The following is a 57,671-nucleotide window of genomic DNA, read 5'->3' on the forward strand; positions in this document are numbered from 1 at the left end:
GCATTTACCTTCGCCGCACTTACCTTCTTTAGCTGCTTTTTTATCTGCGCCGCATTTACCTTCGCCGCACTTGCCTTCTTTAGCTGCTTTTTTGTCGCCGCCGCATTTACCTTCGCCGCACTTACCTTCTTTTTCAGCTTTTTTATCGCCACCACACTTACCTTCGCCACATTTACCTTCAGCGGCATCTAGCTGATAACCAGCTTGCATTTGCTGAAATTCAAATGGGTTAGCGTTAGCATCAGTGGCTGCAAAACTTGACGCACCAACTACAACCGCACCTAATGTTAATGCAATTGAATTTTTCTTAACTGTGTTCATTATCGACTCTCTTTTTTATAAAGGGTTATTAAACAAGACCTGCGAACTGAAAATTACTTTCAAAATTACTAAATTATTTTCTGAAACCGATGATAAAGCAAATTACGATTTATCAAATATAGAATAGCAGGTAGAATACGCGTCCAATTTTTATTAAGTATACAGGTATCATGCGACTAATTTTAGCACCAATGGAGGGAGTTGTCGATTTCAAAATGAGACAGCTACTCACTGATTTAGGTGGATTTGATTTATGCGTTACAGAGTTTGTTCGTGTCGTTGAAGACACACTACCCGAGCGTGTATTTCATCGTTATTGCCCTGAATTAAAAGCCGGTGGTTATACCCGTGCTGGAACACCAGTGCGGATTCAATTACTAGGCCAAGTTCCTAATGCATTGGCTGAAAATGCAGTCAAGGCAATACTCTTAGGATCTCATGGTATCGACTTAAATTTTGGCTGCCCAGCAAAAACTGTTAATAAAAGTAAAGGTGGTGCTGTACTTTTGAAAGATCCTGAGCACATGTACGAAATAATCAAAGCCGTACGTGATGCAGTTGATCCACGTCATGAGGTCAGTGCAAAAATCAGACTAGGGTTTGATGACGATAGCAACAGCCAAGAAATTGTTGATGCTGTTGTCAGTGCGGGTGCATCAAGTCTTGCTATTCATGCAAGAACGAAAAGAGATGGATATAATCCACCGGCATACTGGGAAAAGATCCCTCCGTTAATCAAAGATAAAAACATTGCTGTTGTTGCTAATGGTGAAATTTGGCAAGTTGAAGATGCATTGCTGTGTCAAAAACGCAGTCATTGCCAAGACTTAATGCTTGGTCGTGGTGCTCTAGCAATGCCTGATTTAGCTAAGCAAATAAAAGCACATGTCGAAAATGAGCAGTACACTCCGATGCTTTGGGAGCATGTGATTTACCATATTATTCACTCTTCTATGCATCAAGATGAAAGCAAGTGTGAGAAATATTTTGCTTCTCGAACCAAGCAGTGGCTTGGATACCTAAAACGCCAGTACCCACAGGCCAACGCAATTTTTGATGAGATTAGGCGTTTAAAAGCCAAAAATGAAGTTGCAGATGTACTTAGAAAGTATGCCAAAGCGCCGAGTATTGATGCAAATCATAACTAGCTAACTTGTTTTGTTTGATAATGTCAGTATTGCCCACTTGGAATAAACGCGATGAACAATACTGAAATTCAAACAAAGTTATCTGCAGAACTTGCGCAGGTTAGACAACGTTTACTCGATATGCTAACTAATTCTGATCAAGGCTATCATCAGCAACTGCTATCGCAACTCAAGGATAATCCCCCTTCAGAGTGGTTAGAGCTGACAGCGAATAATCTTGGCCCTGAGTATCAACTATTAATTTCTCGCATAGAAAAATTAGAAGCAGCTCTATGCCAGATTGATATTGGGCAATATGGTTATTGTTGTGATTGTGAAGAAAAAATTGATGATGAACGTTTACTTGCAGATCCAGCAAGTCAGCGCTGTCGGCGATGCGCTCCTTAGAGCGCAGCACATTAATTTACAAATATAAAACTCATCGCAGGATAAAGGACAATATCCTCAATTAACCAATCAGCTTGCAGCTGATCAACATTCAAACGCTTCATTAAGTTGACACGAGCTTGCTGTTCACTCCACGTGTGATAATGGATCCCCACATCAGTTTCCATCATTACTTGCCAAAAGTATTGCTCGCCTTCTGATAATTCACGTTTATTTTGTAGCGGATCAATAAATTCTAACTGCCAATCAAAACCATCGTGCTGATGTTCTTGGGTAAAATAGCTCATTACTAATGGTTTTGTATGTGAATCAGTTAAAGGTAGTAAAAAATCAGCACTGTGAGGCTGCTTTAAAGCCAGTTGTATCTCGCTAAGCCAATCTAACGGTGGTTTAGTCACACCACTAAAGTAATTCAATTTACTCTGATACCAATCTTTACCATTCGCCAAGCCAACCAAACCCAGTTTTGTGCGTGGCTTATATTGCGTTAAATATTGATTAAGTTTATTGAGCGCTGTTTGCACGTGGTTATCATTGTTATTTAAATGAGCTGTAACCATATTATGTAACAAGGTTAATTCGATTTTATTCAGTTTAAGATTACTCTGCTCAGCTGCAATTAAACGTGTTTCAACCAATTCTAACCAGGCTGCTAATCCCTGCTCACTGAAATCACCTTGTAGACGAGCGTTGCTAATAACATCACGTTGAATTGGCCATACAAAATAACGTTCAGGGTAACGCTCAGCAATGATCAGATAGTTCAATTGCGCTTGTTGAGAGTCAGTTAACTCTGTACCTTGTAGCCCTTTATAAGCGAGGTGTCGTGCCTGTAAATAGCTCTCAGAGAAAGGCCAACTTGTTACCTTGCTATGTTCATTTTGGTTAGATAATAAATTATTAATGTTTCGAAGTTCTTGCTGTCCTTCGTGAACCGTGTTGAATTTTGTAGTTTGTTCAGAACAAGCTATCAGCATCACACTGGCGACAAGTAAAAATACGATCTGTCTTAGCATTATAAAATTCCATAAAAAAAGCCCCAGAGGGGCTTTTTAATTTAAAACAACATCAATTAGATTTTCACGCCATTACGGTTCGCTTTATCTTTGATGAAGGTTGACCAGCTCTTCGCGAATTTACGCGTACGCGGATCGTCCATTGCTTTAGTGATAGCGTTATAAGCTTGCTTGTACTTCTCTTGGTAGTAATAAGCTTCAGCTAAGTCAGAGTAGATAGTTCCTTTTTTATCAGAACCTAACTCTAACGCCTTGTTCAAACGAACAACGGCTGCACTATAGTTTTGCGATTGTAAAAGTAATGAACCTGCTTTGCGGTAAAGCTCTGCATCGTCATCAAATTTAGCCGCTTCTTCATAGTATTTAGCTGCTTTCTCAATATCTTTTGAGCGGTGGTAGTTAGATGCCACTGCACTGATATTTTGCTTATTACGCTTAACTTTATTTTCGTTAATTGCCTTTTCAAGCACAACTGCTGCTTTGTAAGGAATATCGTTTAACGAATAGAAGTTAGAAAGTACTTTGTATTCAACTTCATTTTCAAAATAGCCATTTTTATAGGCAACTTCCATGGTCGCAAGACCTTTCTTGAAGTCTTCGGTTTGTAGGTAATATTTACCCAAACCAACCCAGGCTTTTTTGTCTTCAGGCCAAACACGAACAATCTCTTCAGCTACTTCTACCATGTTTTTGTACTGTTTAAGTTCAAAATAGGCAGCAAGCTTTAATTGGTAAGAGGCTTTAGCAGGCTCTTTTGCCAATTCGATTGCTTTGTTTGCAGCAGGAAGTACGTCTTTATAAAGTTTTAACTCGTAGTTTGCTTGTGCAATACGTGTATAAACTTTGTCGTCTTCCTCACCTGTGAAGTCCATCCAAGCTGCATAAGCTTCTTTTGCTTTTGCATATTGCTCTGTACCTGCGTACATGTCACCTAATAGTTTTAGGCCTTGCTCTTGGTCAGCAAAGTTTAAAACATCAGGTTTAACAGCTGCTTGAATGTGCTTGATAGCTAACTGGTACTGCTCTTTTTGAGCGTACATTTGACCTAAATAACGGTCAACAGTTGCTCTGTCGAAGTCATCCGATGCATCAATTTCTTTAAGCAATGCAATGGCTTCGTCAAGCTTTTCTTCATTGTACAAGTCAAACGCTTTAATTACTTTCTTACCAACGCGCTCACCCATAACTTTAGTTTTTGCTTTTTTACGCGCTTCAATTTTCGCGTAGTCTGGCGCCGCTAAAGCAGGTGCAGTAAATACCACACCCGAAAGTGACATAAGAAGCGCAAGAGCAGTTACTTTAGATAAATTTCTCATTACTCGCCTCCTTAGTTGCCTTGATTAAGTTTAAAGTCTAGTTGTACTTGAAGACCAAATTGCTTTTGTGGCTTACCATCAATAACTTTTGGACGGTATTTCCACTTAGATAACGCTCGCTTAGCTTCGCGGTCGAAGATACGTTTAGGATCTGCATCGATCACTTCGATATCTTCTACACCACCTACTTCGTTGATAGTGAATGAAAGTTGAACCCAACCTTCTTTACCATCACGCGCTGCTTGCGTTGGGTATTTTGGTTCAATACGAACGATAGGTGTAGCATCACCATCACGTCCAAATGCACCAGGACCACTTAGGCCACCAGCTGTGCTTCCCACATCGATGCTTGGCATATTAAATGACAAACCACCAGTATTTGGGTTGCTGTTTTCCGGCTGAGGCGGCTGCGGTTTAGGCGGCTGCTTTGGCGGTGGCGGAGGCGGAGGCGGAACACGCTTCCTCTCCTGCACCTTAGATTCAGGCGGATTCGTCATAATTTCGACTACAATCTGTTCTTTTTGTTCAGTCGCACGATCAGCTCCACCGGAGATGAGGTACGCCATGAAGTAGAACAAGCCGAAAGTAACTGCCCCACCTGCAATCAGTGAAAACAGAAAACGAATCATTACTGATCTCCAGCTATTGAAATTTTAAGGTTATCACCCGTCGCTTTGATCTGGTCCATAACTTTAACTACTACGCCGTGTTTTGCTTCTTTATCAGCTTGCAAAATTACAACTTCAGTAGGTTGTTCTGCTAATAAACTTTCAAGTTTAGCTGATACACGCTCAACGTCTACTTGTTGTTTATCAATCCAGATTGCACCGTCAGCACGGATAGCAACAAAAATGTTTGCATTTTTTTGCTTCGTAGCTGCAGCTGCTTTAGGTTTATTGACTTCGATACCAGCCTCTTTAACGAACGATGTAGTTACGATAAAGAAAATAAGCATGATAAATACGATGTCAAGCATTGGCGTCATGTCAACCGCTGCTTCTTCTTCTTCACGAAAACGTTGTTTACGTGCCATATTTAATTCTCTCTCTAGTGATGAGGCATGCTATCTACAAGTTTAGCTTTCGCCATTCTCGCTCTTGCCTCAAGGCGTGAGCTAAAGAATACTCCAGATAGTGCCGCAACCATTCCAGCCATTGTTGGGATTGTTGCCATTGAAATACCTGATGCCATTAAACGTGCGTTACCAGTACCTTGAGTAGCCATGGTTTCGAAAACCGCGATCATACCCGTTACTGTACCTAGTAAGCCGATTAAAGGACAAATAGCTACCAATGTCTTAATCAACAACATACGCTGATCTAATTTTTCAGACGCTTCAGAAATCCATGCTTCACGGATTCTGTGTGCGTACCAAGACGTAGTGTCTTGGCGGGCATCCCACTGAGCTACAATGTTCTTCGTCATACGAGGAAACTCAGCTAGTAGGAACCAATAGCGCTCAATCATTAAAACCCACATAAGAAAGAGTGCTATCGCGACCACGTATAAAACCTGGCCGCCTGTGCCAACAAAATCCCTGATAGATTCCCAGATCTCCATCAGGACTAGCATTAGGCTTTCTCCTTCTCCGCGTGAGCAGCGATAATACCAGCGCTTTGCTCATCAAGGACATGTAAAACCGACTTACTACGACTTGCAACGATTGAGTGAAGTAGAATAAGTGGTAGAGCTGCAATTAGACCTAGCGCAGTAGTAACAAGTGCTAGAGAGATGTTACCAGCCATGATCTTCGGATCACCTGTACCGAACAATGTGATTGTTTGGAACGTTAGGATCATACCGATAACCGTACCTAGTAGACCTAGTAATGGAGCGATTGCTGCCAAGATCTTGATGATGTTGATACCAGCTTCGATGCGAGGCGTTTCACGTAGAATTGCTTCGTCAAGTTTAAGCTCAAGGTTTTCAACGTCTTGATTCTTGTTGTCAGCGTAAACCTTAAGAATACGACCCAGTGGGTTGTTTGTATTCGGAGTAGAAAGGTTTTTAAGCTGGCTCTTAATCTTAGTGCTAGTAAGCGCAAGATCAAGGAAACGAACGATGAAGATAAGTAGACCAACAACAAGTAATACTGTGATGATGTAACCTACTGTATCACCTTGATGGTAGTATTCCATTAACGACTTCTTCTGCGTGTTGATACGTAAGATCGCGCCGCGAGTCGGGTCGATGTATACGCCAGCGTAGTTGTCTGCAGAAGTTTTTTCTAAATCGCTGATACCAGCTAGGATGTAGCTATCAGGTTGCTTACCTAGAGGTTGGATCGCTTTAGTTTCTGGAGAGTAGATTAAGTAACCGTTGTCAGTAACTAAGTTGAAGTTACCAATACGCGTTACTTTCTTCATTGAAGATGAACCGTCAAGACCTGCAACTTCAGTTTCGAAAGTTGAAACTTTAGCTGATTCAGTCATTTCAGTTTGAAGAGAAATCCAAAGTTCTTCAAGTTCACGTACAGTTGGAAGCTCTTTCGCAGCAGCTAGTGAGCGAAGTACTTCAGCACGTCCTGGTTTTTCAGCAGAAACAAGTGATGCTTCGATTGAACCGATTGCATCAGCAGCTGCACGACGTACAACACCGAACATCTCACCTAACGTACCTTGAGCATTTAAAAGAGCTTGCTCTTTCTCAGCTAAAGTATTTTCGTTTTGTGCGTATTCTTTAGATAAACGGTCACCACGTGCTTTTTCAGCAGCTAGGTCGCTTTTTGCTTTGTTAAGTAACGCTTGCTTGTCAGCGCGAGCTGAAAGGAACTCTTGTTCACGTTGCTTGTTTAATTTACCTTCAGAAATACGTTCTTGCTTAACTTGCTCAAGAATTTTGTCTAAAGCATCAGTGTTTGCGTGTGCATTAAGCGCGGTACCTGCAGAAACAGATAGTACTGCTGCAACAGCAAAACCTTTAAATAGTTTCTTCATTATTGATTACTCCGCGCCAAAGATTGGTAGTTTAACAAGTTCTAATGTCGCTTGTTTACGCGCCATACGGATAACTTCTTTAACAGGTTTTAGGTATTCTTCACCTAATTCTTTCCACTGTTTAGTGTTGTTATCCCACACCCACGCGTGCTTAAGGTCAAAAGACTGTGCTACGTAAGTGATACGACCTAAACGACCGAAGTCTACGTTGATATTTTTACCATCAACTTCAAGCGTACCTTGTGAAGCTGTTACAGCTGAGCTGTATGCAGTTTCAACAGTGTAAGCTTCTAGAACTTGGCGGAATTTTTCAGATGTAGTAACTGAAGCTGATGCCATGATGTCACGTAGTCTTTCAACACGTGCTAGGCGGTTTTCAAGATTGAACGGAACGTCCGCTTTGATGAATTGCTCAAGCGTATCGATCATGCGATACATCAAAGGCACAACGTTTTGTTTCGTGTTATCGATTGTTGCGATTTGACGGTCAAACGATTCGATAGACGCGTTTTGGTCAGCGACCAAACGTGCTACGTGATCATTATACACCTTCATTAGCTCAGTTTCGTCAACAACGCTACGGTACTCAGCGATTAGCTCCTGAGTTTGACCATATACATTGTCAATTTTAGTTTGAGACTTAACAGCAGCCTTTTGAATTTGTTGACCTGCATCTTGCACATCTTTCAAAGGATCTGCAATCACATTGCTGCTTGCAAATGCAAAAGCGCCAACCAACGCTGATGCTACAAGACTCTTTCTGATTTTAACAGACATAGTTCCCAACCAATTAAGTAATGTTACTTTTATAATTTAATTACCTTCCGAAGAAGACAACCCTGATATCTTTTAATAGATATCAACCCTCCAATAATGCTAAATGCATCAGAGTCTGTCAACTTGATGTTCGGCTTTCGTCCGAAAAATTTGGTAACTCGTCGTTGATAGGAAAATAGCCCGAACAATCAATTAACAAAAATATAACAGACCCACCAAAGGGAAGGTTCTAAAGCCCTTTACTAGCAAACACCACGTTCATGCTGGGTTCAACCTTAAACATAAATGTAACATTTAATAAAACCAGAAAAGGTATAAGAAAATTTAAAAAAAAATTCTATTTAGTGATCTAAAAAATCTAATTTGCAGAATTTTTATGCACTCATCAGTAGGTAATGTTTAGTAAATGCACAATTGCCTTACTAAACACAAGGATGAGCGAGAATTTATCTCTCACCGCTAAGGGTGAGAGTCTCAAAATATGGCGCGGTCTTTAACAAGCTTTGCTAAAGAGATAATTGAATCAACCTCAAGCTTTTCAAAGATTTTTGTCTTGTACGTACTTACTGTTTTGTTACTAATAAACAGCTTTTCACCGATATCTTTGTTTGAGAGGCCCTGTAGTAAGTAATTCATCACTGCAAGCTCTCGCTCAGTCAGTAATTCATCAATATCTTTTTCAGATGCTATTAAATGCTCTTGAGGAAAGAAGGTATAACCCCTTAAAATCATCTCTACTGCAGATGAAATATCCTCTAAGCTTTCAGCCTTGTTAACAAAACCTTGCGCGCCTAATTTAGCCGCTGTTCGAATAATGTGTTTATCTTGCTTTGCTGATAAAAATAGCACTTTACCAGAGAAGCCACTGCTAACTGCGCGTTTGTATAAACTAAAGCCATCTGAATCTTCTAATTCGATATCTAAAATAGCTAGCGCGACATTATTACTTTTTAAAAACTGTAATGCTTCCTTTTGACTCGCAACAGCTTTTACTTCATTAACCAGAGTTGACTTTGATAGTACCATCTTGATTGCTGTTGCAACCATTGGGTGGTCGTCTACCAAAAGTATATTGTTTCCTATGCTCATCGATTAGCGAACCTTCATTATATTTCATCAAACAAGTATAAGTTACTCAGAATTTATTCCACTTGTGAATACTTTAAGTTTAGCGGGTAATTTTGAGATTGTTGAAAATATCTCAAACATTATAAAAAAGAGGTAACTTAACCTGTTGATCAAAACTACTAGCCAATACAACAGTCAATGTTGCATTGAGTAAATCCCGTCTATGAAGCATATAATACTTTAGTTATGGAGAGTAGCTTTTAGAGGATTGTTATCGAACTTTTAGCTTAATGTCTGACTAAAAAAACCCGAGACAATGCCTTTGGGGGATTATTAATTCGGTACAGACTACCAAGTATGAGGTACAAAGGGATTATTTATATAAGAAGTAGAAAAAATGGTTTAGGAGAAAGCGTAGTATGAATGAGGTAGAGATAGTTGATAATAGGTAATAAATGAATTTTGGTGAAACAGAAACTGTTTCACCAAAATACTTAGTTTCGCATAACGAATTATGCTACTTCTACGTTCTCAGCTTCAGGGCCTTTTTGACCTTGTTTGATGCCGAAAGATACTTGTTGGCCTTCGCTTAAAGTGCGGAAGCCTGTACCTGTGATAGCACTGAAGTGTACAAATACGTCAGGACCATTTTCTTGTTCAATAAAACCGAAGCCTTTTGCTTCGTTGAAGAACTTAACTTTACCAGTAACCGTGTTTGACATACCAAATTTTCCTGTAAGTCAATTATTAAAATTCAGCCATAATGGCTCTATCCTCCCTGAGTGAATGCCCAAAAACTAGGGGGTAAAGTACAGGAAGAACCAATAACCAACCGGTAACCGAACAAGCCGCACATTATCCGTAAATTCTATACGCAAAAACTCAAAGCAATTTAAGACTAACACATTAAATAGCTTTTAGCTCTATTAATCGAAAATTATTTTGAGGTCAACGGCTAAACTTTTAAATATGACAGGCATATTTCTAAACAATTAAAAAATAATAAAAAAGCCCAACGTAATGTTGGGCTTCTGAATAATATTAGCTAACAGTAAGCTCGCTTACTTAACTTGCCAATCCATGTTAGCTTCAGCTTTGATCGGCACTACCTCAGAGTCTCCTAGTTTGTAACTTGCAGGAACAGTCCAGCTTTCTCTTACCAGTGTGATCGTGTCTTTATTACGCTCTAAACCGTAGAAGTCAGGGCCAAAATGGCTCGCAAAACCTTCCAGCTTATCTAATGCTCCCGCCTCTTCAAATGCTTCAGCATATAATTCAATCGCTGCATGTGCTGTGTAAGCACCTGCACAGCCACACGCAGCTTCTTTTTTATCTTTATAATGAGGAGCAGAATCAGTGCCTAAGAAAAACTTTTTGCTACCGCTTGTCGCTGCAGCAATCAATGCTTGCTGATGAATATTACGTTTTAAAATTGGTAAACAATAATAATGTGGACGAATACCGCCCGCTAGCATGTGGTTACGGTTATAAAGTAAGTGGTGAGCTGTGATTGTCGCCGCTACATTATCAGGTGCGTTATTAACAAACTCTACGGCATCTTTAGTCGTAATATGCTCAAGTACTATTTTAAGTTTAGGGAAGTCAGTTACTACATCGGCTAAAATTGTATCGAGGAAAACTTTTTCACGGTCAAAGATATCAATTGATGAATCTGTCACTTCACCATGCACTAGCAGCAACATCCCTACTTCTTGCATTGCCTCAAGTACTGGGTAAATATTTTTGATTGATGTTACACCCGAATCTGAGTTGGTCGTTGCACCGGCTGGGTATAATTTTGCCGCAACAATTTTACCCGTTGCTTTTGCTTTTTTGATTTCTTCTGGTGAGGTTTTGTCCGTTAAATAAAGCACCATCAAAGGCTCAAAATCACCCTGAGGGCCTGCGGCTTTAATTCGCTCATAATATGATAAAGCACTGTCAGTGCATGTGGCCGGTGGAACAAGGTTTGGCATAATAATCGCGCGCCCCATATAGCGGCTTGCATCACGTACAGTATCGGTTAGCTGATCACCGTCACGTAAATGAATATGCCAATCGTCTGGGCGGGTAATTGTTAGTGTTTCAATCTTATTTATATCTGACATTGCTGGTTTCCACGGCTAAAGTTAGAGGGGTAGCGCAAACTTTATACAAATAACGAAGTTATTTTTTGAAGTTTGTGTTCAGATGCCTAGTTTACACCAGTTGCTGTTTTTTTTGAAAATAACTTTGTAGATAGTTTGATAGTAGGTTAACGTAATAAGTTAATAAAACATTTGGGTTACTTTTCTTTCTATGTCTAAGAATTTAGATACAGCGTTTGCACTTGAGGTCAAAACTGACCAACTCCATATTATTAATCAATTCTCTTCATCGCTAATGCAATTAGATACTGTTGAAGAATTATTAGAGTATGTGACTTCGCAAGTAGTAAGCAGGCTTGGATTTATAGAATGTGTCATATTTTTAGTCGATGATGAGTCTCGTACATTAAGAGAAGTTGCGTCTATGGGAACCACTCTCGCAGACGATACATACCATATTGTGCGCACCGAAATTAGTTTTGAGCAAGGTATTACTGGGTATGTCGCTTCAACCGGTAAACCGTTAATGATTGGTGATGTAACAAAAGACGAACGCTATATTGCCGATGCCCGCCCTGCACTTTCTGAACTCTGTGTTCCTTTAGTATATAAAGAAAAGGTATTAGGTGTTATTGATTGCGAGCACCCGCAAAAAAACTATTTTAATGACGCCCATTTAGAAATTTTATCTACAGTCGCACATTTACTCAGTGCAAAGTTAAATCAAGTCAGAACTGTAGAAAACCTTCAGCAAACAGTAAAACAATTGAACGATGCTCAAAAGTTGGAAAATTGCATGTTGCAAATCGCCAACCTTACTTATCAGTCAAGTGAACTCGATAGCTTTTTTGAGTCTTTACATAGCATTATCACCTCGTTACTCAGAGCAGATAACTTTTTCATTGGGCTATATGATAAACAAAGTGATGTTTTAGATTTAGTTTATATTATCGAAGAAGGTGTCCGTTCTAATGCACATACTAAAATTTCTAAAGAACTCTTAAAAGATACGGCCTCTTACTACCTTTTAAAAATCGATAAATCACTGTTGTTTAATAAAGAGGCGTTTCAACAACATATTGATGCGGGTCATTTTAAAATGGTTGGTCGACAAGCAGAGTCTTGGCTTGGTGTGCCATTTAAAGTAAATGATCGAATAAGTGGAGTCATTGCAGTTCAAAGTTACAGTAAACACTACCACTATAATGAACATGACCGTGCTTTACTTACTTATGTCAGCCGCCAAATCAGTATGGCAATCGACAGGCAGTTATCACGTCAGGAGCTAGAACATCGTGCATTACATGACGAACTTACCGGACTGGCAAATAGATCGCTCCTCATCGAACGAATAAAACATGGTATTTTGCGCTTAGCACGCGCAAATAAAGGCACACACCATGCTCTACTCTATTTAGATTTTGATCGTTTTAAGAGCATCAATGACTCACTCGGCCATGAAGTGGGAGATCATTTTTTAGTAAAAATCTGCGAGCTCATACAAGGTACGATCCGAAATACAGATACATTTGCTAGATTAGGTGGAGATGAATTTGCCATTTTCATGGAAAACATAACAGATAAACAACAAGTTCAAGATGCTCTTGAGCGTATTAAGGCAGCTTTAGCAAAACCACTGAATATTGATGGCCATTTATTACAAGCATCAACCAGTATTGGCGTAGCATTCTGTGAAAGCACTAATGATAAGGCTTATAAACTTTTGCAACATGCCGATGCAGCTATGTATGAAGCCAAGTCGTCAGGCCGTGGGCAAGTTAAGTTATTTAACAATACCATGCGCAAAAAGTTAAAAAATCATGCCGACATTGAAAACGACTTACAACATGGCATTGAGCATAATGAGTTTGAGCTTTATTACCAGCCCATATTCACAATTCAAGATACACAGGTTGTTGGTTTTGAGGCACTTGTTCGCTGGCATCATCCAACCAAAGGTTTTGTCTCTCCTGCCGACTTTATTCCTGTTGCAGAAGATACTGGTCAAATAATCAATCTAGATTTACATCTTCTAGATTTAGCTGCGCAACAAATAGCCAATTGGACAAAACAAGGCCTATCATTTGGTAGAGTCACTGTTAATGTTTCCTCACGACACTTTGCAAGTTTAGACTTTGTTTCGCAAATACACGCATTATACGCAAAGCATCAATTACCTTTAGGCTCGCTTTGCATTGAGATCACAGAATCTGGCTTGATTGGAAATTTAGAGCTTGCGACTAAAATTATTGAGGGATTATCGCCACTAGAAGTTAAATTATGTCTAGATGACTTTGGCACTGGTTATTCTGCACTTGGGTATTTGCATCAACTACCAATCCACATTTTAAAAATAGATAAAAGCTTCATTGATCACTTAAGTAAAGGACAAAACCCATTAGTAGATGCGATTTTATCCTTAGCACAATCTCTACAATTAGATGTTGTAGCCGAGGGTATTGAAACGAATCAGCAACTTGCTATTTTAAAACAAACTCAGTGTAAGTTTGGCCAAGGTTTTCTCAAGGCCCGCCCTATGCCGATCAGTGAAGCAGAAAACATTATACGTAATGGTCTTCACTAAGAGTATGAAAATGAAAGCCTTACACTAGCAAGGCTTTCATTGATATCTACTATACTACAATTCCCCAGGCGCAAAGTTATCTACTGCTATTGCCTGCTTGCGGAGCGAGTTCGCCTCATTCATTCGTGTAGCTACGGTTTCGTTTATGAGGTTTTTATCTGCAGCAGCAGCTATCGCATCTTCCAATTCTAAGTGACGACCAATCGTGCCTTCTTTTTGCCATTTGCGTAATTGTTTAAAATCTTCATGGGTATCAATCATCGCGATAAAGGCATTTTCCATTACCCCGGTACCTGCATTTTCATCAACATAACAAAGGTGCGTGAGTCTGTCTCTGAAGACGCCTGGTTTACTCATATGCTCACAAATAGTCTGAGCAATGTCATCACTAGGACGGTGATAATGATTTCCCACAGGGAACACAATGCGTTTTAATAAAAAATTGACCACAGGGTTAGAGAAGTTCTTAAAGAAACCATCGAATGCTTGGCCAATACAAAATAGCGAATGCTCAACCGCGTATTTTACAAAAGGTAAATCTGCTTGTTGACGCCCTTCGTCTTCATAGCGCTTCAAAACACATGATGCAAGATACAAATGGCTAAGCACGTCGCCTAGACGCGCCGAGATCATCTCTTTACGTTTTAACTCGCCCCCTAACACTAGCATGGCGACATCTGTACAAAACGCTGAGCCACGACTCATACGGCTTAATTGTTTGTAATACACCGAGGTTGCCCCACACACCGGCGCTTTTGCAAAATAACTGCGAGTTAAAGCATGTACAAATGCCATGCCTGCATTGCTTGCAGCAAATAGAATGTGCTGAAGCAGTAACGAGTCAAATTCTTTCAATGCAACATCATGATCTTCCATTGCGGCTGCTTCCATTTCTTTTAAAACAAACGGATGACAACGAGTCGCACCTTGACCAAATATCATCAAGTTACGAGTTAAAATGTTTGCACCTTCAACGGTAATTGACACGGGGATCCCCATATAACCATGGGCTAAATAGTTATTAGGGCCCACTTGAATTCCCTTGCCTGAATGAATATCCATGGCATCATTCATCACCGTACGCCCCATTTCAGTCATATGATATTTAGCTATTGCAGTAACAACCGAAGGGCTCAGTTTTAAATCAATCGCTCCAGCAGTCATTAACCTTGCTGACTCTAGCATGTAGGTCAAGCCACCAATACGTGCGAGTGCCTCTTGCACACCTTCAAATTGACCAATCGAAACACCAAACTGCTGACGCACTGTTGCATAAGCCGATGTCATTCTTGACGCTAAATGACCTGTTGCGGTGCTAAGTGCCGGTAACGAAATACCACGGCCTGCACTTAAACATTCAACTAGCATACGCCAACCTCTACCAGCCCCCTTTTCACCACCAATAATCCAATCAAGTGGTATAAATACATCTTTACCGTAGGTGGTACCATTCATAAATGCCATGTTCAGCGGATAATGACGCTCGCCAGTTTGCACACCTTCATGGTCTGTAGGGATGAGCGCACAAGTAATACCGAGCTCTTTTTTATCACCTAATAAGCCATCTGGGTCGTACATTTTAAATGCAAGACCAAGTACTGTAGCAATGGGTGCAAGGGTGATATAGCGTTTTGACCAGTTAAGTTTTAAGCCAATCACTTCTTCACCGTTATGCATGCCCTTACAAACCACACCAGTATCAGGAATACTGCCCGCATCCGATCCGGCCTCAGGGCCTGTTAAAGCAAAACAAGGCACATCATCACCTTTAGCTAAGCTTGGTAACCAACGCTCTTGTTGCTCTTTAGTACCGTAATGTAAAAGCAGCTCACCGGGGCCTAAACTATTTGGCACCATTACCGTAACTGCTGCAGTTAAACTTTTGGTGGCAATTTTCGCTACAATCGTTGAGTTAGCGATTGCTGAAAACTCTTTCCCTCCAAACTCTTCTGGAATAATTAGAGCAAAAAAGCCTTCTTTTTTTAAGTAATCCCAAACTTCTTTTGGTAGGTCTTTATCTTTTTGCACGATTTGATAATCATCAAGCATGGCTAGCAAGGTTTCGACTTGCTCGCTCATAAATGCGCGCTCTTTGTCACTTAATTCAGGCTTGGGAAAACCGTGTAATTTTTGCCAATCGGGGTTACCGCTAAATAACTCACCATCCCACCACACATCGCCCGCTTCCATCGCTTCGCGTTCTGTTTGAGATAAAGGTGGCAACACTTTTTTAAACATACTAAACGTGGGCCGCGTAACAAGATTAATGCGAATGTCTTTCACTGCAAAAATCACAATTACAGCAACCAATAGCAAAATAATTACGGTCGTCATTGTGCAATCCTTTTATTTAAGTCAGTTTTCTCAAGTATGACTGATCGTGCCATAAATACAACGTAAGCAGCGGTAACTTCAGTTGTTTTAGTACGCACTGTTTGTGGTTTAGTAAGACACTGCTATTATGCTAAAGCAATAAAAAACAACAAACTTCTAGGGAATAAAAATGAAGACTCCATATAAGCTGAGCATCAGCGCATTAATGGTCGCAAGTGCATTAGCGCTTACTGGCTGTAATGACGACGCTACGAGCACTAAAACAACAACTGCTGAAGTCAAATCAAGCCAAGTAACAGCACAAGATGCTGATAAATTTATCGCCGATACTGAAAAAGAATTAAGCGCACTATATTTAGAATCAAGTCGCGCTGAATGGATTTATGCCAACTTCATCACTCACGATACTGCTGAATTATCTGCTGAAGTAAATCGCAAAATGACCGAAGCCGTAGTCCGCCTAGCAAATGAAGCTGCAAAATTCGATAGTTTAGAGCTTGATTATGATGCACGTCGTAAACTAGATAAACTTAAACTAGCGCTCACTTTACCTGCACCACAAGATGCTGAAAAAACAGCAAAGCTCTCACAATTAGTGGCTGAGTTAGGAGGTATTTATGGCAAAGGTAAATACTGTAAAGAAGATGGTAGCTGTTTAAGCCTTGGCGAAATGACAGCTAAAATGGCAACGAGTCGTGATTACAATGAATTGCTTGATTTATGGCAAGGTTGGCGTCAAGTTTCAAAACCTATGCGCCCGCTTTATGAGCAACAAGTTGCACTGACCAATGAAGGTGCAAAAGAGCTAGGTTATGCAGATACAGGCGCTATGTGGCGTAGTAAATACGATATGCCAGCCGATGATTTTGCAAAAGAACTTGACCGTATTTGGGGCCAAGTTAAACCGCTTTATGATTCATTACATTGTCATGTTCGTGCCAAGTTAGGTGAAAAATATGGCGAAGATAAAGTACCTCAAGACCAACCTATCCCAGCACACCTGCTAGGTAATATGTGGGCACAAACTTGGGGTAACATTTACGATGTTGTTGCACCAGAAAATGCCGATCCTGGTTATGACGTAACAGAACTATTAGCTGAGCACGATTACGACGAACTAAAAATGGTACGTGGCGCTGAGAAGTTCTTCACCTCAATGGGTTTTGCACCATTGCCAGAGACCTTCTATGAGCGCTCATTATTCACTAAACCACAAGATCGTGACGTACAGTGTCATGCATCAGCATGGAACATAGATAGTAAAGACGACCTACGTATTAAAATGTGTATTCAACGTACAGGTGAAGAGTTCTCTGTTATTCACCATGAGTTAGGTCATAATTTCTACCAACGCGCGTACAACACGCAACCTATTTATTATCAAGAAAGTGCGAACGATGGTTTCCACGAAGCGATTGGTGACACCATTGCTCTTTCTGTGACACCAGGTTATTTAAAAGAAATTGGTTTATTAGACGAAGTGCCTGATGAATCTAAAGATATCGGCCTGTTAATGAAAATGGCATTAGACAAAGTAGCATTTATCCCATTTGGTTTATTAGTAGACCAATGGCGCTGGAAAGTTTTCTCAGGTGAAGTAACGCCAGAGAACTACAACAAAGCGTGGTGGGAGTTACGCGAAAAGTATCAAGGTGTACAAGCGCCTATCGCACGTAGCGAAGCAGACTTCGATCCAGGTGCTAAGTATCACGTACCGGGTAACACACCTTACACACGTTATTTCTTAGCGCACATTTTACAATTCGACTTCCACAGAAGTTTATGTGAAATTGCCGGTAATAAAGAAGCGATTCACCGTTGTTCTGTATACAACTCTGCTGAGGCGGGTGAAAAACTAAATGCAATGTTAGAAATGGGCTCAAGCCGCCCATGGCAAGAAGCCCTTGCCACTATCACTGGTAAAGAAGAAATGGATGCAACAGCAATCTTAGATTACTTTGCACCGTTACAAAAATACCTTGATGAGCAAAATGAAGGCCGCCAGTGCGGTTGGTAATAATGAAAACGAAAAAGCCCGCATAATGCGGGCTTTTTTATGTCATCAAATTAATGATTAAAACTGTAAGCTTACGTTTGCGAAGTATGCATCGTAATCTGAGTCATCCCAGTTGTTTGCATAACCTGCTTTTAAGCCAACGTTTTTGTTAAAGAAGTGCTGTGCACCAAAGCTGTAGTCATCTTCTTTGTTAAACGTTACAAATACTGATGTTGCTTTAGAGAAGTAGTAGTTAGAACCTAGTTCCCAAGAGCTACCGCTATCATCTGTATCAGCAATAGTACCTTCAATTGTTAAGTAGTTACCTTGTTGAAGATCCATGAAGTATTTTGCATTTACAGCACGGTAATCAAACTCATCGTCAGCTGTGAATGTGAAACCTAAGTAATCAGTGCTGTTAAGCTGGTGATTATATTTAAGGTCAAACATTACTGTGTTATCACCGTCTTCTACGTCGATAAATGTAGCTTTAAGAAGAAGGTTAGGATTAAAGAAGTAACCTGCAGACACATTGAATAAATCAGTGTCTGAACCGTAATCGTAGTTGCTGTAACCCGCACCGATTACAAAATCTTGTACGAAGTACTCACCGCCGATGTTAGTTACATCACCAAAGTCGTCATCAGAGTAAGAACCAAATACATTGGTTGTTTTGTTGATGTATTCAAACTGATCGTATGGACCCATCGTTTTCTTTGGCGCGAAGTAATATGTTGAATCAACACTTACTGTGTCGTTGCCATCGGTGTCCATGTACCCTAAATGGCTGATTGATTGGTAACTATCCGCAGCAGTCGCGGCAGTTGACAGAAGCATACTCGAAATAATAACTGCTAACTTTTTCATAAACAGATTTCCCTATTAACATTGTTTCATTGCTGTTGAAAACTAGCCTGATGGCTAAGTTGGGCACATGCTAACGTGAGAAAACTGAACGGAAACTTAACTAAGCATTTGTTTTTACTTGATTAATTGTAATAAAGTGTCGGTAAATGTAAAGAAAAAGTTGGCCGAATAATTCTATTCAAAGCCAACTTATAATTTAAAGTCTATAATTTCAGTACCTTATAAAGAGAATTCACTAATAATTCTGTAAACCTCATTAATGTTATCTCCTGCTTTAAAGTCTTTACTGATTGGCGTTGGATCTGAACCAACCCAAATTTTCAGTTCAGCATCTAAGTCAAAATGCCCGGCACTTTCTTTACTAAACTTAGTAATTTTTGAGTAAGCAATGCTCAACATTTCAACTTTAGAACCAGTAACACCTTGTTTATCAATAATAATTAATCTCTTATTGGTAAAGATAAACATATCACGAATGACTTTATAGGCTTTTTGAACTGTTTCACCATCAATCAGAGTATTGGCAAGCAGCTCTTCTAAATCATCATTATCGACTTCACTTGCGTTACCCATTAATCCACTTAATAGACCCATAACTAGCTCTCCTTATGAAAAATTTGGTTTTCGAGTGTGTGACCATTCACCAGTTGACGATACTGCCAACCTTGTTGATAACAAAAGTGTAGAAGATTGATATCAAAAGGCTCAGCGGTTTTTTCAAACTCGATCACATATTCTTTTGCTTGGCTCATATAAACATGATGTACATGGGCAAGGCCTGCAAGCTTTGCTTCTACATCATCATATTGTTGATTCAACTGTAGCGTAATAAAGTGTTTGTTATCTTGGGTGCTAGAACGGGCTTGATGCTCACTTAATACCCCTTTATCTAGGTGTAAAACTTGTGAGCATAAACGCTCAAGCTCTGTTAAGTCATGGGAGCTTAAAATAAATGTTGCCTCGTTACTTAAAGAGCTTACCAGCTCTCGAACCTCACGGGCATGGATTGGGTCAAGACCCGCTGTTGCTTCATCAAGCATCACTATTTCAGGTGAACCAATTAAAGCTTGTGCAATAGTCACTCGCTTACGCATACCATGAGAAAGGTCATCCGGTCGCTGCTTAGCCACTTCTGACAAACCAACTAGCTCTAAAACCCGAGCCGTTTCTTTTTTACGAACCGCGCCACTGAGCCCTTGTAATTGACCATAAAAGTTAAGTTGATGCGCAATACTAAAACGGGGATCAAGCTGGGCATCTTGTGGTAACGCAGTTAATTTACCAAATAACGCCGCACTACCTGGGTTATGCCCCATGACCGATAGCTTTCCTGAACTTGGTAAAATATAGCCACATAACAAGCTGAATAAGGTTGTTTTACCCGCACCATTTGGACCAACCAGCGCCACTGGTGCCCCTTTATTTATTTCAAAGCTGACGTTATCGAGCGCTCGTTTAACCCCGTAGTTTTTTGACAAGCCTTGTGCTTGAATTAAAACGGTCATAATGAGCTCCTTGCAAAAATTCGTTCTCCAGCAAGCAGTAACACTGCCGTTTGTAAAAGTGGTAAACCTAGAGCCAGTGTGACGCCGGCACGTTGACCTGCCATTAAATCAAGTTGATAGCCCGGAAATATGTAATTTAAAACCTCAAATGCAGGCCATTGCCACGTCAGTAAGCCAATCACAATATTACCGCCAGCAAAGAACAAAATAGCCAATACAAATGCAAGACGCGATGAACGGGCAAAGGTATTCAAAAAGCTCATCAAAGCAATAAATGGCATAACCGCAACAAGCAAATAAAATAACAACATAAAGCTTCGCGTTAAGCCAGAAAGCAGCAAACTGGGCTCACGATAGCCAAGCATCGCAACGGTTGCCATCAAGGTAACAAACAACAGTGCCGCTAAAATGAGTAGCTGCCCTAAAAAGCGACCTATGATAATTTCTGAGCGAGTGGCTCTAAGTGATAAAAAGCGTAACGTACCCCGTTGTCTGTCGCCCACAGTTTGGTCGCTGCATAAAAACAAACAAAAGCTTGGAAAACTAAATAAAGCAATCAGCCAATAAACAGCTAGTTCAGATTCAGGCCAATCAAGTAATTTACTGATGCCAATGGCGCCAAAGGCTTGCCTTGCAAAGTCAGCAAAATCAGGTGAGCTAATCAAGGTCACAGATTGGGCAATGGGATAGCGTAAAATAAGTAGCCAACAAATGGCAAAAGCGGCAACCGCCAGCAAACCACGTTTGGTCAAAAATAGTCGTACCAGCTCAAATTGGGCAATTTGTGCAAGACGTTTAGGATGTAACTGCGTCACTCATAATCCTTAATGAATTTTATTATTAGAATTACACTAAGTTGAAACAGCTTGAATTACCAGAAAAAAAAGACCCGACAAGCGGGTCTTATGTAACAAAGTATAAACCTTTTACCTAAAGGTGGCTCTCGTACACAGCCAGTGCTTGATCAAGGTCGGCTAGTAAATCTGCTACATCTTCAAGGCCAATGTGAAGTCTTATCACTGGACCTTGCGACCAACCCGTTTCTGAGCGAAGCCCTTTCATGCTCAGGTTTGCCGTGACTAAGCTCTCATAACCGCCCCAAGAAAAGCCCATTTTAAAATGGTGCAGGCTATCTAAAAACGCATCAATCGCTTGTTGATTACCTTGCTTCATTACAAATGAAAATAAGCCATTACTGCCATCAAAGTCTCGTTTAAAGAACTCATGACCCGGACACGTTGCAAAGGCCGGATGGCGAATATGATCAACCAATGGATGTGTTTCAAGCCATTTAGCCACTTCAATGGCTGCTTGTTCATGCTGTTTTAAACGCACAGCCATAGTACGTAGACCACGTAGCGCTAAATAGGCATCATCCGCAGAAGTACATTGACCAAGTAGGTATGAATTTTCTCGAAGGGTTGGCCAATACTTTTTATTGGCGACCGCCACCCCCATCATCACATCTGAATGACCAACAATGTATTTTGTAGCAGCTTGAATACTAATATCAACACCATGCTCAAGCGGTCTAAAATGCAGGCCATTACCCCAGGTGTTATCTAACATAGTCATAACACCGCGCTCATTTGCCTTAGCAACCATGGCTGGCACATCTTGCACTTCCATGGTGATTGAGCCCGGTGATTCTAAAAACAATACGCGCGTGTTCTCTTTAATAAGTTCACTAATCCCTGCACCAATTCCCGGCGGGTAATAGGTTGTTTCAATCCCTAATCCAGCCAGTATTTTGTCACAAAAATCCCGGGTAGGTTCGTAGGCAGTATCCACCATTAAAATATGATCGCCCGTTTTCACAAACGAGAGTAGCGCATTGCTTATTGCAGCCGCACCTGATGGATATAGCGCACAGCCTTCGCCGCCTTCTAGTTCTGCAATTGCTTCTTGAAGAGCAAAGTGTGTCGTCGTACCGCGGCGGCCATAAAATAAAGTTTTGTCGCCTCGTTTCTTCGCCGCTGCTTTTAAATCAGCCACTGAATCGAATACTACCGTTGATGCACGTTGCACCACAGGGTTCACAACCCCTTGTGTGTACGCTTTTTTACGCCCTGCAGAGACGATTTGGGTATTTTTATTTGTCTTTGTCATAATTTATCCAAGCTGTGCTTTACAGGTTGCGCCAGTGCTCAACCAAAAATCGAGAAATAGAATCTTGTCGGGTTAGTTTAAGATGACTACCCTGTTCATGCCATTGGCCAAATTCATTAAGTTCAGCGCGGCTAAACCATCTTGCGTCATCTAACTCGTCTTTATCTACCTGAATATCTTCTGAAACCGCTGTGGCCATAAAGCCAAACATAATTGATGACGGAAAAGGCCAAGGCTGTGAAGCGATATATTGAATATCTGTCACCGCAACACCAGCTTCTTCCATAACTTCGCGAGCCACGGCTTGCTCTAGTGTTTCACCTGGGTCAACAAAGCCCGCAAGTGTTGAAAAAACACCTTCTGGCCAGCTAGCTTGACGGCCTAGCAAACAGCGCTCAACTCCGTCTGAAAAGGTTTTAGTCACGATCATAATCACGGCAGGATCGGTGCGCGGAAAAGTTTGATGCTGGCAAGTTTGGTTTTCACATAAACGCGAATGCCCTGCTTCAACCATATTATTTTCATGACCACAACGCCCACAAAAACGGTGTGTTGCGTGCCAAAAACACAAGCCCCTTGCCAGTGCCGCAATAGACCCTTGTTTAAGCTCAACTTGTGGGCCTAACTTGCGAATATCAACAAACTCAGCGCCATTGAGCATAGGCTCAATGAGTGAGTCTGGTTCATGGCTGACATCTAAAGCAAAGTGAGCCACATTATCGTCGTCTAACCCCAATAAAATGCCTTTTGATAAATCGAGGTGATCGACTTGAGATAAGCGTAAATAACACACTTCAGGACTGTCTTTAACAAATAAACTTTGATTGTTATTGACCAATAACCAGCGACTCTGAGAATTCATTTGAGCCTTTAACCACTTAGGATCTTTACGGCGATTTGATGCACGATCCAATGGCATTTGAGAGTAATTCAGCATGGCGTTCCTTGAAAATAGTTTACTCGCTAAAACTACCATAAGCTGATGATAAACCCAATTTATTACAGGCATAAAAAAAGCCCAACCAGGGCTTTTTTATTCTCTCTCACAATTTTACAAGGTCGCGAGGTGCGCTTGTAGTTTTTGGTTCTCAGCTTCAATATGCTGATAAAACTCTAAATCTTCTAGTTTACTTGCGGCAGCTTTATCTATGATGATCACCGCATCTTTATGAAGTTGCAGAGCCGAAGCTGGGCATTTGGCCATTAACGGGCCTTCTACCATAGCGTGAACGGCATCAGCTTTACTTGCACCGGTTGCTAAAAGCACTACTTTTTTGGCTTCTAAAATAGTACCAATACCCATAGTGATTGATAAATGCGGTTGATATTCGCCTTCTGCAAAAAATCGCGCATTGTCTTCAATCGTCGCTTTTGTCAGTGTTTTAACTCGGGTGCGTGATGTCAAACCTGAAGAAGGTTCGTTAAAGCCGATATGACCATTACGGCCAATACCAAGTAGCTGTATATCAACACCACCAGCTGCTGTGATTTTTTGTTCATATTCAGTGCAAGCAACAAGCGGATTTACTGCATCACCCGGCGGTACATGGGTGTTCTGTTTATCGATATCTACATGGTTAAATAGCTGTTCATTCATAAAGTAGCGGTAACTTTGTGGATGTTCGCCAGTTAAACCTAAATACTCATCTAAATTAAATGTTGTCGCTTGGCTAAACGAAATCTCGCCAGCTTTATTTTTAGCAATCAGCTCTTGATATAAAGCAACCGGCGTTGAACCAGTTGCAAGGCCTAGTACTGATGCAGGTTTTTTTAATAGTTGTTTAGCAAAGATGTTAGCACCATACGCTGCAACTTGGGCTGCATCATCAAGAATTACTATTTGCATATCGATTAGCTCTAATTATTTAAATTGAAAAAAATGGCTCTAAAACCCAACCCCACGTGCAATCGAGTTGGGTTTTAGACTAACCACTGCCAGGATACATTACAGTAGTTAAAACCATTATGACAACGCTGTCATTATCACTTTTAGCCTTACCTTTGTAAAGTAAAAGTGAATAAAAAATTACTCTTTTTGTTGGTGTTTAATAATTATCAAACACTAACAAAGATCTTACGGCGATACATCCAATGCAATACCAGCATTTGTACTGCTAATAACGCTATCACCGCCATCAGAGGTTGCCATGCCTCTGGCACAGCTCGAACCACCCCACCAAATACGCTTTGGCTTACATAACCCCAATTCACTAGACTTGACGCTAAATAAATAATAATTGAGTTTGCACCTATGATCACAAAGGGATACGCAGCGCGTTGCCCCGGCAAAATATCAACCAGTGCATAAAATATGGCGAGCAATATGGCACTCCAGCCAACGGTTACAAGCACAAATGAACTGGTCCAAAGTTCTTTATTTACTGGGAACTGTAAATCCCATAACCAACCTAAACATACACTTACCGCCCCTGCGGCGAACAGTAATGCGGTCATTTTCCACTCGCCAATTTGCTGAGCACGAGCAACTAATTGCCCTGCAAACACGCCCATTAATGCATTTACAATCGCTGGTATATTCGACAATACACCTTCAGGGTCCACCACACGGTTTTGATAACTAATACCCGGTAGTAAGTGCGCATCAAACCATGCATTCCAACTGCCTGCAGCCGAAAGGTCGCCAGCACTGCCACCCGGCACTGGCACAAAACAAAGCAGTAACCAATAAGCCACTAAAATAGCGCCTGCAGTAATAATTTGTGTTCGCAAACTAGTGTGCCAAACCAACATTGCACAGAAAAACCATGCAATAGCGATACGTCCAAGCACACTGACATAACGAATTTCATCCAACGCCATTGGCATCCCTGTGCCCCAGCCGTGGTTATACAAAATACCTAATAAGCACAATAGCAAAAGACGCTTACCCGCCTTGCGGTAATACACTTTGCGCTCATCAAACGGTAAATGGTCAATGCGTTTGGGGGCTAGCCCCATCGCCACACCCGATAAGAATATAAATAATGGGAAAATCAGATCGTAAAATGTGAAGCCATGCCAAACACTATGCACTGTGTGCGCTTCAAAAACTTTCCAGCCAGTCCAGCCAGTTAAAACGAATAGCGCTGCAAATAGTGACTGTCCACCTAATATCCAAAACATATCCATGCCGCGCAATGCATCCAGCGATGCCAATCGTTTTCTTGTTGGTTGTGTTGTTGTCATTGTTTACCTTTAATACAAAAAGCCCCGCGATACTTCGGCGGGGATTTTTCCAGGGAAGTTCTTACAAAGCTTTACCAGCTATATATGTCGCTTTTACATATTGGTCATCATCTAGCACAACAAAATCAGCATCAAAACCGCTCAGCAAGCGACCTTTTTTATGTAAACCTAAATATTGTGCAGGATAAAGTGATGCCATTCGTAAGCTCTCAGCAAGGCTAACATCCAATGTGTTCACTGTGTTACGCACCGCACTTGCCATATCAAGTACGCTACCTGCTAATTCACCAGTAGTTGAATTTAATCGATCGCCAGTACGAATAACTTTACGACCATCAAAGAAATCAAACTCCATATCGTCAGTACCCACAGGTGGCATTGCATCTGTGACTAACATAATTTTTCCGCGCTGTTTGCTGCGAATTGCTAATTTTGCTGATGAAGGGTGCACATGATGACCATCAACAATTAAGCCGCACCAGCTGTTATCATCCCAAAGTGCAGCACCAACAACACCCGGCTCTCGAGATGTAAACGCTGACATCGCATTAAATAAATGGGTGAATCCATCAGCTCCTGCCGCAAGTGCAGCATTGGTAGTCGCAAAATCCGCATTAGTGTGGCCAATAGATACCTTTACGCCACACTCAACTAGGCGCTCAATATCATCAGCACTAACATTCTCAGGCGCTAAGGTAACCATTTTAATGCCTAGATCTTGGCGTGCATAAATCGCAAATTCTTGCTCTGTGATTGGGCGAATAAACTGCTCGCTATGGGTGCCTTTTTTCCCTAATGAAAGGTGCGGTCCTTCGAAGTGTACGCCCATAACGCCCGGGATCCCTTCAGCAATTGCTTGTGCAGTGGCATCTGCGGCTTTTGCCATGACTTCGACTTTGTCGGTAATCAGCGTTGGCATAATCGCTGTTGAACCAAACTGACCATGTGCTTTGGCTATTTTATCTAAACAATCTGGTGTTTGTTCAGCGTTAAAAAACGCCCCACCACCGCCATTCACTTGTACATCAATAAAACCTGGCGCGACTAAACCCGTTAATGCAACGGCATCAGCATGTGCTTCAACACGCTTAAACACGCCATTGTCGACGCTAAAATATACGTCAGATAAAAATTCGTCACCGGTAAACAATTTACTTGCATGATAAATCGTCATTACAAACTTACCTCTTGGTTTTGTTCAAGCACAGATTGCTGAGCAAAATACACAGCGCCCATTTCGGGTGGTTGAATCGGCGCTTCAACTCGTTTCGCTATATCTTCATCAAGCCAACAGTTTAATGGTTCAGCTAAACCACCGATCATAGATAAACGTGGAGGGTTATTTTCAAGTAATCGGTGTGCTAGTTTACTGACGTAATTAGCTCCTTCCTTAACAATTTCAATCGCTACTTGGTCGTTATTTTTTGCAGCTTCAAATACATAACGTGCTAATTTGGCAAAACTACTCGAAGGCTGCCCTGACATTTGCTCGACAATCCCCATGGCATTATCCACCGAGAAATGCTGACAAATCACATCTGTTAACTCTGTTTTTTCACCCAAACCATCTAAATCAAGTAATGCGTTTTTTATAGCTTCAAGCCCCATCCATGCACCACTGCCCTTATCACCAAGAGCAAAACCATGACCACCATAGTTTGTGGTATGACCCGCAACACAAGAGAATCCACATGAGCCCGTACCGGTTATAATTACCGCACCATCGCTACCTTCGTGTGCACCAATACAAGCAGTATGTAAATCGGTGGTGAGAAACATTTGTTTAAATGGATGGTCCCATTCCATAATCTTGTCGTACAAACTAGGTAGGTTTACACCTGCCAGACCCAAACCAGCATACAGTTGATGAACTGTCTCAAGTGGTAATCCAGCATCTCGAAGAGCTAACTGTGTTGAGACCATTATTGATTCAAGCGTGCGTTCTAAACCATGTAATGGGTTCGCGGGGCCACCAAGGCCGGTTCCTAATACACCTTGCTTAACAGAGTAGATAGTAGCTCGGCATTTTGTTCCGCCACCATCAATACCAATAAACAATTGGTCCTCACTCACACTCTTCGCCATCATTTAACGACCCCTAGCCTTCGTTTAGTTTTTATTTAAATCGCATTATTTTTATTCTAAGAATGCGAAATGATCTCAACCTTTGTTGATTTAATGTTACACAACAAATGACAGCGTTGTCATTACTTTTTTTATAAAAATGCACATTAGTTTAAAATTTACCTACAACACTTTGAAACTAAAGAGCATTATTCGTGAGTAATAAATAAAAAAACGTCCAGTAATCACTTCTCAACTTATTCTCGCTACTTTTTTGAGTGCAAATTAGCGACAAAGCTCCATGTTACTGTGCTTTTATATACTCAGTATTGTATCTAATATTAGCTTAGCGCAAATAATACTTTAGTTAAACATTTTATTTAAAATGGAATATTTTTTTCTATCTTGATAACAACAGTGAATCATCAATACAGTGAAACTCAGCAGCGGCTTGCTTTAATATATCGGCAGTGAGGTGCTCTGCTCCATAGACATCACACGGTAGCTGATAATTATTCGCTAAGTGACCAAGCAATAACGCAAAATCACCATCGCCCGAAAGTAATACCATTTTATCGAGCTGCTTGGCATGCTCTAGCATATCAATGGTAATGCCAACATCCCAATCCCCTTTTGCACTACCATCTCTGCGCTGAATAAAAGGTTTCAGTTTTACCTCAAAACCAATTGCGCGCAGAATATTTTGAAACTGCGATTGCTTTTCGTCACCTCGGTATATTGCATACGCAATAGCACAATCAATTTGGTAGCGTTCGCTCATCTGTGCCCAAAAGGCATTGTAGTCAAAATTTTTCTTGTAGCTTTCTTTACAGGTGTAATAAATGTTTTGTACATCTACAAAGATACCGACTTTTGGCTTATCAACTACTGGCATAATTATTCTGTTTTTAGTGATTTGTGTTCACTGTAGCATATCTAGGTTGATATTTACGAAAAAGTAACCTAAATTGGTTACATAAAACAAAGTAACCTAAATTGGTTACATAAAACAAAGTAACCAAATTTGGTTACTTATCGCGATGTAACTAAATTAAGTTACTTAATCTAAGGGATCATAATGATTGCGGTGATCAGTGGTGATTTAATTAAATCACAAAAAATTCCACAACAAGAATACGACGCCATGCTTTATCAGCTTGATCAAAGCTTACGCTTTGTTGCTAAGCGCTTTAACGCAAGCTTTACCATTTACCGTGGCGATGCATTGCAAGTACAGCTAACAGAGCCTGAGCTGGTATGTCATGCTGCCATCTTGTTGTATTTGCAAATGAAGGCAGCCAATTATGAGCTGCGACAAAGTTTGGCTATTGGCTCACTCGACAACCCCCGCGCCGATATAAAAACAGCCACAGGCAGTGCTTATACCATATCTGGTCGCGGCTTAGATAACATCGGCCAGCAACGTTTGGTGATCAATATTGAAAATAACACCCTTGAAGAAGCCTTTGCGCTTAATATTGCTTTTGTCGAAGTCCTGCTTGAAAAAATGAGTCAAAAGCAGGCCAATGCGCTGTTTTATTATTTAACCGTCGAAAATAACAGCCATGCAGAGCTTGCCAAAGAGCTTAATACCAGCCGAGAGAATGTCACTAAGTTACTCAACCTAGCCCATTATCAACTTATCGAGCGCTTTATAAATTACAGCCAAACCACACTCAAAGGATTGTTATGACCAGTTTTGCTCTATTACTCACCGCGTTAGTACTAGGTCACTTACTTGCTGACTTTTATTGGCAACCAATGAGCTGGGTGCATGATAGAAACAACCGTCACTTTCGTGCCAGCAAACTCTACTTGCACGTATTAACACATGGCGTGACCTCTTTAGCTGTGCTAACGCTGTGGGAATACACCTACGGCTGGCAAGAGTTCTCTCGGGTATTGTTAGCAACTGTGGCGATTATGCTGAGCCACTATGTCATTGACTTGGCAAAATCGTACTCAAATAAAGGCGTGGTGCCCTTTATACTCGACCAACTAGCCCACCTTGTTGTGATTGTAATGCTAACGGTTTGGCTTACCGATAAAAATGAATTTTATAGTTTAACATGGCAAAAGCTGATTGCCCTCGATACCTTGTTTGTTATTGCAGCTTATTTATTGGTGCTTAACCCAAGCTCTGTGTTTATTCGCATGATGCTAGAAAAAATCAATATCCAGATCAACAATGAAGGCAGTATTCCTGCTGCGGGTCATTTTATTGGCTTGCTAGAGCGGGTATTAATGTTGAGCTTTATCTTGCTGGGTGAATTCGGCGGTGTGGGCTTTCTACTGGCAGCAAAATCTATCTTTCGCTTTGGTGATTTAAAAGAAAGTAGCGAAAAACAACTCACCGAATATGTCATGCTGGGCACTTTATTAAGTGTCACCGTGACACTCTTTATTGGTGTCGCCACCTTGTATTGCATTAAACTCTTTTAATCGCTTAGAAAAACAAAAACGCGCAATTGCGCGTTTTTTGTTTTTACTGTTATCAACTATCCGCAGCGGGTTTACGTCTTGGGCGAGATGGCCCAGACACACGCTGACGATTACCCGCAGGTTTATTACCTGTGGGTTTGTTGTTATTCGATTTATTAGCGTTATTACTGCCTTTTTGGTTTTGGCCCTGCTCTTTACCTTTACCCTGCCATTTACCTTGTGAAGGTCGCTTTTGCGATTTAGGTTTTGGCTTTTGTGCAGGTTTTGCTGCGCCTTGACCATCTTGTGCTTTTGGCTTTTTCGGTTTCTTTGGCTTTTTAGGCTTGATTGGGCGCGTATCTAGCGGCTTTTCAGCAACCGGTTTACTTGGCTCAAAGCCAGCTTCTGTTGCACGCGGAATAAGCTCACCAATAAAGCGCTCAATACCATATAAATCATCGGCATCATCAGCTGTAACAAACGAAATAGCATGACCCGATGCACCCGCTCGGCCCGTACGGCCAATACGGTGTACGTAATCTTCATAAATATTCGGTAAATCGTAGTTAACAACATGAGGTAGCTCAACAATATCAAGGCCTCGGGCAACGATATCAGTTGCAACTAGTACGCGCACTTCACCCGATTTAAAGCCTTCAAGCGCTTTAACGCGAGCACCTTGCGATTTATTGCCGTGAATAGCAGCTCCCACAATCTCATCGCGTTCAAGCTGCTTAACTAAGCGGTTCGCACCATGTTTGGTACGGCAAAATACTAATACTTGCTGCCAATCATTGCTACGGATCAAATGACTAAGTAGTGCTGTTTTGCGTGTTTTATCGACCGCATAAACAGACTGCGAAACCGTTTTAGCTGTGGTGTTTTTTGCTGCGACTGAAATTTCAACGGGGTCGTTAATTAGCCCTTTTGCAAGTTCACGAATTTCATCAGAGAAAGTAGCTGAAAACATCAGGTTTTGACGTTTAGCTGGCAATTTAGCAATGATACGTTTGATGTCATGAATAAAGCCCATATCGAGCATACGGTCGGCTTCATCAAGGATCAGCACTTCTAAATCATCAAACTTAACAGCATTTTGATTATGTAGGTCTAACAAGCGACCTGGTGTTGCCACTAAAATATCAACACCTTTGCGAAGGCGCAGCATTTGTGGGTTAATTTTAACGCCACCATAAACAACAAATGAGCTGACATTTGAATGTTTTGCATATTGCTCAACATTTTCACTTACTTGTAAAGCAAGCTCACGAGTTGGTGCCAGTACTAATGCTCGTACTTTATTACCACCCGCTTTAGGGCCTTTTGACAAGCGCTCAATTAACGGCAGCGTAAAACCCGCAGTTTTACCTGTGCCCGTTTGCGCTGCAGCCATAACATCTCGGCCTTCAATGATCGCAGGGATAGCTTGTGATTGAATAGGCGTTGGTGCTTCATAGCCCTTTTCTAAAACTGCATTTACTAAAGCTGGTGATAAACCTAACCCATCAAAACTCATACTATCTCTCTTTAAAAAATTCAGCCGATACGGCGAAGTGCGCGCATTATACCTAGGATAGTCAATAATGCATGGAATTATTTACAAACTCATATTTTATAATGAGCTTGGTCGATTAATTTAAGGCATAAAAAAAGCGGCTCAAATGCCGCTTTGTCTCATATACCCAAACCACCTCAGGGTGGTTTGGGTATAGCTAATCTTTACTTAACACCAAGCTCGCGTAAACGCTCTTGTAGGTAGCTGTCTGCGGTGTAGCGCTCAGATAGCACAACATCAGGACGCGGGTGTAAGAATAATGGTAACGAAATACGTGATTTCGTTGACGCTTTACCCGTTGGGTTGATCACTCGGTGAATCGTAGATGGGAAGTAACCACCTGACGCTTCTTGAAGCATGTCGCCAATATTGATGATCAGGTTACCAAAATCACATGGTACGTCTAACCAACCGCCATCCGTTGTTTGTACTTGTAAACCAGGCTCATTCGCCGCAGGTAATACAGTTAATAGGTTGATGTCACCATGCGCTGCCGCACGGATTGCACCTGGCTCTTCATCACCAGTCATTGGTGGGTAATGAAGAATACGCAGGAGTGTTTGCTCTGAGTTAGCAATCATATCTTTAAGATCGATAGAGAACTTAGCGCGCACTTCTTCTGGTGCTTCAGCTTGAACCCAGCTTAATAATGTAGCTGCAAACTCATTCGCTAAACGGTAGTACTCACGAATTTCTTCTTCTAGCTGTGCTGGAACACGGCCTTTTGGATAAACGTGGTAGTACTCTTTAATATCTTTAACGGTAAAGCCTTTTGCAACTTCTGACACTGATGGTGGGAAATAACCATCTTGTGTCTCTTTTGAAAATAAAAACTCGTGCTTTTGCTCAGAATTAAAGAATTCTTGCCAATTCTTGTAAATAGACTCAACTAATGACTGAGGGATTGGGTGATTTTTTAATACACCGAAACCTGTGTTTCTTAGTGACTCAACAAATTGAGCGGCCGCATCGCTCGCTTTATAATCAACGGTAGGTAAATGTTGCATTGTCTTTTCCAGTGAATAAGGTTCTAGAAGTCTGTGCTAAGCATAGCATTTCTTCATTATAGCGCTTCGCGAGGATAGAGAAACACAGGCAAAAACATAAGGACTTATGTCCGCCCCTACCTTGCTTAACTCCTTAAGTTTGATACAGATCAACTAAGCATTTAAGTAGTATAATATGCACTATCATCTAAACTTAGGTATGACCAACTAGACACGTTTCAACGCAAAAGGATCGCTAATGTTCAAAAGGCTGCAAATGTTACTTTTCAGTGCGCTCATACTCATTACCAATCAGGTTATCTCAGCAGAGCAAGCAAACTATAAAGTCGAAAATATTAAAGACAACGTATATCGCTTTAGCGCTGGCCATTACCACAGCGCTTTTATGATTGTTGATAACCTTGCCTTAGTGACTGATCCTATCAATAGCGACGCCGCAAAATACCTAAAAAACTATATCAAGAAAACCTTTAACGCCGAAATCAAATTCATGCTGTACAGCCATAGCCATGTTGACCATGCGATGGGCGGTAATGAGCTAATCGATAACAACACCACGGTCGTTGCTCATCAATTTGCAGCTGAGGACCTTAAATTAAACAAAGTGCCTACGGCTCTGCCTGATCTTACTTTTACCGATACACTCAAAGTCGATTTAGGTGATAGCTACGTGCTGCTTAATTACTATGGGCCTAATAATGGCCGAGGTAATGTCAGTATGCGTTTTATGCCTGCCAATGTACTTTATGTTGTTGATTGGATTGTGCTTGGCCGCATGCCATATAAAAACCTGATTGGTTACGATATTAACGGCATGCTGCATTCAACCAAAGCGGTGCTAAATGAACCTGCTTTTGCTGCATTTATAGGTGGCCATGCAGATACTGGCAACCGCGATGATGTTGTCTCGTACTTACACTATATTCAAGACTTACACACTGCCGTGCGCGATGGCATGTTAAAAGGTAAAAACCTTGCGACCTTACAAAAAGAAATAAGCTTGCCTAAATACAGCCATTTAAAAATGTACCAGCAATGGCTACCACTGAATATTGAGGGTGTGTATAACAACCTTGTCGAGATGGGCTATTTTAATTTTCGCAGCGACATTGATGCTCAGTTTTAACTGAGCATCAATGGCGGGATAAAAACGCGTTAAGTTCTTTACTCATACGTGCAACAAGCGATTTTGGGCCACCATCATACATATCGTTATGGCGCGAACCTTTAAGCTTAATTTGCGTCACTGGGTATATAGCGAGCTCTTGCGGCGTTAGCAATACGTTGTCATCTGCTGGGTAATCGCTACCGCGTAGTGTCAGTACAGCAATATTTTTGTTTCGCGGGATCAGCATACGGCGATGATCAAGGGTGATCAGCTTAGCTACCTTAGCGGGATAAATAGCCGCATATAATGCTGCAATATCTCCCCCATTTGAGTGCCCAAATAAAGTGAGCTTATTAAAGTCATACTCAGGATAACGCTTTGCAAGTTCTACGGCTAAAAACTCAAGGGTTTGTACACCACGGTGCCAGTTTTCCATGCGTGTGGTCATGTATGGTGGCTCCGGGTTTAAACTCGGATCACCTTTTAACTCATGAGCAACTTCAACCGTTAAATAACCATGCTGATGAAAGGCCTGCTGGGCAAATTGATAGTCTGTATGTGCCATACCATAGCCTGCCCCAATAAACGCCACGGGGCATTTCTTCTTTATCGTACATTTGCTATCGGCTTCTGTAATGGTCACCGGAATATGGCGTGCCCGCTCAGTATCAAACAGTGTCTCTGTTTGATTTGCAAAGGCTGTTTGCCCGCAAAGAGTTAAAGCAAGCATTAGCGCCGCCTTTTTAATATTTAACATGATAATTTGAATTCTAAGCTACGTTTAACCATAGGCCACTCACCATCAATAATTGAAAACACCACGGTGTCGCGTACGCATCCATCGGCCATAATTTGGTGATTACGAAGCACCCCATCTTGTTTTGCTCCTAGGCGAGCAATGGCATTGCGCGAAGCCTGGTTATGCCAATGAGTACGAAACTCAACGGCAATCACATTAAGTGTTTCGAATGCATAACTCAGCAGCAGTTTTTTACAATCAGTATTAACCCCAGTACGCTGAAAACGCTTGGCATACCAGGTATAGCCAATTTCTAAACGGCGGTTTTTACTGTCGATATTACAAAAGCGAGTTGAGCCTATCACCTCATCGGTGTGTTTATCGATGACAGCAAATGGTAATGCGCGACCAAGTGACAGTTGTTCAAACGCCATACTTAAATAATCGTCAACACGTTCTTCGTTGGGCACTGAGGTAAACCACAATTCCCAAAGCTTTCCATCTGAAGCGGCGCTTACCAAAGCATCGCGATGCTCAAGCGTTAACGGCACTAATTTTACAAATTGACCTTCCAAGGTAATGGGACTTAAATTCATAACTTTCCTTAACCCAAATTAGCAAAAATATTTAATCCACCAGCTCTATATCGAGCCCTGCTAATAAATCCAACGCAGCATAACGTTCAAATTTGGCCTTACTGATATTGTTAGCTGTTATATCAATGGCGAAGTGGCTGGCACCAATAAAATTAGCTTTACTGAGGTTGGTTTGTTGAAACAAGCTGTCACGAAAGTCCGTATCAGTAAAATCAGCTGAAGATAAATCTGCATGTCTAAAATCAACATCTTTGGCAAAACAGCTACGCATTTTTAAAGCTTTTAAACTAAGTTCAAAAAAGCTGCTGTGGCTAAGTTCACAGCCAACAAAACTCACTGGGGCACGGCTGGCAAGTAGCGGCCAATCAACATCAGTAAAGCGCACGCTGGTTAATTTACACTGTTTAAAGCTTACTTCTTCAAGCGAGGTGTATCTAAGCCCAAGCGCAGCTAAATTATAGTTTTTAAACTCGCACTCTATGAACCGACAGTTTTCAAACTGACTATTGCTAAAGTCACAGTCGATAAATTCACATTGCTCAAATTCGCAATGCGAAAATGTTTTCCCTGCAAGGTTTACTTCAAAGGTGTGTTCAAAATAAAGCGAATGGCTTGCGATCACGCGGTGGTCTCAATATCTTGTTTAAGCGCAAGTACTGCAATAAAAATAAGACCAAACAATGGAATTAGCGCTAGTAACCCACCAATAACGGCCACCACGATTGGTGTTGAGGTTTTGCGCTTACCTAAGTAATAGCTGATAGCGGCAAACACAGGAATTAAAATAACAATTATTTGCCCGATTAAAGTTGCACTGATATTCATTCTCTCTCCTTGAAGAACATACTAAAAAATCATTTAAGCACAAAAAAACCCTAAGGCATACACCTTAGGGTTATTATTCATTAAGTCTTATAATTCAGGCTATTATGAATTATTCAGCGTCTTTCGCTACAACATCAATTGCAAGCTCAGTTAATGCATCTGCATTTGCTTTGCTTGGTGCATCTGTTAATAAACATGATGCTTGAGTTGTTTTAGGGAAAGCAATAACGTCACGAATGTTATCAGTACCGCATAACAACATAACTAAGCGGTCAAGACCAAACGCAAGACCTGCATGCGGTGGTGTACCGTATTTAAGTGCGTCAAGTAAGAAACCAAACTTGTCTTGCTGCTCTTGCGCTTCGATACCTAAAATTCTGAATGCTGTTTCTTGCATTTCTGCATTGTGAATACGCACCGAACCACCACCAACTTCGTAGCCGTTTAATACCATGTCGTATGCATCTGATAGTGCACCTGCTGGGTTTGCTTCAAGCTCTTCAGGAGAAATACCTTTCGGTGCAGTGAATGGGTGGTGAACCGCATGCAATGTACCTTCGTCGTCTTCTTCGAACATAGGGAAGTCAACAACCCATAATGGTTTCCAGCTATCAAGATCAGTAATGCCTAAATCAACACCAATCTTAAGACGTAGCGCACCCATTGCTTCGTTAACAACGTTGCGCTTGTCAGCACCGAATAAAATGATGTCGCCAGGTTGTGCGTTAGTACGCTCAAGTAATTGGTTGATCACCTCTTCGTTTAAGAACTTAGCGATTGGTGATTGTACACCTTCAACGCCCGCAGCACGGTCGTTCACTTTCATCCATGCTAGGCCTTTCGCGCCATAGATACCGATGAATTTAGTGTAATCGTCGATTTGTTTACGAGAAAGCTCAGCACCGCCTGGTACAGTTAATACTGCAACACGGCCTTTTTCGTCATTAGCAGGACCAGAGAATACTTTAAACTCAACGTCTTTTACTAAATCAGCAACGTCAACAAGCTGCATTGGGTTACGTAGGTCTGGTTTATCAGAACCATATAAACGCATTGCTTCGCTGTAAGGCATAACTGGGAAGTCGCCTAAGTCAACGTCTAGTAATGATTGCCACATTTCGCGGATCATTTTCTCAGTCATTGCACGCACTTGATCAGAGCTCATGAATGACGTCTCTAAATCGATTTGTGTGAATTCTGGCTGACGGTCAGCACGTAAGTCTTCGTCACGGAAACATTTAACAATTTGATAGTAACGGTCAAAACCCGACATCATTAATAATTGTTTAAATAACTGTGGTGACTGAGGTAAAGCGTAGAAGCTACCTTTGTGAACACGGCTAGGTACTAAGTAGTCACGCGCACCTTCTGGTGTTGCTTTTGTTAGTACCGGTGTTTCGATATCTAAGAAACCGTTGTCATCTAAGAAACGACGCACAAAGCTGCTCGCTTTTGCACGAAGTTTGATACGGTCGCTCATTTCAAGACGACGTAAATCTAGGTAACGGTATTTTAAGCGGCGCTCTTCAGAGTTTTGCTGATTAAAATCAAGTGGTAATGGCTCTGAACGGTTGATGATAGTTAAGCTTGTGCCTAAAATTTCAACTTCACCTGTTGCCATGTCTATGTTTACTTGGCTTTCAGGGCGTGCGCGAACAACACCTTTTAACTGCACACAAAACTCTTGACGTAGTTTATTCGCAGTATCCATTAATCCTTCTACTTCAGGATCAAAAACAACTTGTACTAAACCTTCTCTGTCACGTAAATCGACGAAGATAAGGCCACCAAGGTCACGGCGTTTGTTGATCCAACCACATAGTTCAACTTCTTGATCTACGTGAGATTTATTTAGCTGTCCGCAATATATAGAGCGCATAGTATTCCTGTCAGTTAAAGACTTATAGCCGCCTGCTCTTAAGAGTTCGCTATTTTGAGAGCAAAAGCCACTATACAAAGTAATCATTTAAGGCAGAGCATTATACCCAAACCATCTCAAAATGCGAGTGCCAGCAGTGCCTGTCGGGGGGCTAAATATATGCCCCGGCTTCTGAGCAAACATTTCTTTTGTTACACTAGACATAATTTAAATTTATTGGTTGATTAAATGCTGTACTTAGGTTGTCCGCAGTGGTCTAGCACCGCATGGAAAGGAAATTTGCTCTCTAGTCACTGTAAAAGCGCCGACATGCTCAGTGAGTATGCGCAATGCTTTAACTCAGTCGAGGGCAACACCAGTTTTTATGCTGACCCAAGTCATGAGTCATTAGTGCGCTGGCATGATGCGGTACCCGAAGACTTTAAATTTACTTTTAAGTTTCACCGGCGTTTTAGTCACGAATTACAACTGACGAATATAGATAGTGAGCTTAATGCGTGGCTAAACTTATTTGAGCCCATTTTTGCTAAAACGGGGCAAATCATGTTGCAGCTACCCCGTGCCTTTGGCCCAGATGCCCTACCCCTGCTTGCTAATTTTATTGCACAACTACCTAAACAACTTAGTTTCGGTGTAGAAGTACGTCACCCCGGCTTCTTTAATAAGGATGATGCTGAGATTCGTTTAAATCAGCTGTTAATTGAAAATAATATAGATCGTATCAGTATGGATACCCGCGCTTTATTTGCCGTACCCGCCGATACCGATGCACTCATTGATGCGCAAAAGAAAAAACCTTATTTACCTGTGCATGCCATTGCAACAGGAAATCAGCCCATGCTGCGCTTTGTGATTGCCAGTCTTGAACATGAATACAAGTCGTATTACCAGCCATGGCTGAAAAAAGTAAAGCAATGGCTTGATGAAGGAAAATCACCCTATTTGTTTTTTCATACCGCAGATAATCGCCAGTCACCACTTTTAGCAAGACAGTTTTGCCAAGATTTAGGTTACAATCACCCCGTGCTTGCGCCTTTTATAGGTGAACGCGAAGCAAGCCAAAGCAGTTTATTTTAGCGCCCGATTTATCAGAGAAAACATGAAAGATTACAGCCGTTATTTTCAAGGTTACCCGCCGCACATCATTGAGCAAGTGTTACAGCTATTTAATGGCGACAGAGCTGCTAAATACCTAAAGGGCAAATACCCTGATGCGCATAGTATTACCAGCGATAAAGCTTTATACAATTACGCCACTGAACTAAAAAAGCGCTACCTTAAAAATGCCCTGCCTTTTGGCCGTGCTGCATTCAAAAAACAAGGCGATATGGTCACAAATGCCTTAGGCACCCATACTTTTCGTATGCAAGGTAAAACCCGAAAACACGATCTTGCCATTAATAGCGACCTACTTCGCGCACCTGAACCACTTCTCAAAGCACTCGTCGTACATGAACTGGCTCATTTTAAAGAAAAAGACCACAACAAAGCCTTCTATCAACTATGTTGCCACATGGAGCCGCAATACCATCAACTAGAACTGGATTTAAGAATATTCAGTGTGCTGGTAGGTGAAGGGAAGAATCCGTATTAAAGCTATCAGCTATCAGCTATCAGCTATCAGCTATCAGCTATCAGCTATCAGCTATCAGCTATCAGCTATCAAAACATAAAACCTGAGGAATGAATGTTAAGCTCTTGTTGTTCAAAAACTCTAATAACTATCCTCCATCTCGATCAGCTAAAAACTGACGGCTGAAAGCTGACAGCTAAGTTTCTGAAACCTCAAACCTTCTTTGCCCTATCAGCTGCCCAGACTCGGTAACCACTTTAACGACCCATTTCCCTGCAGCATTAGCAGGGAAATTCGTTTTATGACTCCACGCTCGATAACCCTCTTTACGACCACCAGAAATATCCAAGGCTATACGGTCAACTTCTTTTCGATTATGCACCCAAACATGAAAGATTTTTTCATTTAAACCTCGCGGTGCTTTTACTGCACTAAAACTATATAGACCTTTTTCATGCAAGCTCTGCTCGCTGAGTTCTGTTATTGGCGAAAGTGGTTTACGGGCTTGTTCATCAAGCTGATACGACATGCTCATATCGGTTAAACGCAGTGCCGCAGGTGGCACAAAGCTACGCAATTGCCAAAGCCCAACACCTAATGCACAAAGCAATAACACCAACAACGGAAAACGCCACCATTTCGCATTAGGCATCAAATTACCAAGACTTGGAATTGTTAAAATAACAGCTGTTATCAGTGCAATTTCAAAACTTTGGCTGGTCGTTAACTTTAATAAAATTGGCAAGGTAACCGACAACACGACAAACAAAGAAAAGCTATGAAACACACTAAACCACACACTGTGCCTTGCAAGCTTTTTGTAATAGAGGGGGTCAACAACAGAAACGAACGCACAAAGAATAATTAAAGCGGTGAACGCGGCCTGACCATGGTCCCAAGTAGTCACCGCCAAGAAAAATGGTAAAGCAAAAAACAAACTTTCTTGCTGCACAACTTGTAGCGCAAAGCGCATCACGTTAGGTGACACCGCCACACCAAAACGCTCCTCTACTTTATCTCTTAGCCAGTTATCTATTAACAACCACAACCAAGTGACTAATAACAAAATAGAGATAAGTTGCGAAAACGATTCTTTTCTTTCAACAAAGACATAGCTTGCCACACCACTGCAAAAAGCCAACACCGCCATCAACCCCGGCCGCTTCTGCATCATGAAAACAAATTTAGTTATAAAGTTTTTTAAGTAATTCATGCATTCATCAAATCCATTTAAGGCTTTATGAGTAAAGCACAAATTGGATGAATGTAGGCTTTAAAACTAGCTTTAAGTTCAAAGCTTTAAGCTGTAAGTTTTGAGCCAAGACTAGTTACTCAACTGCATCGATTATGAAGGTTCGTAAATAACAATTTGACTCAACCACCAGTTAAGTTCATCGTCAATTTGCCATGCCTCACATGAATTCAGATGTTTTAAAATTACCTGCTTATCAGACTGACAACTAACTGCTTTTAATACAAGGTTACCATTTTCCCAAAGTGTTGCCCTTGCTATAAGGCCATTGCCCTTAATTTCAATGTATTGAGCTTTAGTTGGCTCACCCAATTCAGCAGAAAGAACCACCTTGAGATTTTCAATTGTCAAAATTTTAGATTTTGAATTTCTCCAATTTTCTAATTCTTGTAGCACTATTTTCCTCAACCTAAGAGTGTAAGCAATTGCTACCAAACACTATTTTTTATACCAAGGTCGCTTACAAGGCCCTTAACCTAATGAGTCAAAGCAAATTTCCGTGTAACTCTCATGTGAAATACCAAGGTTAAATTTTCCATACTCAGCTTGATTAGATTCGCTATCTTCAAGCCAAAGTTGTTTTGCTTCTAACAAATCAGAAATATTATCAATCTCTCGGACTCCATTAAGTACAACATGTAAAGTCTCCGATTGAGTTTGGAATGTCACAAACACTTGAAACTCACTCCCAGAGCGTTTTAACTTCACTTCATCGACTATAACTTCTTGGTATATGTGATTAAATTTCAATTCAATTGCCTATTGAGTTATTTCAGTAGATTAATTTATGTATTACACACCAAAAGATTAACTTAACGAAAGCTGCAAAACCATATTTCAAACTTAGAGCTTAGTACCCTCAATTGAATTTCAGCGTTGAAATAAACTCAACATAAAACACTAAGTGCTATAGCCTTTTAAAAACAAAAAAGCGCGGTCTGACCCGCGCCTCTATTTTATCTGACGGCTGATAGCTGACAGCTCAAGTCGTTGGGTTACAAACCAAGTTCTGCCATAAAATCATCATCTGCATCGTCTGCTTGTGATGATGCTTTTTGCTTTTCAGCTTTTTGTTTAGCTTCATTTTCGATGATGTCATCTGGGTCAACGGCTTCTGAAATATCAAAATCATGTAGTTTGATAAATTCAGTTTTATCCATCGCAAGCTCTAGATAGAAGATATTTTGCTTCGCAGTAGTGAAGGTCACACGGCGCGCTTGTGGTCTATCCATGGTGGTATCAACAGAGATTTGCACCTGCTTGTTAATCGCCATCATCTTAGGTTGGTTTTGCGTGATAGAAGTATGCAGCTGGTCGCGTACTTTTGACGTAAAGTCACCAACGATTTGGTTCATCAGCTCGCCGAGTACGTTTGCCACATCATCTGATAAATGGCTTTGTGCAATTTCGTCTTCTGGCATACCCATGTTGCGCATATAGTCATGGTAAATTTCCATGGCTGCTTGGGCTGTGAAGTTTGTTACCACAAGGCCAGTAAAACCACCATCGAACAATACAAAACAGCCAATATCTGGGCGCATACAGGTGCGGGTTATTTTTTGTACCATGGCAGAATAACTAATACTATTACCACTTGCTGAAGACAGAACTCCAGTCACTGAATGACACAGAGTTGATAAGATATCTTCTGTACTAATCACTTTGCTTTTTGTCATTAAACTTCTCTTTTTTGTACTTGTTATTGATAATTCTAGCCAAGCTACTGAATTTATCACTGACTATCCAGTTAAAAATGCTAAAATAGCGGTATTATTTTTTAAAGAGACTGTTCACGTGACGCAAAAAGACAGTATTTATGCCACTGAGCAAGCGGTTAAAGACTTTAGCTTTGACCAACATGTAGTAGAAGTTTTCCCAGATATGATCCAGCGCTCGGTGCCGGGTTACGCAACCATTGTTAGCACCATAGGTAAACTGGCTGGCGAATACGCGCAAAGTAATTCAAACCTATACGACTTAGGCTGTTCACTTGGTGCAGTAACGTTAAGTATGCGCCGTAATATTCGCACCGATAACTGTAATATTATTGCCGTTGATAACTCAGAAGCGATGGTTGAGCGTTGTAAATTACATTTACAAGGTTTTCGCTCTGACGTGCCAGTCACTGTCACGCTGGGTGATATAAACGATTTAGCCATCGAGAATGCCTCTGTGGTGGCGATGAACTTTACACTACAGTTTATTCCACCTGAAAAGCGCCAAGCGGTGCTTGAAAAGATTTACGCAAATTTAAAACCAGGCGGCGTTTTGCTGCTGAGCGAAAAAATTAGAGGTGAAAATGAGCAATGCGATAATTTGCTCATTGATTTACATCATGATTTTAAACGTCATAACGGCTATTCAGAGCTTGAGATCAGCCAAAAGCGCACAGCTATCGAAAATGTCATGCGCCCTGATCATTTATCTACCCACTTAAACCGATTAAGTGAAATTGGTTTTAGCCAAACGCAAGTGTGGTATCAATGTTTTAACTTCTGTTCGATGATTGCAATCAAGTAATCATCACAACGATATAAAGAGTATTTCATGTCTCAATGGTTTAACCAATTTTATGCTGCTATCGCACAAAGCCCGCTTAGTCACTGGCTCGAAACTTTACCTGGCCAATTAAAGCACTGGGAACTCGAAGCCAGTCACGGCGATTTACCTAAATGGCAAAAAGTGCTGAAAAACTTACCTGAGGTAAGCACAAACCATGTAAACCTGCAGGATAAAGTACAAATCGGCACCGGTGATGAGCTATCTGAGGGTCAGCAAAAACAGTTAACGCATTTATTAAAGCGCATGATGCCATGGCGTAAAGGGCCATTTAGCTTACACGGTATCGAGATTGATACTGAGTGGCGCAGTGATTGGAAATGGGATCGTTTACTGCCTCATATTGAACCGTTAAAAGGCCGCACTGTGCTTGATATTGGTTGTGGTTCTGGTTATCACTTGTGGCGTATGCGCGGTGAAGGCGCTAATTTTGTAGTAGGTATCGATCCATCTGATTTATTCTTATGCCAATTTCAAGCGATAAAGCATTATCACCAAGATGAAAACGTGCATTTATTGCCATTAGGTGTTGAAGCTCTGCCAGAGCTAAAAGCATTTGATACGGTATTTTCGATGGGTGTTTTATATCATCGTCGTTCACCAATCGACTTTTTAGCGCAATTAAAAGCGCAGCTTCGTCCTGGCGGTGAGTTAGTCCTTGAAACACTGGTTGTTGAAGGTGATGAGCACACAGTTTTAGTGCCAACCGACCGTTATGCAAAAATGCGTAATGTGTGGTTTATCCCAAGCACCGCGGCATTAAAACTATGGATGGAGCGCGTTGGCTTTAAAGATGTACAAGTTAAAGACTGTGCAATCACAACGCTTGAAGAACAACGTAAAACCCAGTGGATGGAAAACGAATCATTGGTCGACTTTTTAGACCCAAATGACACCAGCAAAACCATTGAAGGTTACCCAGCCCCCCTACGCGCTATTTTAACTGCGAAAGCTTAACAAATAGTGAGAAGTCTCTAGTTACAAGGTCAAAGTGACATTTACTTGATACTTTTGCCTTGTAACTTGAAAGCAAAAAAACCGGACAACTGTCCTTGTCAAGTCGGTTAAAGTGATTTTTCAACTAGCCGCGCCATTGCAATTGTTGTAAAATACGCGCGTTTCTAAGCAACCCACATGCAACTTTTTTGAGGAAAACCTGTGAGCGAACAAAAACAGTCTCTTAGCTATAAAGACGCGGGCGTAGATATCGATGCCGGTAATGCACTTGTTGAGCGTATTAAAGGCGTAGTTAAAAAAACCAGACGTCCTGAAGTAATGGGCGGTATCGGTGGTTTTGGCGCACTTTGCGAACTACCAACTGGCTATAAAGAGCCTGTACTGGTTGCTGGCACAGACGGCGTTGGTACAAAACTACGTTTAGCAATCGATCTTAAAAAGCACGACACAGTGGGTATCGACCTTGTTGCTATGTGTGTAAACGACCTTATTGTACAAGGTGCAGAGCCACTATTTTTCCTTGATTACTATGCAACTGGTAAATTAGACGTAGACACTGCGGCTGATGTTGTAACAGGTATTGGTAAAGGCTGTGAGCTTTCTGGCTGTGCATTAATCGGTGGTGAAACTGCTGAAATGCCAGGTATGTACGACGGCGAAGACTACGACATGGCTGGTTTCTGTACTGGTGTTGTAGAAAAATCTAAAATTATCGACGGTACTAAAGTTGCTGCAGGCGACCAATTAATCGCCCTTGCATCAAGTGGTCCTCACTCAAACGGCTTCTCATTAATTCGTAAAGTTCTTGAAGTATCTGGCGCAGACACGAGCGCTGAGCTTGAAGGCAAAACACTTGGCGATCACCTTTTAGAACCAACTCGTATCTACGTTAAACAACTACTTGAGCTATTCAAGCAGGTTGACGTACACGCGTTATCTCATATCACGGGTGGTGGTTTCTGGGAAAACATCCCGCGCGTACTTCCTGAATCTGCAAAAGCAGTTATCAAAGGTGACAGCTGGGAATGGCCTGTTGTTTTCAACTGGTTACAAGAAAACGGCAACATCACAACACACGAAATGTACCGTACATTCAACTGTGGTGTTGGTATGATTTTAGTTGTTCCAGCAGACAAACTTGAGCAAAGCTTAACAATCCTTAAAGATCTTGGCGAAAATGCATGGCATATTGGTGAGATCCAAGATGCGAAAGCTGGCGAAGAGCAAGTAGAAATTTTAGGTGGTCGTGACTAATGACCCCTTGTCGTCTTGTTGTATTAATTTCTGGTAGCGGTTCAAACCTTCAAGCCATCATCGACGCATGTGCGCGTGGTGAGATAAAAGCCGAAATCGCCGCTGTAATTAGTAATAAAGCCGACGCCTATGGCCTTGAGCGAGCAAAAAATGCAGGTATACAAACACGTGTACTTAGCCATAAAGATTTTGACTCGCGCGAGGCCTATGATGCTGAGTTAATGGACATTATTGACAATTTTGAACCAAATCTAGTTGTATTAGCTGGTTTTATGCGTATTCTTACTCCTAGCTTAGTGCAAAAATTTAAGGGAAAAATGTTGAACATTCACCCTTCTTTGTTGCCTAAGTACCAAGGGCTGAATACCCACCAACGAGCGATAGATGCAAAAGATGACGTTCATGGTGTCAGTGTTCACTTTGTCACAGAAGAGCTAGACGGCGGTCCCGTTGTTCTTCAAGCCAAAGTGCCGGTACTCGAAAACGATACCGCAGAGACACTCGCACAACGTGTTCATCAGCAAGAACATATAATCTATCCATTGGTGGTCAAGTGGTTCAGTGAACAACGACTCAAGATGGAAGCAGATTATGCAGTTTTTGACGAAAAGAAACTTCCTGCACACGGCGCGCACTATCCAGAATAAAAATTTAAGTGCCTTACTCGCTTGTGTGGGCACTTTATTACTTCCTACCAGTGTTTTTGCTGGCGATCTCACTCAATATGAAGCCAAATACGATGTACTTCGTAAAGGCGAAACCCATGGTAAAGCAATCCGCGAGCTTAAAAAAGCCGCCGACGGTAACTACGTGATCACTTATCACAGCGAAATCGAATGGATGATTTTTTCTGACTCAAGAAAAGAAACATCTAAATTTACTTACCATGATCAAAAAATTTCTCCGCTAAGTTACAATATGGAGCGCTCAGGCACAGGGCCTGATAAAGAATACAGCTTAAAATTTGATGCGGCGCAAAAACAAGTACAAAGCAGCGAAAGTAAATACCCATTAAAGCTTGATTGGTCTGACGATTTTCAAGATTCACTGTCTTACCAAGTGCAAGTGCGCGAAGAGTTAAAACAAGGTAAAACGCAATTATCGTATCCATTGATTGATAAAAAAGGCAACCTTCGCAATTACGACTTTGAAGTCATCGGCACCGAAGTGATCTCGCTACCTGTTGGTAATGTAGAAGCAATTAAAGTTAAACGTTTATACGATAACGATAAACGTCAAGCACTTGCTTGGTTTGCCCCAGAAATGGACTACATGCTCGTGCGTATGTGGAAAGGTGAAAAAGGCGTAGAGCAATTTGAAGTGCAACTTAATTCATTCACTGTGACCACACCAGTCGCCGTAACAAATGAAGTGAGTAATGAAGCGCCTTAATAGCGCTTCATCTTTTATTTAAATTTTTTCGCCCATTTTAAACAGTGCAAACTCACCGGGTTCCATTTTCTGCCAGCGTTCATCATTGGTGAGTGGCCGTGTTGCAATCACAGTAACCACATCGTTCGGTGTGGTTTCTTTTTGAAAATCAATTACCATGTCTGCATCAATTAATGTCGCTTTGCCAAACGGTGCACGGCGTGTGATCCAATGTAGGTTATTGGTGCAATAAGCTAACACATAAACACCATCGGTCAGTAACATATTAAATACGCCTTTTTCGCGCAGCGTGTGGGCAAGCTTTGCCGCATAACGAAATACAGACGCCATATTTGATGGCCGCTTAGGGTATTTTTCGCGGATCTTATCTAGCAGCCAACAAAACGCCAGTTCACTGTCAGTGTTACCGACAGGTCGATAATAGTCTGGCTTTAAATCATGATAATTAGATAATTGCCCGTTGTGTGCATACGTAATTTCACGGCCCCATAACTCGCGGGTAAACGGATGCGTGTTTTCAAGGCATACACGACCACGATTCCCTTGGCGAATATGACTTATCACCGAAATACTTTTAATAGGATACGCTTTAACGAGTTTGGCAATTTCTGATTGGCAACTTGGCTCGGGATCTTTAAATGTGCGGCAGCCCTTACCCTCATAAAAGGTGATGCCCCAACCATCTTTATGCGGGCCAGTGTTTCCACCACGCTCTAATAAGCCCGAAAAACTAAAACAAATATCCGTTGGTACATTGGCTGACATGCCAAGCAACTCACACATAGAACTCTTAACCTATAAAACTAATCGAAGTAAAAGGCATGATGGGCTGATCCCTGCCTGCGCTCATTGTTGTACATAGCGCTAAAGATGGCAACTGCTATGCTGAGATTTTCAGAACTATCTGATAAATAGTGCATATTTTACACACCTTTTTATGTGCAACATTTACATAAACTAAATAGTCATAAGCCCACTGTAAATTTTTTTGCACTGTTCATACAGTTTACTCATTAAAAGGTTTTACAAAGCATCGTTTTATCTTTGTTCCCCTCTTGATAATTCATGGTTGTAGCGCTACTCTAAAAGAGGTGGTCTGACCTCTATTAAGGAATAATCAATGACTCTCATATTTTTACTTGGTTTACTCGTGCTACTTAGTGTGGCGAGTTACCACAGATCGAGCTGGAATACCTGTTTAGGTATTGCCATTGCGACCTTACTTGTTGGCACTTTTGCTGGCGCGTTTGGTGCAATCAGTTGGCTACTATTCTTACTTATTGCTGTGCCACTTTCTGTGACAAGCATTCGTCAACAATACATCATCAAACCTATTTTTGCTGCATTTAAAAAAGTAACCCCGACAATGTCGGATACTGAAAAATCAGCAATCGATGCAGGTACTACGTGGTGGGAAGCGGATCTATTTTGTGGTCGTCCTGACTGGAACAAATTACACCAATACCCAGCACCAAAACTGACTATCGAAGAACAAGCGTTTATTGATGGCCCAGTTGAAGAAGTGTGTAGCATGTTAGATGACTGGCACGCAACGCACGAATTAACTGATTTACCGCAAGATGTTTGGCAATATCTAAAAGATAATAAATTCTTTGCCATGATCATCAAAAAAGAATACGGCGGTTTAGAGTTTTCTGCTTATGCACAATCATGTGTACTGCAAAAGCTAACAAGTAAATCAACGTTACTTTCATCTATCGTAGGTGTACCAAACTCATTAGGTCCGGGCGAATTACTTCAGCACTATGGTACTAAAGAGCAAAAAGATCATTACTTACCACGTTTAGCGAGTGGTCAAGAGATCCCATGTTTTGCTTTAACATCACCAGAAGCTGGTTCTGACGCAAGTGCAATTCCTGACTACGGTGTTGTTTGTAAAGGTCAATGGAACGGCGAAGAAGTTGTTGGTATTAGCCTAACGTGGAACAAACGTTACATTACTCTTGCTCCTGTTGCGACTGTACTTGGTCTTGCATTTAAACTACAAGATCCAGACGGTTTACTAGGTGATAATAAAGAACCTGGTATTACCTGTGCGCTGATCCCAACTGACACCCCAGGGGTCGAAATTGGCCGTCGTCACTTCCCGCTAAACGTACCATTCCAAAATGGTCCTACTCGCGGTAAAGACATCTTCGTACCACTTGATTACATCATTGGTGGCCCGAAAATGGCTGGTCAAGGCTGGCGTATGCTTGTTGAATGTTTATCTGTTGGTCGTGCAATCACCTTGCCGTCTAACTCTACAGGTGGCATTAAAACAATTGCGCTTGCAACAGGTTCTTACAGCCGTATTCGTCGTCAATTCCGTTTACCTATTGGTCAAATGGAAGGTGTTGAAGAATCAATGGCAAAACTTGCAGGCTACGCTTATAGCTCTGATGCTGCCGTTAGCATGTCTACCGGTGCTGTTGACCTTGGTGAAAAACCATCGGTTGTATCTGCGATTATCAAATACCACTTAACTGAACAAATGCGTGAAGCAACAATTCACGGCATGGATGTTCATGGTGGTAAAGGCATCATGCTTGGTCCAAACAACTACCTAGGTCGCGGTTATCAAGGTGCGCCAATTGCAATCACTGTTGAAGGTGCAAACATCTTAACGCGTAACATGATCATTTATGGTCAAGGTGCAATTCGTTGTCATCCATTCGTGTTAACTGAGCTAGGCGCTTGTGCAATTGAAGACCGCGAAGAAGCGCTTGCAGTATTCGATAAAGCATTAATGGGTCACGTTGGCTTTACTATTTCGAACCTTGTTCGTACTAAGTGGTTAGCACTAACGAATGCTCGCTTCACAGGTACGCCGTACAAAGACGAAACAGCTGAGTTTTATCGTGTTGCGTCACGTTTCAGTGCATCATTAGCATTAATGTCAGATATCAGCATGGCGGTTTTTGGTGGTTCATTGAAGCGTAAAGAGCGTATCTCTGCACGTTTAGGTGACTTACTAAGCTACTTATACCTTGTATCTGCAACACTTAAACGTTACAACGACGAAGGCCGTAAAAAAGAAGATTTTGCGCTAGTTCAATGGAGCTGCCAAGATCACCTTTACCACTGCCAACGAGCTCTTGCTGACCTAATCAATAACATGCCATCTGCACCACTTCGTGCAATGCTAAAAATTATGTTATTCCCATTCGGTCGTCCAGTTCGTAAACCTACTGATAAGCTTGAGCATAAACTTGCGCACTTATTACAAGTACCAAGCGAAACTCGTAACCGTTTAGCTAACTACATTTACCTTAAAAACGAGCCACTTAACCTTGTTGGTCGTCAAGAGCAAACGCTTAAAGACATTCTCGAAGTTGAGCCGCTGTTTGATAAGGTATGCCGTGAAAAAGGCGTAAAACTGCCTTTCTTCCAGCTTGATAAAGTAGCGCAAATGGGCCTAGAAGCTGGCATTTTAAGTCAAGCAGAAGCCGACAAACTAGCTGCTGTTGAAAAAGCCCGTCTTGACGTTATTAACGTTGACGACTTTGACCCAGCAGATTTAGTTGCTGGTAAAGTAGCCCGTGGCGAAAGCGATAAAAAAGCAGACGCTGCCTAAGCTAGCAAAACAATTCCAATTGTTATGAAAAACCAAACCAGCGCAAATTGCGCTGGTTTTTTTTGCGCTAAATATTGCTGCAATACACACCATACTGCCCCTATGGGGATGTAAATCAAGTTAATGCCCAGCATGCTTATAACAACAATTAAAGCCACAGCAAAAAATATAAGGCTCGGTAAAAACTGGCTTATATAAAACGGCTTATCTTGGCTATTGCTTTGAAAGAACAGCCGATATTTTTTAAAAACAGCCAAGCAATCGAATTGCAGCGAGCTTGTTAGCAACACGCATACTGAAAAAGCTACAGCCTGTATCAGATCACTAAAGTCACTCCGAATTGTTATTAGCTGTAATAAAGAAAACAAACATGCAACTAAAACTGAGCCACGCCATATTAAACACCAACTGTGTTGTAAAAAGTAACTAAGCCAAAATAAAGCAAGCGAGTGTACTTTTAATTTATGACTTATTCTTACAGGTGGGAGTAAAATCGAACAGCCGAAAATAGCAACAAAACCTAGATAATATTGCAGCGGAGATAAACTAACAGGCTGTAATACCAATACAGAACTGAGCAATAAACTATAAAAAAGTGCACGTGGCCTATAAAGAACAAATACTCCACATAGCCACTGCAACAACATAAACAGCATAAAATGAGGTACTTGTAGCCATTGCTTTAACGAAAGTTCTACTGCGATTAATAAACTGGCAATGAGCCAAGCATTACTTAAAAGTAGTAACTTGCAGTCAGCAGATACTCGCCAAGAGGATTTATAAAGGCTTCGCTGAAACGCCCTATTTTGCGAATTTTTAATGGCTGATGCCATGGCCCATAACATCACCGATTCAAGTAAAAGATAAACCACAGCTAATTTGGCGCCAGAAGCGGGTTCTGCATGGCTATCGACTATTTTCCCAAGCCCTAAAAACAAAAGTAAAACCATACCAAGAAATGCAGGGCCTAGTACCAGAGCGAACAGCAAGCTAAAACTCTTTAACTGAGATAGCATGCTTTTAAGGTTAGTCGTATATGCTAGGTATCTATAAGAAAGGAATGACACGTAGCTAGCAAGAGATTCAATCATAATGCTGTACACTCAAAACCATGCTGTATAAACACCTCAGGTTCGTGGCTTGTAATGATGACTTGCCCATTAGGTTTATCATCTAAGTAGCCATCAAGTAAGGTCAGCAAAAATTGAATACTTGTTTGATCAAGCGCTGCACTCGGTTCATCTAATAGTAAAAATGGGGCTTGCTTTAAAAAAGCAGTAATAAGCTGGCATTTCTTTTGGTTTCCACTCGATAAAGAACTGAAGCGAGTGTTGAGATGCTCTGTAAAGTTAAAACCTGTAATGAGCTGCTCTGGTATGCCTTGCAACTAAGCTCAATAATTTGCCTCGCAGTTAAAAAATCAGGCAGCACAATACGGTCGCTAGCAATTGAAACATCGTTTTGCGGTGATTTTAATGCCTCATTATTGTATAAAATCTGCCCTGACTGTGGCTCTTCTAGGCCAGCGAGCATCATCAGTAGCGTTGTTTTTCCTCTGCCATTGGCTGCCTGTAAACAAACTCTTTTACCTTGTAATTGCTTATTGTAGTTTTCAAAAACGTGGGCTGAGGCAAAACGCTTATTGAGGTTGTTTATTGCAATCATGTTTACTTCCTTTAATAGTGGAAAAATAATATCACACTCATGTCCCTATTTATTTACATGATTTGTAACAAATATCAAACGGGTAAAACTTGCGTTTAGATTATGAACAGGCAACACTTTATAACGAAAAATTAACAAGGAATAATTACAATGAAACCGAGTTTTCAACTAGCAGCCGTGGCATGTGCACTCAGCCTTGCACTTGCAGGATGTTCACAATCAACCCACTCAACAAGCAGCACCGAAAGCGTGCAACAAAGCCAAACTGTTAAACAGTATGATGCTGAAACCTTTTTTGATACAACCTCAATTATGGGCAGCAGCTTTTCACCAAAAGGCGACAAAATACTCGTTAGCAGTGATGAAAGCGGCATTTATAGCCTGTATGAAGTAGATATAAAAACCGCCAAAAAAACCCGCTTAACAGACTTTGAAGACAGTACTTATGCAGTGGCTTATTTCCCTAAAGATGAGCGCGTACTATTTACTAAAGACTCAGGTGGTAACGAGCGTTATCACATCTATGTTCGCGAAACAGACGGCACAGTTAAAGACCTCACCCCAGGTGAAGAAACCCGTGCAGGATTTGCAGGCTTCACAGAAGACGGTAAACACTTTTTTATAACCAGCAATCAGCGTGATGCTAAGTTTATGGACCTATATCGTGTTGATGCTAACAGCTATGAAGTAACGCCGGTTTATCAAAATACCATGGGGCTGGATGTCGGTGCTATAAGCCCTGACGGCCGCTTTATTGCTTTATCGAAAAACAATTCGAACAAAGACAGCGATGTGTTCATTCTCGATACGCGTAAAAAAACCCTTAAACCAGAGCTTATCACCCGTCATGACGACGACGCTAAGTATGGCCCAGAAACCTTCTCAAGAGACAGTAAATCATTGTATTACTCAACCGATGCTAAAGGTGAGTTTGCACAAGTGTGGCGTTATGACTTAACTACCGGCGAGCACAGCCCAGCCCTCAAAGATGAGTGGGATGTCAGCTTTATTTACTTCTCTAAATCTGGCCGTTATCAAGTAAGTGGTGTTAATGCCGACGCCAGCACTAAGGTGTCGATAATCGATACCACCACAGGTAAAGGTATTGCTATGCCATCGTTGCCTGCAGGTAACTTACGTGGTGTTAATTTTTCAGCTGATGAAAAAACTATGGCGTTTTATTTAAATTCAGACACCTCGCCAAGCAATTTATTTGTGTGGCAAGTCGGTGAGCCGAAAGCTAAACAATTAACTAACACATTAAGTGATGCAATTAATCAAAGTGACTTAGTTGAGAGCACAATTGTGCGCTTTAAGAGCTTCGATGGCTTAGAAATCCCGGGGGTTTTATATAAACCTAAGCAAGCCAACAGCAACAATAAAGTACCTGCTTTAGTTTGGGTGCATGGCGGCCCTGGTGGACAAAGCCGTACTGGATATAGTGCAATGCAGCAGCATCTAGTCAATCATGGTTATGCCATTTTTGCGGTTAATAACCGAGGCAGCTCAGGCTATGGTAAAACCTTCTTCCATTTAGATGATAAAAAACATGGCACTGATGATTTACAAGATATCGTATACGGCAAAAAGCATCTACAAAGCCTAGATTGGGTTGATGCTGATAAAATTGGCATCATGGGGGGCAGCTATGGTGGCTTTATGACCGCCGCAGCACTTGCCTTTGAACCTGAAGAATTCAAAGTAGGCATTAATATCTTTGGTGTAACAAACTGGGTTAGAACCTTAAACTCGATTCCACCATGGTGGGAAAGCTTTAAAAAGGCACTGTACGATGAAATGGGCGACCCCGCGACAGACGGTGAGCGTCACCGTGCAATTTCGCCACTATTTCATGCTAAAAACATCACTAAGCCATTAATGGTGATCCAAGGTGCTAATGACCCACGCGTTTTACAAGTTGAAAGCGATGAGCTCGTTGCCGCTGTAAAGGCAAATGGTGTGCCTGTCGAATATGTATTATTCGATGATGAAGGCCATGGTTTTACTAAAAAGGAAAACCGCATTAAAGCCTCAAACGCATATCTTGAGTTTTTAAATACCTATTTAGATAAATAGCAAAATTGCAAAGGTAAAGAGCCGGTTTTTAAACCGGCTTTTTTATGCAAAACACCTGTATAGAAGCAAAATATAGTAGCTCATACAGTACTGTATAGAATACTGTATAATTTTAATGATAAATTTTTCACCTTTTTGACCTTCCAAAACAAAAAATTAACCCATTGTTTAATAAGAACTAAATAAATTTAATTAACATAAAACTGAATAATTGGTTAAAAAATAGCAAAAAAGTACTTGCGCAAAAACACTGTATAAACTACTGTATACATATACTGTATAAACAACCAGTGAGTGAAAGTTATGTTACAGCCAATTACCTTAAGAACAGTTAAAAGCTACCAACAAGATAACGACAAAGCGTCTGTTAATTTAATTCAAATTGAAGACGAAATATCAGCAACCTTTGAGCTATTAAAAGTATTGCATCATTACAATAGCCAAAATGCATGGACACTATTAATTGCCCCTGATCATGTTCCTAGCAAAGCATTATTAGATTCGTGTTCGATTGATACCAGCAAACTACTTGTGATCAGACAAAAGCATTTAGTTAACCTTGAGTACGTACTTAGCTCTGCATTACATAATGGTAATTTTGCCGCAGTGATCACATGGACAGATATCGTAAACAATCATCAACTTGATTCGATGAATCTAAATCTTGAGCAAGCATCTGCTAAGTTTTATTGTTTTACAACAAGCGCTCAATTAAACAATTTAGTACCGCAGCCACAATAGGCTTGTTAAAATAACAATTTATAGTTTTAGGTAAGTTGTTATGACATCACTCACCCACCCCCTTTGTCCTTGTGGCAGCGAATCGACTTACGAGCTTTGCTGCCAACCTTTTCATACAGGTGCAAGCCAAGCTGATACGCCCGAGCAACTTATGCGTTCTCGTTTTAGTGCATACGCGCTGAAAGATGCAAAATATGTATTTAGCACCTATGCACAAAGCCAACAAGCCGCAAACCCGGTTAGCGAAATTAAAGATTTTGCTAATAGCTGCCGTTTTACCAAACTCAGTGTTTTAGATACAGAACATAATGATCAAGAAGGTTTTGTAGAATTTAAAGCAAATTACTTTTACCAAAACTTGTTTTGTGAGTTACACGAAAAGTCGCGTTTTATTAAAGAAGATGGCCTATGGCGTTACCTAGATGGTAATATAACGCCAGTTGCAGATATTAAAATTGGCCGTAATGATGAATGCCCTTGTGGTAGCGGTAAAAAATATAAAAAGTGTCACGCTCTTTAATTGCTCTTATACCAATCCGCTTAATTAAGTATTATTGCGGGTTGGTATTAGTCTGGTAAATCCAGTCTAGGGCTTGGGTAATCGTTGTTGGGAATGCGGTTGCATGGCGTGCCTGAGGAATAACAAATAAATTTGTTGTAACCAGCGCGCCACTTTGTTTATTAATTTTAGCTGCTAATTGCCTCGCACCCGACACCATTTTTTCACCTTCACTTTCTTCAAGTTCACCCACTGCGATGTAAACTTTTGTTGTGTTGGCAGCTGGTTTTACAGCCATAGCTAATATTGAGTTTTCTTTAAACCACACTGAAGGACTGCCGATAATGTAACTTGAAAAAAGCGAAGGCTCGGTAAATAAGGTAAAGGAAGCAAATAAACCACCCAGCGAGTTACCGACTAATGTACTTTTTTGGTTTGTTCTGTAGTGAGCCTTAATATATGGCAATACAGATTGTTTTAGAAAGTTTAGATACTGGCTTGCTCCGCCAGTTTTACGTTGCCAATTTTTATCTTCAAATGGCGTATAGTCATAAATACGGCTATTAAGCCCCGGCACACCTTTTTGATACCCTACTGCGACGATAATCACCTCTTCCATCGCCCCCGAATTCATCATAAAGCGACTGACGCCAGAGGCAATTGGCAAACTGTAGTTTGCATCTAACAGGTAAACAACGGGGTATCGCTTCTGGTTTTGTTTTTGGTAGCTGCGTGGCAGTTTAATTGTAATGGGGTATTCGTTTTCGATATGTTTATCTTTAACTAAAACAGTATTAGTGCGTGGCAAAGTAAATGGCTCAGCATGGCTTACTGAGCTCACGCCGAAAACACTGATCACAAAAACGAGCAATAAATAAGGCATAGTTAATCCTTTAGCCACTTTTTAATTGGTAACAGCCACTCATCTTTTGGCTTATAAAATGCACCATGGGAGAGCCCCGTATTGATGCTTAGTTCTTCGAACTTAGTTACTGCACTTCTATCAATTAAAAACTGGCAAGAGCCAACCTGATCTGAGCGTTCAAAGATAGAGTAAACCTTGCCGTAAGCTTTAACTGATGAGTTCTTTTTTATTAGGCCAGCACAACCTGCCAATATAACTAAGTTAATATGTGTGCGTTTAAGCTCATTGGCTGCCAGTATCGACAATGCCCCGCCCCGTGAAAAACCAACCAAACTAATATTCGACTCATCAACACCGGCGCTGATCAATGCTTCAACATCTGCAGCGAGCTTTTTCGCAAATGCAAATGGTTCAGTGTCTTTTGGCCTGTGATAGGCTATTAAATGATAACTATCATCTGCAAGTGCTTCTTTTACCGCAATAAAGTCATAAACACCAAAGGTTTTGTGAACAGGTTTAGGGTTTTTACCTTCGACGATAAAACCATGGGAATAAAAAACATAGTGCTCATGCGGATCAATCTCTGTTGGAAACTGGCTGTAAATAGTGCCAGCGAGAGCAGGCATAACCCAACAAGCACAGGTTAAAAGTAGTGTACGTAACACTGGTATCCCTTTGAAAAATAAAATCGTACTGATTACACGATAATAACAGTTTTAAAAATAATATCTTAGTTGTAAGTCAGGTCGCTTTGCCTAAGTGAGAAGTGAGTTAACCCTAATCAAAAACCTAAAGAGATCTCCAAAAACCAACTTGAGGTATATTCATAGCTTTTTGATATAAGTTAAGTAAAAAAACAATGACAGCGATGTCAATTGACAGTAAAAAAGCGTATTGTAAAAAAACAGTTAAAGTAACTACTAATTTTAGACGTCTAGACGTTGAAAAAACAAATTCTTAAGCGTACTATGTTCGTAATCTGAGTTTGGCTCACATTTTTCATGAGATTTTTTAAAGATGATTGATATAAAGCACCTAAAAACCATAGCGACCCTTAAAGAGACAGGCTCTTTGGTCAATACCGCCCGCGAGTTGTTTTTAACTCAATCGGCTTTATCACATCAAATTAAAGATCTCGAGAATAAGCTAGATTGCCAACTGTTCGAACGTAAGACGCAGCCTGTGCGTTTTACACCGCAAGGCATGTTACTGCTGGAGCTTGCTAATGAGGTTTTACCTAGAGTTGAAGCGACAAAGTGTCGTTTAAAAGAAAGCCTGAATCAGCCAATTTCAAATTTACGTTTAAGTGTTGAGTGTCATGCCTGCTTTCATTGGTTGCTACCAACCATCAAAGAATTTAATAACTTTTGGCCTGATATCAAAATTGATTATGAGCGCGGCTTTAGTTATGACGCCATTCCAGATTTAAT

The 57,671-nt window shown here is 41.1% G+C and carries 59 protein-coding genes (1 of these 59 running past the window's edge); 19 read left to right on the plus strand and 40 right to left on the minus strand.

The window, feature by feature from the left end:
• Positions 1–321: HvfA family oxazolone/thioamide-modified RiPP metallophore (locus tag L1264_RS07885; protein WP_442960440.1), on the minus strand; the 321-nt coding region annotated here is incomplete at its 3' end.
• A gap of 170 nt (positions 322–491) precedes the next feature.
• On the opposite strand from L1264_RS07885, the gene L1264_RS07890 reads away from it, so the two are divergent.
• The gene (locus tag L1264_RS07890) at positions 492–1,469 is read left to right on the plus strand and encodes a tRNA-dihydrouridine synthase (protein WP_235403859.1); all 978 of its coding nucleotides are present in this window, start codon (positions 492–494) and stop codon (positions 1,467–1,469) included.
• 51 nt (positions 1,470–1,520) lie between these two features.
• A complete protein-coding gene (locus L1264_RS07895) occupies positions 1,521–1,856 on the plus strand; it encodes a TraR/DksA family transcriptional regulator (RefSeq protein WP_199525761.1) in 336 nt (111 codons plus the stop codon).
• Positions 1,857–1,867: 11 nt separating this feature from the next.
• Here the strand turns inward: L1264_RS07895 and L1264_RS07900 are convergent, their stop codons facing one another.
• The 10 genes from L1264_RS07900 to pyrC all read right to left on the minus strand — a co-directional run bounded on the left by L1264_RS07900 (position 1,868) and on the right by pyrC (position 11,077).
• The gene (locus L1264_RS07900; protein ID WP_199525762.1) at positions 1,868–2,872 is read right to left on the minus strand and encodes a hypothetical protein; all 1,005 of its coding nucleotides are present in this window, start codon (positions 2,870–2,872) and stop codon (positions 1,868–1,870) included.
• Positions 2,873–2,928: 56 nt separating this feature from the next.
• On the minus strand, positions 2,929–4,188 hold the full coding sequence (locus L1264_RS07905) for a tetratricopeptide repeat protein (RefSeq protein WP_138557978.1): 1,260 nt from the start codon (positions 4,186–4,188) through the stop codon (positions 2,929–2,931).
• 11 nt (positions 4,189–4,199) lie between these two features.
• The gene (locus L1264_RS07910) at positions 4,200–4,817 is read right to left on the minus strand and encodes an energy transducer TonB (protein WP_135924215.1); all 618 of its coding nucleotides are present in this window, start codon (positions 4,815–4,817) and stop codon (positions 4,200–4,202) included.
• The gene (locus L1264_RS07915; protein WP_054551557.1) at positions 4,817–5,221 is read right to left on the minus strand and encodes an ExbD/TolR family protein; all 405 of its coding nucleotides are present in this window, start codon (positions 5,219–5,221) and stop codon (positions 4,817–4,819) included. Before L1264_RS07915 ends, L1264_RS07910 begins: the two co-directional genes overlap by 1 nt.
• Before the next feature lie 14 nt (positions 5,222–5,235).
• Positions 5,236–5,760 (minus strand): MotA/TolQ/ExbB proton channel family protein, encoded by a 525-nt coding sequence (locus L1264_RS07920; RefSeq protein WP_062570716.1) that lies wholly within the window; start codon positions 5,758–5,760, stop codon positions 5,236–5,238.
• Entirely contained in the window at positions 5,760–7,124 is a 1,365-nt protein-coding gene (locus L1264_RS07925) for a MotA/TolQ/ExbB proton channel family protein (RefSeq protein WP_199525763.1), read from the minus strand. Before L1264_RS07925 ends, L1264_RS07920 begins: the two co-directional genes overlap by 1 nt.
• A 6-nt stretch (positions 7,125–7,130) precedes the next feature.
• On the minus strand, positions 7,131–7,901 hold the full coding sequence (locus tag L1264_RS07930) for a DUF3450 domain-containing protein (protein WP_135924212.1): 771 nt from the start codon (positions 7,899–7,901) through the stop codon (positions 7,131–7,133).
• A gap of 474 nt (positions 7,902–8,375) precedes the next feature.
• The gene (locus L1264_RS07935; RefSeq protein WP_135924211.1) at positions 8,376–8,990 is read right to left on the minus strand and encodes a response regulator transcription factor; all 615 of its coding nucleotides are present in this window, start codon (positions 8,988–8,990) and stop codon (positions 8,376–8,378) included.
• Positions 8,991–9,481: 491 nt separating this feature from the next.
• The gene (locus tag L1264_RS07940) at positions 9,482–9,691 is read right to left on the minus strand and encodes a cold-shock protein (protein ID WP_036967526.1); all 210 of its coding nucleotides are present in this window, start codon (positions 9,689–9,691) and stop codon (positions 9,482–9,484) included.
• Between the two features lie 339 nt (positions 9,692–10,030).
• Positions 10,031–11,077 carry a dihydroorotase gene (gene pyrC, locus L1264_RS07945; RefSeq protein ID WP_135924210.1) on the minus strand — a complete coding sequence of 349 codons (1,047 nt, stop codon included), beginning with the start codon at positions 11,075–11,077 and terminating at the stop codon, positions 10,031–10,033.
• Positions 11,078–11,267: 190 nt separating this feature from the next.
• On the opposite strand from pyrC, the gene L1264_RS07950 reads away from it, so the two are divergent.
• Positions 11,268–13,640, plus strand: a complete 2,373-nt coding sequence (locus L1264_RS07950; protein ID WP_199525764.1) for a bifunctional diguanylate cyclase/phosphodiesterase — start codon at positions 11,268–11,270, stop codon at positions 13,638–13,640.
• 54 nt (positions 13,641–13,694) lie between these two features.
• On the opposite strand, the gene L1264_RS07955 is transcribed toward L1264_RS07950, so the two are convergent.
• Positions 13,695–15,974, minus strand: coding sequence for an acyl-CoA dehydrogenase (locus L1264_RS07955; protein WP_235403861.1), 2,280 nt, complete (start codon positions 15,972–15,974; stop codon positions 13,695–13,697).
• Between the two features lie 169 nt (positions 15,975–16,143).
• Between L1264_RS07955 and L1264_RS07960 the strand changes: the two genes are divergently transcribed.
• Complete coding sequence (locus L1264_RS07960; protein ID WP_199525766.1) at positions 16,144–17,991, plus strand: M2 family metallopeptidase; 1,848 nt, start codon at positions 16,144–16,146, stop codon at positions 17,989–17,991.
• Positions 17,992–18,048: 57 nt separating this feature from the next.
• Here the strand turns inward: L1264_RS07960 and L1264_RS07965 are convergent, their stop codons facing one another.
• From L1264_RS07965 to L1264_RS08015, 11 genes are all read right to left on the minus strand, one after another.
• Positions 18,049–18,837, minus strand: coding sequence for a putative porin (locus L1264_RS07965; RefSeq protein WP_135924206.1), 789 nt, complete (start codon positions 18,835–18,837; stop codon positions 18,049–18,051).
• Between the two features lie 219 nt (positions 18,838–19,056).
• Positions 19,057–19,431, minus strand: a complete 375-nt coding sequence (locus L1264_RS07970; protein WP_135924205.1) for a PH domain-containing protein — start codon at positions 19,429–19,431, stop codon at positions 19,057–19,059.
• Between the two features lie 2 nt (positions 19,432–19,433).
• On the minus strand, positions 19,434–20,342 hold the full coding sequence (locus L1264_RS07975) for an ABC transporter ATP-binding protein (RefSeq protein ID WP_138558939.1): 909 nt from the start codon (positions 20,340–20,342) through the stop codon (positions 19,434–19,436).
• The gene (locus L1264_RS07980; RefSeq protein WP_199525768.1) at positions 20,339–21,157 is read right to left on the minus strand and encodes an ABC transporter permease; all 819 of its coding nucleotides are present in this window, start codon (positions 21,155–21,157) and stop codon (positions 20,339–20,341) included. Before L1264_RS07980 ends, L1264_RS07975 begins: the two co-directional genes overlap by 4 nt.
• Before the next feature lie 115 nt (positions 21,158–21,272).
• Positions 21,273–22,451, minus strand: coding sequence for a cystathionine beta-lyase (locus L1264_RS07985; RefSeq protein WP_135924202.1), 1,179 nt, complete (start codon positions 22,449–22,451; stop codon positions 21,273–21,275).
• Positions 22,452–22,470: 19 nt separating this feature from the next.
• Positions 22,471–23,388 carry an NAD(+) diphosphatase gene (gene nudC, locus L1264_RS07990; protein ID WP_135924201.1) on the minus strand — a complete coding sequence of 306 codons (918 nt, stop codon included), beginning with the start codon at positions 23,386–23,388 and terminating at the stop codon, positions 22,471–22,473.
• Between the two features lie 114 nt (positions 23,389–23,502).
• Positions 23,503–24,297 carry a glucosamine-6-phosphate deaminase gene (nagB, locus tag L1264_RS07995; protein WP_138558935.1) on the minus strand — a complete coding sequence of 265 codons (795 nt, stop codon included), beginning with the start codon at positions 24,295–24,297 and terminating at the stop codon, positions 23,503–23,505.
• A gap of 209 nt (positions 24,298–24,506) precedes the next feature.
• Positions 24,507–25,637 carry a transmembrane glucosamine N-acetyltransferase NagX gene (gene nagX, locus L1264_RS08000; protein WP_199525770.1) on the minus strand — a complete coding sequence of 377 codons (1,131 nt, stop codon included), beginning with the start codon at positions 25,635–25,637 and terminating at the stop codon, positions 24,507–24,509.
• A gap of 61 nt (positions 25,638–25,698) precedes the next feature.
• Positions 25,699–26,811: an N-acetylglucosamine-6-phosphate deacetylase gene (gene nagA / locus L1264_RS08005; protein ID WP_199525771.1), complete on the minus strand. Its 1,113-nt coding sequence runs from the start codon at positions 26,809–26,811 to the stop codon at positions 25,699–25,701.
• Positions 26,811–27,725: an N-acetylglucosamine kinase gene (gene nagK / locus L1264_RS08010; RefSeq protein ID WP_135924197.1), complete on the minus strand. Its 915-nt coding sequence runs from the start codon at positions 27,723–27,725 to the stop codon at positions 26,811–26,813. Before nagK ends, nagA begins: the two co-directional genes overlap by 1 nt.
• A gap of 376 nt (positions 27,726–28,101) precedes the next feature.
• Positions 28,102–28,596: a LabA-like NYN domain-containing protein gene (locus L1264_RS08015; RefSeq protein WP_235403862.1), complete on the minus strand. Its 495-nt coding sequence runs from the start codon at positions 28,594–28,596 to the stop codon at positions 28,102–28,104.
• A gap of 183 nt (positions 28,597–28,779) precedes the next feature.
• Here L1264_RS08015 and L1264_RS08020 point away from each other — a divergent pair, with 183 nt between their 5' ends.
• Both L1264_RS08020 and L1264_RS08025 read left to right on the plus strand, forming a co-directional pair.
• Entirely contained in the window at positions 28,780–29,394 is a 615-nt protein-coding gene (locus L1264_RS08020; RefSeq protein ID WP_199525774.1) for a hypothetical protein, read from the plus strand.
• Positions 29,391–30,143: a DUF3307 domain-containing protein gene (locus tag L1264_RS08025; protein WP_199525776.1), complete on the plus strand. Its 753-nt coding sequence runs from the start codon at positions 29,391–29,393 to the stop codon at positions 30,141–30,143. The genes L1264_RS08020 and L1264_RS08025 overlap by 4 nt, the downstream gene beginning before the upstream one ends.
• 52 nt (positions 30,144–30,195) lie before the next feature.
• Here the strand turns inward: L1264_RS08025 and L1264_RS08030 are convergent, their stop codons facing one another.
• Positions 30,196–31,638, minus strand: a complete 1,443-nt coding sequence (locus L1264_RS08030) for a DEAD/DEAH box helicase (protein WP_199525778.1) — start codon at positions 31,636–31,638, stop codon at positions 30,196–30,198.
• A gap of 203 nt (positions 31,639–31,841) precedes the next feature.
• Positions 31,842–32,684 (minus strand): isopenicillin N synthase family dioxygenase, encoded by an 843-nt coding sequence (locus tag L1264_RS08035; protein ID WP_135924192.1) that lies wholly within the window; start codon positions 32,682–32,684, stop codon positions 31,842–31,844.
• 238 nt (positions 32,685–32,922) lie between these two features.
• Here L1264_RS08035 and L1264_RS08040 point away from each other — a divergent pair, with 238 nt between their 5' ends.
• Positions 32,923–33,810, plus strand: coding sequence for an MBL fold metallo-hydrolase (locus L1264_RS08040; protein ID WP_235403863.1), 888 nt, complete (start codon positions 32,923–32,925; stop codon positions 33,808–33,810).
• A gap of 7 nt (positions 33,811–33,817) precedes the next feature.
• Here L1264_RS08040 and L1264_RS08045 read toward each other — a convergent pair whose 3' ends face one another.
• From L1264_RS08045 to aspS, 5 genes are all read right to left on the minus strand, one after another.
• Positions 33,818–34,522 carry an alpha/beta hydrolase gene (locus tag L1264_RS08045; RefSeq protein WP_235403864.1) on the minus strand — a complete coding sequence of 235 codons (705 nt, stop codon included), beginning with the start codon at positions 34,520–34,522 and terminating at the stop codon, positions 33,818–33,820.
• Between the two features lie 20 nt (positions 34,523–34,542).
• Entirely contained in the window at positions 34,543–35,127 is a 585-nt protein-coding gene (locus L1264_RS08050; protein WP_199525780.1) for a GNAT family N-acetyltransferase, read from the minus strand.
• Between the two features lie 31 nt (positions 35,128–35,158).
• On the minus strand, positions 35,159–35,746 hold the full coding sequence (locus tag L1264_RS08055; protein ID WP_199525840.1) for a pentapeptide repeat-containing protein: 588 nt from the start codon (positions 35,744–35,746) through the stop codon (positions 35,159–35,161).
• Positions 35,746–35,952, minus strand: a complete 207-nt coding sequence (locus L1264_RS08060) for a hypothetical protein (RefSeq protein ID WP_199525781.1) — start codon at positions 35,950–35,952, stop codon at positions 35,746–35,748. The genes L1264_RS08055 and L1264_RS08060 overlap by 1 nt, the downstream gene beginning before the upstream one ends.
• A gap of 109 nt (positions 35,953–36,061) precedes the next feature.
• Complete coding sequence (gene aspS / locus L1264_RS08065) at positions 36,062–37,831, minus strand: aspartate--tRNA ligase (protein ID WP_199525782.1); 1,770 nt, start codon at positions 37,829–37,831, stop codon at positions 36,062–36,064.
• A 228-nt stretch (positions 37,832–38,059) separates the two neighbouring features.
• Here aspS and L1264_RS08070 point away from each other — a divergent pair, with 228 nt between their 5' ends.
• Positions 38,060–38,908 (plus strand): DUF72 domain-containing protein, encoded by an 849-nt coding sequence (locus L1264_RS08070; RefSeq protein ID WP_199525783.1) that lies wholly within the window; start codon positions 38,060–38,062, stop codon positions 38,906–38,908.
• A gap of 22 nt (positions 38,909–38,930) precedes the next feature.
• Positions 38,931–39,425, plus strand: coding sequence for a M48 metallopeptidase family protein (locus L1264_RS08075; protein ID WP_130167071.1), 495 nt, complete (start codon positions 38,931–38,933; stop codon positions 39,423–39,425).
• 175 nt (positions 39,426–39,600) lie between these two features.
• Here the strand turns inward: L1264_RS08075 and L1264_RS08080 are convergent, their stop codons facing one another.
• The 4 genes from L1264_RS08080 to L1264_RS08095 form a co-directional block, all read right to left on the minus strand.
• The gene (locus L1264_RS08080; protein ID WP_199525784.1) at positions 39,601–40,617 is read right to left on the minus strand and encodes a DUF5924 family protein; all 1,017 of its coding nucleotides are present in this window, start codon (positions 40,615–40,617) and stop codon (positions 39,601–39,603) included.
• A 132-nt stretch (positions 40,618–40,749) separates the two neighbouring features.
• Positions 40,750–41,052, minus strand: a complete 303-nt coding sequence (locus L1264_RS08085) for an immunity protein TriTu family protein (RefSeq protein ID WP_199525785.1) — start codon at positions 41,050–41,052, stop codon at positions 40,750–40,752.
• A gap of 75 nt (positions 41,053–41,127) precedes the next feature.
• Entirely contained in the window at positions 41,128–41,406 is a 279-nt protein-coding gene (locus L1264_RS08090; protein WP_199525787.1) for a hypothetical protein, read from the minus strand.
• A gap of 245 nt (positions 41,407–41,651) precedes the next feature.
• A complete protein-coding gene (locus L1264_RS08095) occupies positions 41,652–42,332 on the minus strand; it encodes a DUF3334 family protein (protein WP_054561772.1) in 681 nt (226 codons plus the stop codon).
• Between the two features lie 118 nt (positions 42,333–42,450).
• Here L1264_RS08095 and cmoA point away from each other — a divergent pair, with 118 nt between their 5' ends.
• The 5 genes from cmoA (at position 42,451) to L1264_RS08120 (ending at position 46,818) form a co-directional block, all read left to right on the plus strand.
• Complete coding sequence (gene cmoA, locus L1264_RS08100; protein WP_063706202.1) at positions 42,451–43,176, plus strand: carboxy-S-adenosyl-L-methionine synthase CmoA; 726 nt, start codon at positions 42,451–42,453, stop codon at positions 43,174–43,176.
• Between the two features lie 27 nt (positions 43,177–43,203).
• The gene (gene cmoB / locus L1264_RS08105; protein ID WP_054551592.1) at positions 43,204–44,172 is read left to right on the plus strand and encodes a tRNA 5-methoxyuridine(34)/uridine 5-oxyacetic acid(34) synthase CmoB; all 969 of its coding nucleotides are present in this window, start codon (positions 43,204–43,206) and stop codon (positions 44,170–44,172) included.
• A 201-nt stretch (positions 44,173–44,373) separates the two neighbouring features.
• Positions 44,374–45,426, plus strand: coding sequence for a phosphoribosylformylglycinamidine cyclo-ligase (purM, locus tag L1264_RS08110; protein WP_063705981.1), 1,053 nt, complete (start codon positions 44,374–44,376; stop codon positions 45,424–45,426).
• Positions 45,426–46,073 carry a phosphoribosylglycinamide formyltransferase gene (gene purN, locus L1264_RS08115; protein WP_054551594.1) on the plus strand — a complete coding sequence of 216 codons (648 nt, stop codon included), beginning with the start codon at positions 45,426–45,428 and terminating at the stop codon, positions 46,071–46,073. The genes purM and purN overlap by 1 nt, the downstream gene beginning before the upstream one ends.
• Positions 46,018–46,818, plus strand: a complete 801-nt coding sequence (locus tag L1264_RS08120) for a DUF3108 domain-containing protein (protein ID WP_199525789.1) — start codon at positions 46,018–46,020, stop codon at positions 46,816–46,818. Before purN ends, L1264_RS08120 begins: the two co-directional genes overlap by 56 nt.
• Positions 46,819–46,836: 18 nt before the next feature.
• On the opposite strand, the gene L1264_RS08125 is transcribed toward L1264_RS08120, so the two are convergent.
• Entirely contained in the window at positions 46,837–47,601 is a 765-nt protein-coding gene (locus L1264_RS08125) for a class II glutamine amidotransferase (RefSeq protein WP_054551596.1), read from the minus strand.
• Between the two features lie 337 nt (positions 47,602–47,938).
• On the opposite strand from L1264_RS08125, the gene fadE reads away from it, so the two are divergent.
• The gene (gene fadE, locus L1264_RS08130; protein WP_199525791.1) at positions 47,939–50,395 is read left to right on the plus strand and encodes an acyl-CoA dehydrogenase FadE; all 2,457 of its coding nucleotides are present in this window, start codon (positions 47,939–47,941) and stop codon (positions 50,393–50,395) included.
• On the opposite strand, the gene L1264_RS08135 is transcribed toward fadE, so the two are convergent.
• The 3 genes from L1264_RS08135 to L1264_RS21495 are packed head-to-tail and all read right to left on the minus strand — an operon-like array spanning position 50,392 to position 52,060.
• Positions 50,392–51,486, minus strand: a complete 1,095-nt coding sequence (locus L1264_RS08135; RefSeq protein ID WP_199525793.1) for a DUF6136 family protein — start codon at positions 51,484–51,486, stop codon at positions 50,392–50,394. The two genes, fadE and L1264_RS08135, sit on opposite strands and share 4 nt — an antisense overlap.
• A complete protein-coding gene (locus L1264_RS08140) occupies positions 51,483–51,773 on the minus strand; it encodes an AAA family ATPase (RefSeq protein ID WP_328255828.1) in 291 nt (96 codons plus the stop codon). Before L1264_RS08140 ends, L1264_RS08135 begins: the two co-directional genes overlap by 4 nt.
• Entirely contained in the window at positions 51,662–52,060 is a 399-nt protein-coding gene (locus L1264_RS21495; RefSeq protein ID WP_328255807.1) for an ATP-binding cassette domain-containing protein, read from the minus strand. Before L1264_RS21495 ends, L1264_RS08140 begins: the two co-directional genes overlap by 112 nt.
• 150 nt (positions 52,061–52,210) lie before the next feature.
• Here L1264_RS21495 and L1264_RS08150 point away from each other — a divergent pair, with 150 nt between their 5' ends.
• From L1264_RS08150 to L1264_RS08160, 3 genes are all read left to right on the plus strand, one after another.
• A complete protein-coding gene (locus L1264_RS08150; RefSeq protein ID WP_199525797.1) occupies positions 52,211–54,136 on the plus strand; it encodes a S9 family peptidase in 1,926 nt (641 codons plus the stop codon).
• Between the two features lie 303 nt (positions 54,137–54,439).
• Positions 54,440–54,877 (plus strand): SulA-like leucine-rich domain-containing protein, encoded by a 438-nt coding sequence (locus tag L1264_RS08155; RefSeq protein ID WP_199525799.1) that lies wholly within the window; start codon positions 54,440–54,442, stop codon positions 54,875–54,877.
• A gap of 40 nt (positions 54,878–54,917) precedes the next feature.
• Positions 54,918–55,397, plus strand: a complete 480-nt coding sequence (locus L1264_RS08160; protein WP_199525801.1) for a YchJ family protein — start codon at positions 54,918–54,920, stop codon at positions 55,395–55,397.
• A gap of 31 nt (positions 55,398–55,428) precedes the next feature.
• On the opposite strand, the gene L1264_RS08165 is transcribed toward L1264_RS08160, so the two are convergent.
• Both L1264_RS08165 and L1264_RS08170 read right to left on the minus strand, forming a co-directional pair.
• On the minus strand, positions 55,429–56,259 hold the full coding sequence (locus L1264_RS08165) for an alpha/beta hydrolase (RefSeq protein WP_199525802.1): 831 nt from the start codon (positions 56,257–56,259) through the stop codon (positions 55,429–55,431).
• Between the two features lie 2 nt (positions 56,260–56,261).
• The gene (locus L1264_RS08170; protein WP_235403866.1) at positions 56,262–56,906 is read right to left on the minus strand and encodes an alpha/beta hydrolase; all 645 of its coding nucleotides are present in this window, start codon (positions 56,904–56,906) and stop codon (positions 56,262–56,264) included.
• Between the two features lie 352 nt (positions 56,907–57,258).
• On the opposite strand from L1264_RS08170, the gene L1264_RS08175 reads away from it, so the two are divergent.
• Positions 57,259–57,671, plus strand: partial view of a LysR substrate-binding domain-containing protein gene (locus L1264_RS08175; protein ID WP_054551603.1) — the 5' end (the start) only. The gene runs 475 nt beyond the window's last position; the window shows 413 of its 888 coding nt (coding positions 1–413); it begins with the start codon at positions 57,259–57,261; its stop codon lies off the right edge, out of view.

This window comes from Pseudoalteromonas sp. APAL1, assembly GCF_021532475.1.
Classification (GTDB): Bacteria; Pseudomonadota; Gammaproteobacteria; order Enterobacterales; family Alteromonadaceae; genus Pseudoalteromonas; species Pseudoalteromonas lipolytica_C.

What these genes read in the sequence shown, in the direction of transcription:
- L1264_RS08080 (WP_199525784.1), bottom strand. Translation starts at nt 40,617, where the DNA reads ATGAATTACTTAAAAAACTTTATAACTAAATTTGTTTTCATGATGCAG.
- L1264_RS08035 (WP_135924192.1), bottom strand. Translation starts at nt 32,684, where the DNA reads ATGCAACATTTACCTACCGTTGATTATAAAGCGAGCGATGCGGCCGCT.
- pyrC (WP_135924210.1), bottom strand. Translation starts at nt 11,077, where the DNA reads ATGTCAGATATAAATAAGATTGAAACACTAACAATTACCCGCCCAGAC.
- L1264_RS08150 (WP_199525797.1), top strand. Translation starts at nt 52,211, where the DNA reads ATGAAACCGAGTTTTCAACTAGCAGCCGTGGCATGTGCACTCAGCCTT.
- L1264_RS08030 (WP_199525778.1), bottom strand. Translation starts at nt 31,638, where the DNA reads ATGAGTTTTGATGGGTTAGGTTTATCACCAGCTTTAGTAAATGCAGTT.
- L1264_RS07970 (WP_135924205.1), bottom strand. Translation starts at nt 19,431, where the DNA reads ATGGGTCTATTAAGTGGATTAATGGGTAACGCAAGTGAAGTCGATAAT.
- L1264_RS07975 (WP_138558939.1), bottom strand. Translation starts at nt 20,342, where the DNA reads ATGACCGTTTTAATTCAAGCACAAGGCTTGTCAAAAAACTACGGGGTT.
- L1264_RS21495 (WP_328255807.1), bottom strand. Translation starts at nt 52,060, where the DNA reads ATGATTGCAATAAACAACCTCAATAAGCGTTTTGCCTCAGCCCACGTT.
- L1264_RS07930 (WP_135924212.1), bottom strand. Translation starts at nt 7,901, where the DNA reads ATGTCTGTTAAAATCAGAAAGAGTCTTGTAGCATCAGCGTTGGTTGGC.
- L1264_RS08155 (WP_199525799.1), top strand. Translation starts at nt 54,440, where the DNA reads ATGTTACAGCCAATTACCTTAAGAACAGTTAAAAGCTACCAACAAGAT.
- L1264_RS08015 (WP_235403862.1), bottom strand. Translation starts at nt 28,596, where the DNA reads ATGCCAGTAGTTGATAAGCCAAAAGTCGGTATCTTTGTAGATGTACAA.
- L1264_RS07905 (WP_138557978.1), bottom strand. Translation starts at nt 4,188, where the DNA reads ATGAGAAATTTATCTAAAGTAACTGCTCTTGCGCTTCTTATGTCACTT.
- L1264_RS07940 (WP_036967526.1), bottom strand. Translation starts at nt 9,691, where the DNA reads ATGTCAAACACGGTTACTGGTAAAGTTAAGTTCTTCAACGAAGCAAAA.
- purN (WP_054551594.1), top strand. Translation starts at nt 45,426, where the DNA reads ATGACCCCTTGTCGTCTTGTTGTATTAATTTCTGGTAGCGGTTCAAAC.
- L1264_RS07985 (WP_135924202.1), bottom strand. Translation starts at nt 22,451, where the DNA reads ATGACAAAGACAAATAAAAATACCCAAATCGTCTCTGCAGGGCGTAAA.
- L1264_RS07900 (WP_199525762.1), bottom strand. Translation starts at nt 2,872, where the DNA reads ATGCTAAGACAGATCGTATTTTTACTTGTCGCCAGTGTGATGCTGATA.
- L1264_RS07935 (WP_135924211.1), bottom strand. Translation starts at nt 8,990, where the DNA reads ATGAGCATAGGAAACAATATACTTTTGGTAGACGACCACCCAATGGTT.
- cmoB (WP_054551592.1), top strand. Translation starts at nt 43,204, where the DNA reads ATGTCTCAATGGTTTAACCAATTTTATGCTGCTATCGCACAAAGCCCG.
- nagB (WP_138558935.1), bottom strand. Translation starts at nt 24,297, where the DNA reads ATGCAAATAGTAATTCTTGATGATGCAGCCCAAGTTGCAGCGTATGGT.
- L1264_RS07925 (WP_199525763.1), bottom strand. Translation starts at nt 7,124, where the DNA reads ATGAAGAAACTATTTAAAGGTTTTGCTGTTGCAGCAGTACTATCTGTT.
- L1264_RS08125 (WP_054551596.1), bottom strand. Translation starts at nt 47,601, where the DNA reads ATGTGTGAGTTGCTTGGCATGTCAGCCAATGTACCAACGGATATTTGT.
- L1264_RS08045 (WP_235403864.1), bottom strand. Translation starts at nt 34,522, where the DNA reads ATGCTTGCTTTAACTCTTTGCGGGCAAACAGCCTTTGCAAATCAAACA.
- L1264_RS07915 (WP_054551557.1), bottom strand. Translation starts at nt 5,221, where the DNA reads ATGGCACGTAAACAACGTTTTCGTGAAGAAGAAGAAGCAGCGGTTGAC.
- L1264_RS08120 (WP_199525789.1), top strand. Translation starts at nt 46,018, where the DNA reads ATGCAGTTTTTGACGAAAAGAAACTTCCTGCACACGGCGCGCACTATC.
- L1264_RS08160 (WP_199525801.1), top strand. Translation starts at nt 54,918, where the DNA reads ATGACATCACTCACCCACCCCCTTTGTCCTTGTGGCAGCGAATCGACT.
- L1264_RS08095 (WP_054561772.1), bottom strand. Translation starts at nt 42,332, where the DNA reads ATGACAAAAAGCAAAGTGATTAGTACAGAAGATATCTTATCAACTCTG.
- fadE (WP_199525791.1), top strand. Translation starts at nt 47,939, where the DNA reads ATGACTCTCATATTTTTACTTGGTTTACTCGTGCTACTTAGTGTGGCG.
- L1264_RS07950 (WP_199525764.1), top strand. Translation starts at nt 11,268, where the DNA reads ATGTCTAAGAATTTAGATACAGCGTTTGCACTTGAGGTCAAAACTGAC.
- L1264_RS07960 (WP_199525766.1), top strand. Translation starts at nt 16,144, where the DNA reads ATGAAGACTCCATATAAGCTGAGCATCAGCGCATTAATGGTCGCAAGT.
- L1264_RS08165 (WP_199525802.1), bottom strand. Translation starts at nt 56,259, where the DNA reads ATGCCTTATTTATTGCTCGTTTTTGTGATCAGTGTTTTCGGCGTGAGC.
- L1264_RS07895 (WP_199525761.1), top strand. Translation starts at nt 1,521, where the DNA reads ATGAACAATACTGAAATTCAAACAAAGTTATCTGCAGAACTTGCGCAG.
- L1264_RS07890 (WP_235403859.1), top strand. Translation starts at nt 492, where the DNA reads ATGCGACTAATTTTAGCACCAATGGAGGGAGTTGTCGATTTCAAAATG.
- L1264_RS07920 (WP_062570716.1), bottom strand. Translation starts at nt 5,760, where the DNA reads ATGCTAGTCCTGATGGAGATCTGGGAATCTATCAGGGATTTTGTTGGC.
- L1264_RS08070 (WP_199525783.1), top strand. Translation starts at nt 38,060, where the DNA reads ATGCTGTACTTAGGTTGTCCGCAGTGGTCTAGCACCGCATGGAAAGGA.
- L1264_RS08075 (WP_130167071.1), top strand. Translation starts at nt 38,931, where the DNA reads ATGAAAGATTACAGCCGTTATTTTCAAGGTTACCCGCCGCACATCATT.
- aspS (WP_199525782.1), bottom strand. Translation starts at nt 37,831, where the DNA reads ATGCGCTCTATATATTGCGGACAGCTAAATAAATCTCACGTAGATCAA.
- L1264_RS08025 (WP_199525776.1), top strand. Translation starts at nt 29,391, where the DNA reads ATGACCAGTTTTGCTCTATTACTCACCGCGTTAGTACTAGGTCACTTA.
- L1264_RS07910 (WP_135924215.1), bottom strand. Translation starts at nt 4,817, where the DNA reads ATGATTCGTTTTCTGTTTTCACTGATTGCAGGTGGGGCAGTTACTTTC.
- nudC (WP_135924201.1), bottom strand. Translation starts at nt 23,388, where the DNA reads ATGCTGAATTACTCTCAAATGCCATTGGATCGTGCATCAAATCGCCGT.
- L1264_RS07965 (WP_135924206.1), bottom strand. Translation starts at nt 18,837, where the DNA reads ATGAAAAAGTTAGCAGTTATTATTTCGAGTATGCTTCTGTCAACTGCC.
- nagA (WP_199525771.1), bottom strand. Translation starts at nt 26,811, where the DNA reads ATGACGATTTATCATGCAAGTAAATTGTTTACCGGTGACGAATTTTTA.
- L1264_RS08020 (WP_199525774.1), top strand. Translation starts at nt 28,780, where the DNA reads ATGATTGCGGTGATCAGTGGTGATTTAATTAAATCACAAAAAATTCCA.
- L1264_RS08040 (WP_235403863.1), top strand. Translation starts at nt 32,923, where the DNA reads ATGTTCAAAAGGCTGCAAATGTTACTTTTCAGTGCGCTCATACTCATT.
- L1264_RS08060 (WP_199525781.1), bottom strand. Translation starts at nt 35,952, where the DNA reads ATGAATATCAGTGCAACTTTAATCGGGCAAATAATTGTTATTTTAATT.
- nagK (WP_135924197.1), bottom strand. Translation starts at nt 27,725, where the DNA reads ATGATGGCGAAGAGTGTGAGTGAGGACCAATTGTTTATTGGTATTGAT.
- L1264_RS08050 (WP_199525780.1), bottom strand. Translation starts at nt 35,127, where the DNA reads ATGAATTTAAGTCCCATTACCTTGGAAGGTCAATTTGTAAAATTAGTG.
- L1264_RS07955 (WP_235403861.1), bottom strand. Translation starts at nt 15,974, where the DNA reads ATGACGACCGTAATTATTTTGCTATTGGTTGCTGTAATTGTGATTTTT.
- L1264_RS08135 (WP_199525793.1), bottom strand. Translation starts at nt 51,486, where the DNA reads ATGATTGAATCTCTTGCTAGCTACGTGTCATTCCTTTCTTATAGATAC.
- nagX (WP_199525770.1), bottom strand. Translation starts at nt 25,637, where the DNA reads ATGACAACAACACAACCAACAAGAAAACGATTGGCATCGCTGGATGCA.